General features: G+C 65.8%; 56 protein-coding genes and 2 pseudogenes (1 of these 58 only partly in view). 28 read left to right on the forward strand and 30 right to left on the reverse strand.

Annotation, left to right across the window (positions count from 1 at the left end):
* The first annotated feature begins 158 nt into the window (after positions 1-158).
* Positions 159-533 (forward strand): thiol-disulfide oxidoreductase DCC family protein, encoded by a 375-nt coding sequence (locus LT988_RS13255; protein ID WP_232406047.1) that lies wholly within the window; start codon positions 159-161, stop codon positions 531-533.
* Positions 534-575: 42 nt separating this feature from the next.
* Here LT988_RS13255 and radC read toward each other — a convergent pair whose 3' ends face one another.
* Positions 576-1,250, reverse strand: coding sequence for a RadC family protein (radC, locus tag LT988_RS13260; protein ID WP_232406048.1), 675 nt, complete (start codon positions 1,248-1,250; stop codon positions 576-578).
* Positions 1,251-1,318: 68 nt separating this feature from the next.
* Here radC and coaBC point away from each other — a divergent pair, with 68 nt between their 5' ends.
* The 4 genes from coaBC to argB are packed head-to-tail and all read left to right on the forward strand — an operon-like array spanning position 1,319 to position 5,324.
* Positions 1,319-2,530: a bifunctional phosphopantothenoylcysteine decarboxylase/phosphopantothenate--cysteine ligase CoaBC gene (coaBC, locus tag LT988_RS13265; protein ID WP_232406049.1), complete on the forward strand. Its 1,212-nt coding sequence runs from the start codon at positions 1,319-1,321 to the stop codon at positions 2,528-2,530.
* Entirely contained in the window at positions 2,514-2,972 is a 459-nt protein-coding gene (gene dut, locus LT988_RS13270) for a dUTP diphosphatase (protein ID WP_232406050.1), read from the forward strand. The genes coaBC and dut overlap by 17 nt, the downstream gene beginning before the upstream one ends.
* A gap of 13 nt (positions 2,973-2,985) precedes the next feature.
* A complete protein-coding gene (locus LT988_RS13275; RefSeq protein ID WP_232406051.1) occupies positions 2,986-4,389 on the forward strand; it encodes a phosphomannomutase/phosphoglucomutase in 1,404 nt (467 codons plus the stop codon).
* A 38-nt stretch (positions 4,390-4,427) separates the two neighbouring features.
* Positions 4,428-5,324: an acetylglutamate kinase gene (gene argB, locus LT988_RS13280; RefSeq protein ID WP_232406052.1), complete on the forward strand. Its 897-nt coding sequence runs from the start codon at positions 4,428-4,430 to the stop codon at positions 5,322-5,324.
* A 12-nt stretch (positions 5,325-5,336) separates the two neighbouring features.
* On the opposite strand, the gene pyrE is transcribed toward argB, so the two are convergent.
* Positions 5,337-5,978 (reverse strand): orotate phosphoribosyltransferase, encoded by a 642-nt coding sequence (gene pyrE, locus LT988_RS13285; RefSeq protein ID WP_232406053.1) that lies wholly within the window; start codon positions 5,976-5,978, stop codon positions 5,337-5,339.
* Between the two features lie 85 nt (positions 5,979-6,063).
* Between pyrE and LT988_RS13290 the strand changes: the two genes are divergently transcribed.
* Positions 6,064-6,750: a sulfite exporter TauE/SafE family protein gene (locus LT988_RS13290; protein ID WP_232406054.1), complete on the forward strand. Its 687-nt coding sequence runs from the start codon at positions 6,064-6,066 to the stop codon at positions 6,748-6,750.
* 186 nt (positions 6,751-6,936) lie between these two features.
* Here LT988_RS13290 and LT988_RS13295 read toward each other — a convergent pair whose 3' ends face one another.
* The 8 genes from LT988_RS13295 to LT988_RS13330 all read right to left on the reverse strand — a co-directional run bounded on the left by LT988_RS13295 (position 6,937) and on the right by LT988_RS13330 (position 12,461).
* Entirely contained in the window at positions 6,937-7,383 is a 447-nt protein-coding gene (locus LT988_RS13295; protein ID WP_232406055.1) for a DUF4426 domain-containing protein, read from the reverse strand.
* A 195-nt stretch (positions 7,384-7,578) separates the two neighbouring features.
* Entirely contained in the window at positions 7,579-7,881 is a 303-nt protein-coding gene (locus tag LT988_RS13300; protein WP_232406056.1) for a DUF167 domain-containing protein, read from the reverse strand.
* A gap of 29 nt (positions 7,882-7,910) precedes the next feature.
* Complete coding sequence (locus tag LT988_RS13305; protein WP_007193593.1) at positions 7,911-8,486, reverse strand: YggT family protein; 576 nt, start codon at positions 8,484-8,486, stop codon at positions 7,911-7,913.
* Positions 8,483-9,313: a pyrroline-5-carboxylate reductase gene (proC, locus tag LT988_RS13310; RefSeq protein ID WP_232406057.1), complete on the reverse strand. Its 831-nt coding sequence runs from the start codon at positions 9,311-9,313 to the stop codon at positions 8,483-8,485. The genes LT988_RS13305 and proC overlap by 4 nt, the downstream gene beginning before the upstream one ends.
* A gap of 34 nt (positions 9,314-9,347) precedes the next feature.
* Positions 9,348-10,073 carry a YggS family pyridoxal phosphate-dependent enzyme gene (locus LT988_RS13315; RefSeq protein WP_232406058.1) on the reverse strand — a complete coding sequence of 242 codons (726 nt, stop codon included), beginning with the start codon at positions 10,071-10,073 and terminating at the stop codon, positions 9,348-9,350.
* A gap of 11 nt (positions 10,074-10,084) precedes the next feature.
* Complete coding sequence (rdgB, locus tag LT988_RS13320) at positions 10,085-10,708, reverse strand: RdgB/HAM1 family non-canonical purine NTP pyrophosphatase (RefSeq protein ID WP_232406059.1); 624 nt, start codon at positions 10,706-10,708, stop codon at positions 10,085-10,087.
* A 40-nt stretch (positions 10,709-10,748) separates the two neighbouring features.
* Entirely contained in the window at positions 10,749-11,468 is a 720-nt protein-coding gene (gene rph, locus LT988_RS13325) for a ribonuclease PH (RefSeq protein WP_232410582.1), read from the reverse strand.
* Positions 11,469-11,540: 72 nt separating this feature from the next.
* Positions 11,541-12,461: a serine/threonine protein kinase gene (locus LT988_RS13330; protein ID WP_232406060.1), complete on the reverse strand. Its 921-nt coding sequence runs from the start codon at positions 12,459-12,461 to the stop codon at positions 11,541-11,543.
* A 417-nt stretch (positions 12,462-12,878) separates the two neighbouring features.
* Here LT988_RS13330 and LT988_RS13335 point away from each other — a divergent pair, with 417 nt between their 5' ends.
* Positions 12,879-13,745, forward strand: a complete 867-nt coding sequence (locus tag LT988_RS13335) for a YicC/YloC family endoribonuclease (protein WP_232406061.1) — start codon at positions 12,879-12,881, stop codon at positions 13,743-13,745.
* Between the two features lie 81 nt (positions 13,746-13,826).
* Here the strand turns inward: LT988_RS13335 and LT988_RS13340 are convergent, their stop codons facing one another.
* Complete coding sequence (locus LT988_RS13340; protein WP_232406062.1) at positions 13,827-14,150, reverse strand: hypothetical protein; 324 nt, start codon at positions 14,148-14,150, stop codon at positions 13,827-13,829.
* A 28-nt stretch (positions 14,151-14,178) separates the two neighbouring features.
* Entirely contained in the window at positions 14,179-15,582 is a 1,404-nt protein-coding gene (locus LT988_RS13345; protein WP_232406063.1) for a sigma-54 interaction domain-containing protein, read from the reverse strand.
* A 534-nt stretch (positions 15,583-16,116) separates the two neighbouring features.
* Between LT988_RS13345 and gmk the strand changes: the two genes are divergently transcribed.
* The 4 genes and pseudogenes from gmk to LT988_RS13365 all read left to right on the forward strand — a co-directional run bounded on the left by gmk (position 16,117) and on the right by LT988_RS13365 (position 20,181).
* Positions 16,117-16,728, forward strand: a complete 612-nt coding sequence (gene gmk, locus LT988_RS13350) for a guanylate kinase (RefSeq protein ID WP_232406064.1) — start codon at positions 16,117-16,119, stop codon at positions 16,726-16,728.
* A 223-nt stretch (positions 16,729-16,951) separates the two neighbouring features.
* Positions 16,952-17,068 (forward strand): annotated as a pseudogene (gene rpoZ / locus LT988_RS25570) (DNA-directed RNA polymerase subunit omega); the annotation flags it as partial.
* A gap of 310 nt (positions 17,069-17,378) precedes the next feature.
* Positions 17,379-19,598, forward strand: coding sequence for a RelA/SpoT family protein (locus tag LT988_RS13360; protein WP_232406065.1), 2,220 nt, complete (start codon positions 17,379-17,381; stop codon positions 19,596-19,598).
* 166 nt (positions 19,599-19,764) lie between these two features.
* Positions 19,765-20,181 (forward strand): DUF2384 domain-containing protein, encoded by a 417-nt coding sequence (locus LT988_RS13365; protein WP_232406066.1) that lies wholly within the window; start codon positions 19,765-19,767, stop codon positions 20,179-20,181.
* Positions 20,182-20,389: 208 nt separating this feature from the next.
* Here LT988_RS13365 and hemF read toward each other — a convergent pair whose 3' ends face one another.
* Positions 20,390-21,322, reverse strand: a complete 933-nt coding sequence (gene hemF, locus LT988_RS13370; protein WP_232406067.1) for an oxygen-dependent coproporphyrinogen oxidase — start codon at positions 21,320-21,322, stop codon at positions 20,390-20,392.
* Between the two features lie 152 nt (positions 21,323-21,474).
* On the opposite strand from hemF, the gene LT988_RS13375 reads away from it, so the two are divergent.
* Together LT988_RS13375 and LT988_RS13380 are read left to right on the forward strand one after the other, a co-directional pair.
* Positions 21,475-22,041 (forward strand): hypothetical protein, encoded by a 567-nt coding sequence (locus LT988_RS13375; protein WP_232406068.1) that lies wholly within the window; start codon positions 21,475-21,477, stop codon positions 22,039-22,041.
* A 23-nt stretch (positions 22,042-22,064) separates the two neighbouring features.
* Positions 22,065-24,527: a penicillin acylase family protein gene (locus tag LT988_RS13380; protein ID WP_232406069.1), complete on the forward strand. Its 2,463-nt coding sequence runs from the start codon at positions 22,065-22,067 to the stop codon at positions 24,525-24,527.
* 210 nt (positions 24,528-24,737) lie between these two features.
* Here the strand turns inward: LT988_RS13380 and dtd are convergent, their stop codons facing one another.
* A complete protein-coding gene (dtd, locus tag LT988_RS13385; RefSeq protein ID WP_232406070.1) occupies positions 24,738-25,175 on the reverse strand; it encodes a D-aminoacyl-tRNA deacylase in 438 nt (145 codons plus the stop codon).
* Between the two features lie 321 nt (positions 25,176-25,496).
* Complete coding sequence (locus LT988_RS13390) at positions 25,497-26,462, reverse strand: MBL fold metallo-hydrolase (protein ID WP_232406071.1); 966 nt, start codon at positions 26,460-26,462, stop codon at positions 25,497-25,499.
* 500 nt (positions 26,463-26,962) lie between these two features.
* Between LT988_RS13390 and LT988_RS13395 the strand changes: the two genes are divergently transcribed.
* Positions 26,963-27,748: a DUF2189 domain-containing protein gene (locus tag LT988_RS13395; protein ID WP_232406072.1), complete on the forward strand. Its 786-nt coding sequence runs from the start codon at positions 26,963-26,965 to the stop codon at positions 27,746-27,748.
* 306 nt (positions 27,749-28,054) lie between these two features.
* Here the strand turns inward: LT988_RS13395 and LT988_RS13400 are convergent, their stop codons facing one another.
* The 8 genes from LT988_RS13400 to LT988_RS13435 all read right to left on the reverse strand — a co-directional run bounded on the left by LT988_RS13400 (position 28,055) and on the right by LT988_RS13435 (position 34,993).
* On the reverse strand, positions 28,055-28,717 hold the full coding sequence (locus LT988_RS13400) for a sulfotransferase family 2 domain-containing protein (RefSeq protein WP_232406073.1): 663 nt from the start codon (positions 28,715-28,717) through the stop codon (positions 28,055-28,057).
* A 109-nt stretch (positions 28,718-28,826) separates the two neighbouring features.
* Complete coding sequence (gene xerC / locus LT988_RS13405; protein WP_232406074.1) at positions 28,827-29,741, reverse strand: tyrosine recombinase XerC; 915 nt, start codon at positions 29,739-29,741, stop codon at positions 28,827-28,829.
* A 180-nt stretch (positions 29,742-29,921) separates the two neighbouring features.
* Positions 29,922-30,623, reverse strand: a complete 702-nt coding sequence (locus tag LT988_RS13410) for a DUF484 family protein (RefSeq protein WP_232406075.1) — start codon at positions 30,621-30,623, stop codon at positions 29,922-29,924.
* Between the two features lie 103 nt (positions 30,624-30,726).
* Entirely contained in the window at positions 30,727-31,557 is an 831-nt protein-coding gene (dapF, locus tag LT988_RS13415; protein WP_232406076.1) for a diaminopimelate epimerase, read from the reverse strand.
* Between the two features lie 8 nt (positions 31,558-31,565).
* A complete protein-coding gene (locus LT988_RS13420) occupies positions 31,566-32,237 on the reverse strand; it encodes a class I SAM-dependent methyltransferase (RefSeq protein WP_232406077.1) in 672 nt (223 codons plus the stop codon).
* Positions 32,234-33,484, reverse strand: coding sequence for a diaminopimelate decarboxylase (lysA, locus tag LT988_RS13425; RefSeq protein WP_232406078.1), 1,251 nt, complete (start codon positions 33,482-33,484; stop codon positions 32,234-32,236). The genes LT988_RS13420 and lysA overlap by 4 nt, the downstream gene beginning before the upstream one ends.
* 48 nt (positions 33,485-33,532) lie before the next feature.
* The gene (lptM, locus tag LT988_RS13430) at positions 33,533-33,742 is read right to left on the reverse strand and encodes an LPS translocon maturation chaperone LptM (RefSeq protein ID WP_232406079.1); all 210 of its coding nucleotides are present in this window, start codon (positions 33,740-33,742) and stop codon (positions 33,533-33,535) included.
* A gap of 402 nt (positions 33,743-34,144) precedes the next feature.
* Positions 34,145-34,993, reverse strand: a complete 849-nt coding sequence (locus LT988_RS13435) for an META domain-containing protein (protein ID WP_232406080.1) — start codon at positions 34,991-34,993, stop codon at positions 34,145-34,147.
* A gap of 370 nt (positions 34,994-35,363) precedes the next feature.
* On the opposite strand from LT988_RS13435, the gene LT988_RS13440 reads away from it, so the two are divergent.
* Positions 35,364-36,356, forward strand: a complete 993-nt coding sequence (locus LT988_RS13440) for a TolC family protein (protein WP_232406081.1) — start codon at positions 35,364-35,366, stop codon at positions 36,354-36,356.
* Complete coding sequence (locus tag LT988_RS13445) at positions 36,353-37,126, forward strand: efflux RND transporter periplasmic adaptor subunit (RefSeq protein ID WP_232406082.1); 774 nt, start codon at positions 36,353-36,355, stop codon at positions 37,124-37,126. The genes LT988_RS13440 and LT988_RS13445 overlap by 4 nt, the downstream gene beginning before the upstream one ends.
* A gap of 52 nt (positions 37,127-37,178) precedes the next feature.
* On the opposite strand, the gene vapC is transcribed toward LT988_RS13445, so the two are convergent.
* Both vapC and LT988_RS13455 read right to left on the reverse strand, forming a co-directional pair.
* A complete protein-coding gene (gene vapC, locus LT988_RS13450) occupies positions 37,179-37,577 on the reverse strand; it encodes a type II toxin-antitoxin system tRNA(fMet)-specific endonuclease VapC (RefSeq protein ID WP_232406083.1) in 399 nt (132 codons plus the stop codon).
* Positions 37,577-37,843 (reverse strand): antitoxin, encoded by a 267-nt coding sequence (locus tag LT988_RS13455; RefSeq protein ID WP_408648006.1) that lies wholly within the window; start codon positions 37,841-37,843, stop codon positions 37,577-37,579. Before LT988_RS13455 ends, vapC begins: the two co-directional genes overlap by 1 nt.
* A gap of 301 nt (positions 37,844-38,144) precedes the next feature.
* Between LT988_RS13455 and LT988_RS13460 the strand changes: the two genes are divergently transcribed.
* The 3 genes and pseudogenes from LT988_RS13460 to LT988_RS13470 all read left to right on the forward strand — a co-directional run bounded on the left by LT988_RS13460 (position 38,145) and on the right by LT988_RS13470 (position 39,741).
* Positions 38,145-38,681, forward strand: a complete 537-nt coding sequence (locus LT988_RS13460) for a lipocalin family protein (protein WP_232406084.1) — start codon at positions 38,145-38,147, stop codon at positions 38,679-38,681.
* Between the two features lie 228 nt (positions 38,682-38,909).
* A pseudogene (locus tag LT988_RS25415) lies at positions 38,910-39,032 on the forward strand (hypothetical protein); the annotation flags it as partial.
* A gap of 106 nt (positions 39,033-39,138) precedes the next feature.
* Entirely contained in the window at positions 39,139-39,741 is a 603-nt protein-coding gene (locus LT988_RS13470; protein WP_232406085.1) for a zinc finger domain-containing protein, read from the forward strand.
* 70 nt (positions 39,742-39,811) lie between these two features.
* Here the strand turns inward: LT988_RS13470 and LT988_RS13475 are convergent, their stop codons facing one another.
* Together LT988_RS13475 and LT988_RS13480 are read right to left on the reverse strand one after the other, a co-directional pair.
* Positions 39,812-40,183 carry a hypothetical protein gene (locus LT988_RS13475; RefSeq protein WP_232406086.1) on the reverse strand — a complete coding sequence of 124 codons (372 nt, stop codon included), beginning with the start codon at positions 40,181-40,183 and terminating at the stop codon, positions 39,812-39,814.
* 267 nt (positions 40,184-40,450) lie between these two features.
* Positions 40,451-42,751, reverse strand: a complete 2,301-nt coding sequence (locus LT988_RS13480; RefSeq protein WP_232406087.1) for a primosomal protein N' — start codon at positions 42,749-42,751, stop codon at positions 40,451-40,453.
* A 457-nt stretch (positions 42,752-43,208) separates the two neighbouring features.
* Between LT988_RS13480 and LT988_RS13485 the strand changes: the two genes are divergently transcribed.
* The 3 genes from LT988_RS13485 to LT988_RS13495 all read left to right on the forward strand — a co-directional run bounded on the left by LT988_RS13485 (position 43,209) and on the right by LT988_RS13495 (position 45,396).
* Entirely contained in the window at positions 43,209-43,838 is a 630-nt protein-coding gene (locus LT988_RS13485; protein ID WP_232406088.1) for an HNH endonuclease, read from the forward strand.
* Positions 43,839-43,881: 43 nt separating this feature from the next.
* The gene (locus tag LT988_RS13490) at positions 43,882-44,757 is read left to right on the forward strand and encodes a fructosamine kinase family protein (RefSeq protein ID WP_232406089.1); all 876 of its coding nucleotides are present in this window, start codon (positions 43,882-43,884) and stop codon (positions 44,755-44,757) included.
* Between the two features lie 123 nt (positions 44,758-44,880).
* Positions 44,881-45,396 (forward strand): SixA phosphatase family protein, encoded by a 516-nt coding sequence (locus LT988_RS13495; RefSeq protein ID WP_232410584.1) that lies wholly within the window; start codon positions 44,881-44,883, stop codon positions 45,394-45,396.
* Between the two features lie 346 nt (positions 45,397-45,742).
* On the opposite strand, the gene LT988_RS13500 is transcribed toward LT988_RS13495, so the two are convergent.
* Positions 45,743-47,791, reverse strand: a complete 2,049-nt coding sequence (locus LT988_RS13500; RefSeq protein WP_232406090.1) for an elongation factor G — start codon at positions 47,789-47,791, stop codon at positions 45,743-45,745.
* Between the two features lie 33 nt (positions 47,792-47,824).
* On the opposite strand from LT988_RS13500, the gene LT988_RS13505 reads away from it, so the two are divergent.
* Complete coding sequence (locus LT988_RS13505) at positions 47,825-48,790, forward strand: L,D-transpeptidase family protein (protein ID WP_232406091.1); 966 nt, start codon at positions 47,825-47,827, stop codon at positions 48,788-48,790.
* On the opposite strand, the gene LT988_RS13510 is transcribed toward LT988_RS13505, so the two are convergent.
* Positions 48,769-48,966, reverse strand: coding sequence for an alanine-zipper protein (locus LT988_RS13510; RefSeq protein ID WP_007192175.1), 198 nt, complete (start codon positions 48,964-48,966; stop codon positions 48,769-48,771). The two genes, LT988_RS13505 and LT988_RS13510, sit on opposite strands and share 22 nt — an antisense overlap.
* Positions 48,967-49,403: 437 nt before the next feature.
* On the opposite strand from LT988_RS13510, the gene LT988_RS13515 reads away from it, so the two are divergent.
* From LT988_RS13515 to LT988_RS13535, 5 genes are read left to right on the forward strand one after another with little or no spacing between them, the layout of a single operon-like run.
* Positions 49,404-50,015 carry a chorismate--pyruvate lyase family protein gene (locus LT988_RS13515; RefSeq protein WP_232410585.1) on the forward strand — a complete coding sequence of 204 codons (612 nt, stop codon included), beginning with the start codon at positions 49,404-49,406 and terminating at the stop codon, positions 50,013-50,015.
* A gap of 52 nt (positions 50,016-50,067) precedes the next feature.
* Positions 50,068-50,766, forward strand: coding sequence for an RDD family protein (locus LT988_RS13520; protein ID WP_232406092.1), 699 nt, complete (start codon positions 50,068-50,070; stop codon positions 50,764-50,766).
* Positions 50,763-51,749, forward strand: coding sequence for a stage II sporulation protein M (locus LT988_RS13525; RefSeq protein WP_232406093.1), 987 nt, complete (start codon positions 50,763-50,765; stop codon positions 51,747-51,749). The genes LT988_RS13520 and LT988_RS13525 overlap by 4 nt, the downstream gene beginning before the upstream one ends.
* On the forward strand, positions 51,739-53,280 hold the full coding sequence (locus LT988_RS13530) for a DUF4129 domain-containing protein (protein WP_232406094.1): 1,542 nt from the start codon (positions 51,739-51,741) through the stop codon (positions 53,278-53,280). Before LT988_RS13525 ends, LT988_RS13530 begins: the two co-directional genes overlap by 11 nt.
* Positions 53,270-54,430 carry a DUF4350 domain-containing protein gene (locus LT988_RS13535; protein WP_232406095.1) on the forward strand — a complete coding sequence of 387 codons (1,161 nt, stop codon included), beginning with the start codon at positions 53,270-53,272 and terminating at the stop codon, positions 54,428-54,430. Before LT988_RS13530 ends, LT988_RS13535 begins: the two co-directional genes overlap by 11 nt.
* Positions 54,431-54,875: 445 nt before the next feature.
* Here LT988_RS13535 and LT988_RS13540 read toward each other — a convergent pair whose 3' ends face one another.
* Positions 54,876-55,196: the end of a RecQ family ATP-dependent DNA helicase gene (locus LT988_RS13540; RefSeq protein WP_232406096.1), read on the reverse strand. 5,145 nt of this gene lie beyond the right edge of the window; only the last 321 of its 5,466 coding nucleotides appear in the window; its start codon lies beyond the right edge, outside the window; its stop codon occupies positions 54,876-54,878.

Here is a 55,196-nt window from a genome sequence, read left to right on the forward strand (position 1 = left end):
CATGCTATTAGCCTCGACGCGACCCTTGCGACCAACAACATCCATGAGTTTGCTCGGGTCGAAGGGTTACGTGTCGAGCAGTGGGGTTGAGCGATCGTGCGTGCGCATCCATGTCTCACCGATCCCGAAGACAGTCCGGACAAAGATGCAACCACACCATGCCCGCATTCACGGCCTATTTCGACGGCGGCTGCCCGCTCTGCAGCAAAGAGATCGCCCATTATCGCCAGATCGACACGGCGGGAATGATTCACTGGGTCGACATCACCGATGACGGCGGCGCATTGGCCGAAGCCGGGATCGACCCCGCGGACGCGATGCGCCGTATCCACGCCAAGGAGACCGACGGCCGCGTCCTGATCGGAGTGCCGGCCTTCGTCGCGATCTGGCGTCGACTGCCGGGCTACCGCCGTCTCGCGGCCGTAGTGCAGGGCCTGCGCCTGGTCGGGCCGCTCGACTGGGGCTACGCGCACTTCGCGGACTGGCGTTTGAGGCGCCGCTGCAAGGATGGCGCCTGTACCTTGACGCCGTGAGGGTCGTGTTGGTTTTGACGCCAGCCATCAGCTCGCCCCGTCCTAAAGCAGCCCGCGCTCGGCCAGCGAGGTGCCTTCGCCATCGCCGACGATGACGTGATCCAGGACGCGCACGTCGATCAGGCTTAGGGCTTCCTTAAGACGCTGCGTAATCCGTAGGTCCGCCTGGCTGGGCTCGGCCACGCCCGATGGGTGATTGTGGGCAAAGATCACGGCGGCGGCGTTGGTGGCGATGACCCGTCGTACGACCTCGCGGGGATGCACGCTCGCCCCGTCGATCGTCCCGTGGAACAACTCGTCGTAGCTGATGACCCGGTGCCGATTGTCGAGGAAGAGACAGGCGAAGATCTCATGCGGCGAGCGGTACAGACGCAACTTGAGGTATTCGCGGGTCGCCTCGGGGCTGGTCAGCACATCTTGACCGCGAATCCGCGAGAGCAGGTAGCGGTGGCTGAGCTCGAGGACCGCCTGAAGCTCGGCGAACTTGGCTGTACCGAGACCTTTGCCCTCGCAAAAGCGCTTCTTGTCCGCGGCGAGCAACCCGACAAGCCCGTCGAAATCCGCCAGCAGCTCGCGCGCTAGATCCACGGCGCTCTTGCCGCGCACGCCGGTGCGCAGAAACAGTGCCAGCAGCTCGGCGTCGGATAGGGCGCCGGCGCCGCGTTCGAGCAACTTCTCCCGCGGCCGTTCACCCTCCGGCCAGTCCTTGATCGGCATGCGACCTCCGTCGATGGGTTGCGTTAAACTGCGGCCTGTTCCGCAGCGGCAGTGTACACGTTTAGGTCATGGATCCAAGCCCTCGCAATCAGGTGCTGCTCGGTGTCGGCGGCGGCATCTCCGCCTACAAGTCGGTCGATTTGGTGCGTCGCCTGCGCGAGCGCGGCTTTGTCGTGCGGGTCGTCATGACACATGCGGCGACGGCGTTTGTCGGCCCTTTGACCTTTCAAGCCGTCTCCGGGCATCCGGTTCGGACCGATCTTCTCGATTCGGCGGCCGAGGCCGGCATGGGCCATATCGAGCTGGCGCGCTGGGCGGATCGGCTCCTGATTGCCCCGGCCACGGCGGACCTGATGGCGCGCCTCGCGGCCGGGATCGCCGATGACCTGCTCACGACCTTGGCCTTGGCCACCGAGGCGCCGTTGATCCTCGCCCCCGCGATGAATCAGCAAATGTGGCGCCATCCGGCGACGCAAGACAACCTGGCCCGCTTGGTCGCCCGCGGCGCGCGCATCCTGGGACCGGCTGTCGGCAGCCAAGCCTGCGGAGATCAGGGGCCGGGACGGATGCTCGAGCCGCTCGAGATCGCCGAGGCGCTGAGCCGATCGGACCTGCAGCCGCTGGCCGGCGTCCGCATTCTTCTGACCGCCGGGCCGACCCGCGAGCCGCTCGATCCGGTGCGCTATCTCGGCAATCGCAGCTCGGGCCGTATGGGCTATGCGCTGGCGAGCGCGCTGACCGATTTGGGCGCGCACGTGGTTCTGATCAGCGGACCGAGCGCACTTGCGCCGCCGGCGGTGGCCGAGCTGGTCGAGGTCGAGACGGCCCTGGAGATGCACGCCGCCGTCACGGCTCGCGCGCGCGCGTGCGATGTCTTCGTCGCCACCGCCGCGGTGGCGGACTACCGGCCCGCCGAGCCCGCGGGTAGCAAGATCAAGAAGGCCGCCGAGGCGCTGGAGATCCGGCTGGTGCGCAACCCGGACATCCTGGCCGAGGTTGCCGCCCTGCCGACGCCGCCCTTCACGCTGGGCTTCGCGGCCGAGACGAACGATGTCGAGCAGTACGCGCGCGGCAAGCTGAAGGACAAACGGCTGGACATGATCGCGGCCAATCGCGTCGGCGGCGCCGAAGGCGGATTCGAGCGCGAGGCGAACGCACTGCTCGTGCTCTGGAACGGGGGGCGGCGCGAGTTGCCCATGATGTCGAAGGTCGAGCTCGCGCGCGAGCTGGCCCTAATGCTCGCGGAACGTTATGGCGAACACCATGCTGCATCCTCTTGAGGTCAAGATCCTGGACCTGCGCCTAGGCCGCGACTTTCCCTTGCCGGCCTACGCGACGGAGGGTTCCGCCGGGCTCGACCTGCGGGCCATGCTGGAGTCCCCGCTCGATCTTGCGCCCGGCGCGGCCGAGCTGCTGCCGACCGGCATGGCCGTGCACATCGCCGAGCGCAACGTCGCGGGTTTGATCCTGCCGCGCTCCGGGCTGGGGCATCGGCACGGGATCGTGCTCGGCAACCTGGTCGGGCTGATCGACTCGGACTACCAGGGGCCGCTCATGGTCTCCTGCTGGAACCGGGGGACGGCGCCCTTCCGCATCGAGATCGGCGAGCGCATCGCCCAGCTGGTGCTGGTGCCGGTCCTGCAGGCCCAGCTGACGATCGTCGAAGACTTTGCCGCATCATCGCGGGGCAGCGGCGGCTTCGGCCACACGGGCCAACACTGACGCGCCGCTGCCCATGGCCGAGGTCACACCCGCCGCGCCGTCCGAGATCTTCCGCGCCTACGACATTCGCGGCATCCTCGAGCGCCAACTGACGCCCGAGATCATGCAGGCCATCGGCCGCGCGATCGGCAGCGAGGCCGCCGCGCGCGGCGATTGCAGGGTCATGGTCGGTCGCGACTGCCGGGCCTCCAGTCCTGCCCTGGCCAAGGCCCTGATTGCGGGCATCCGCGCGTCCGGCCTCGATGTCGTCGACCTCGGTGTAGCTCCGACTCCCATGGTCTATTTCGCCTGCTGCGAGGCCGCTCCGTGCGCCGGGGCGATCGTCACCGCCAGCCACAACCCGCCCGATTACAACGGGGTCAAGATCGTCTTCGGCGGTGTGAGCGCCGATGCCGCGACGATTCAGGACCTGCGCCGGCGCATCCTGGAGGGCGACCTGATCCGCGGTTCCGGTGGCCTGATCAAGCGCGACATCTCCGAGCGCTACCGCGAGCGTGTCGTCCGCGACATCCGCCTCGCCCGCCCCATGCGCCTGGTGCTGGATTGCGGTAACGCCACTGTTTCGGGGATCGCGCCGGCCGTCTTTCGCGCGCTCGGCTGCGAGGTGATCGCGCTCGACTGCGACCCGTCCGCCGGGATGGGCGAGCGAATCCCGGATCCGGCCCGCCCGGAATGTCTGCAAGCACTCGCGCGACGGGTGATCGACGAGGGCGCGGATCTCGGGCTCGGCTTCGACGGCGACGGCGACCGCCTGGGCGTGATCGACGCCGCAGGCGGCTTCATCGCGGCCGACCGGCTCCTGATGTGCTTTGCTGTCGATATCCTGAACCGACATCCGGGCAGCGAGATCGTCTTCGACCTCAAGTGCACGGGTCATCTCGCCGAGGTGATCCGTCGCGCGGGCGGTCGTCCGGTGCCCTGGCGCTCCGGCCATGCACCGCTCAAGGCGCGGCTGCGCGGGTCCGATGCGCAGATCGCCGGCGAGCTCAGCGGACACATCATGCTCAAGGAGCGCTGGTACGGCTTCGACGACGCGCTCTATGCGGGGGCCCGACTCCTGGAGATCCTGTCGCACGATCCTCGCCCGACGGACGCGATCTTCCGCACCTTTCCCGGCGGCATCGCCACACCCGAGCTGGCCCTGCCGTTGCCCGAGGGCGAGGCCGAGCGGATCATGGCGCGGGTGATCCCCTTGGCCGACCGCCTGCCCGATCGATTCGGCGATCTCGAGGTGCAAACCCTGGATGGTCTGCGTCTCGACAGTCCGACCGCGTGGGGCCTGGTGCGCGCCTCCAACACCCTGCCCAAGCTGGTCTTTCGATTCGAAGGCGACGACCCGGCCGCGCTCGCGGCGATGCAGGAGCGGTTTCGCCGGCTCATGGACGAGGCCGCTCCCGGGCTCGCGTTACCCTTCTGACCCGTTCCGACCCATCTCAACCCGAGCGATTCCAAGCCATGTCCATCCTCAACGAACGTGCCCACACCATAGCCCATGTCCTGATCGAGGCGCTGCCCTATATCCGGCGCTTCCGCGGCAAGACCATCGTGATCAAGTACGGCGGCAACGCCATGGTGGACGAGACCCTGAAACAGGGCTTCGCACGTGATGTTGTCCTCATGAAGATGGTCGGGATCAACCCGGTGATCGTCCACGGCGGCGGTCCGCAGATCGGCTCTCTGCTCAAGCGTCTCGGGAAGGTCAGCGAGTTCGTGCAGGGGATGCGGGTCACGGATGCCGAAACCATGGACGTGGTCGAGATGGTCCTCGGCGGACTGGTGAACAAAGAGATCGTCAACTTCATCAACCGGCATGGCGGCTCGGCGGTCGGTCTGACCGGGAAGGACGGCGACCTGATTCGCGCCCGCAAGCTCCTCTTGAGACGCGACGCGCCCGAGCTGACCGAGCCCGAGATCATCGATATCGGTCATGTCGGCGAGGTCGAGAGCGTGGACGCCGCCGTCGTTCACATGCTGGTCAAGGGCGACTTCATCCCGGTCATCGCGCCGATCGGGGTCGGCGAAGACGGTCGCTCCTACAACATCAACGCCGATTTGGTCGCGGGCAAGATCGCCGAGGTGCTCAAGGCCGAGAAGCTCCTGCTCCTGACCAATACGACCGGTCTGCTCGATGCCGAAGGCAGCCTAATCGCCGAGCTGGATGTCGGCCGCGTCCATGCCCTGATCCAGGAGGGTGTGATCGCCGGCGGCATGCTGCCGAAGGTGCAATGCGCGCTCGACGCGGTGCATGGCGGGGTGAAGTCGGCGCACATCATCGACGGCCGGGTCGAGCATGCGGTCATGCTCGACCTCTTCACCGACGAAGGTGTCGGCACGCTCATCCGCAGCCGCTGAGCCGGAAAACGCCTAGGTCCCGTAGCGTGCCCGGTAGGCGCGCACGGCCTCGGCGAAGGTGTCGAGCTCGGGCTGCTCGTCGAGGTAGGTCACGAGATCGGTGAGGCTGACGATGCTGTAGACCGGGATGCCGAAGGTTGCGGTCACCTCGGCAACTGCGGATCGGCCGTCCTGGCCCTGCTCCTGCCGATCGAGTGCGATCACCACGCCCGCCGGCTCGGCCCCGGCATCGCGGATGATCTGGACCGATTCACGCACCGAGGTGCCCGCGGTGACCACGTCGTCGATGATGAGGATCCGTCCGGCCAAGGGGCTGCCGACGATCAGACCGCCCTCGCCGTGATCCTTGATCTCCTTGCGATTGAAGGCATACGCGGTGTCTCGGCCCGATTGAGTGGCGAGCGCCATGCTGGTCGCCGCCGCCAGCGGGATGCCCTTGTAGGCCGGCCCGAACAGCACGTCGAACGTCGGGGCGACATCCAGGATGCATCGCGCGTAGGCGTTCCCCAGGCGGGACAGCCGCTCGCCCGTGTTGAAGAGGCCGGCGTTGAAGAAGTACGGGCTTTGACGACCGGACTTGAGCGTGAAATCGCCGAAGCGCAATGCGCCGATCTCGGCGGCGAAGGCCAAAAATTCGCGTTGGTAGTCTTTCATACGGGATTCCTTTCGGATCTTTGAGCTGATTGGCGAGCGCTGACAGCCAAATAGCCAACAGCCCGCTCTAGACGAGGTACGGAGCATGATGGAGACAGCGCCGGGGATCTACTTGACCGCCTTTCTGGTCGGCCTGCTGGGCGGTGTCCATTGTCTGTCGATGTGCGGCGGTCTCGTGGGCTCCTTGACCTTAGGCTTGGATCCACGGATCCGTCGCGACCCCTTGCTGATGCTGCCCTATCAGCTGACCTACAACCTGGCCCGCATCGCCGGATACGCCACCGCGGGCGCGCTGTTCGGCGGGCTCGGCGCCTTGCTGCTCCAACTCGACGCCTTTCAGATCATGCAGCGCGTCCTCTATGGCATCGCCGGGGTCGTCATGATCCTGCTCGGGCTCTATCTCGGCGGCTGGTGGCGTCTCATTGCCGTGGTCGAGCGTGCGGGCGCCGTGCTCTGGCGGCGTCTCGAGCCCCTGGGTCGACGCGTGCTGCCGGTCCGCAATCTCATGCAGGCCGCGGCACTCGGCTATCTCTGGGCCTGGATCCCCTGCGGTCTCGTCTACAGCGTCCTCATTACCGCGGTCGCCACGGGCAGTGTCCTGGACGGGGCGCTCGTCATGCTGGCCTTCGGCGCCGGCACCCTCCCGAACCTCCTCGGCATCGGCCTCCTGGCCGGCGCCGCCGCCCGCATCTCCGAGCGCGCATGGGTCAAGCAAGTCGCCGGGCTGTTGGTCATCGGCTTCGGCCTCTACGCCCTCTGGCAACTCTATTAAATCGCGCTCTTCATTGACATGCCCCGTCATCAGATGGGCCTTGGTCGTGCGCACATGGAACGCTGGAGCTGGCGCGATTTAAGTATTCAAAAATTTAATTGCTTAAACCGCGTCGGCTCAAAGGTCTGTTCGCGGCCAAATCCGGCCCTTTCAACTCGAACCTCGCCTGTCGCAAGAAGACGCGGTTTAATCCGTGAAGAACTGTTGCTGCAGCTCGATTGCCGCGGGCTCGGCACCGCCCGGCGGAGTGACCTGGATTTCGAAATCCACGATCTGGAGATTTGCGATCGGAAACTGTCCGACATAAGAGACGCCTTCACCGACACGGATCTCGCGCATCGGGATTGCGCTCGCAGGCGCGTCCCCGGTGCGTGCGGTGGCCTCGACACGAGCCGGCACGTTTTCCCGCGTTCCGTCCGGGTGCGGCTTGACGATCGAGACGGTCAGCACGCCGTTGAGCTTGCTGCGTTGGATCCGGTAAAGATTCGCGATCTCGGGATTGAGCATCTCGGTCGTCATGGCGTTGGTGTAGATGGTGTAGTCGCCGACGACAACCGGGCCTTCGGCCCAAGCGCTGTTGGCTGCGAGCAGTCCCGCGGCGACCACGACCCCTAGGGTTCGTTGAATGATCATGTTGAAACCTCGTTTGGCGGATAAGATGAACCGCGTCCGCTGCGACATGCGTTCTCGACACGTGGGCTCGGACGTTAATGAATCAACGACCGTCCCGGTAGACGCGGTTCAGAAGTCAGGAAAAATCTCTAAACCGCGCCAGCGCCCAGTTGTCGGGGTTGCTGCAGCACCGAGCGCCCTGTGGGACAGGCCATGTCACTGCGAGCGCGGTTTAATCGGGATCGGAAATGTCCGCGGCGCCTGAATCCGCAGCCGCTTGTACCGCGATTGCTCGCCGCCGATCAAGGACACCTTGGACGGCGCCACGCCGAAGGCGTCCGCGATGAATTTGCGTAGCGCAGTATTACCCTTGCCCTCGACCGGGGGTGCCTTGATGGCGACCCGATAATGATCGCCCTCCGGCCCGACGAAGGCATCCTTCGGCGCGCGCGGTTTGACGCGCAGCGCCAGTTCCAAGTCATCGCCATCCCACCGCGACCAGGACTCGGTCTCCGACACGATTGAAGGCGCCGCGCTCGAGCCCGGCTTCAGAACGGACTGCCGACCAGCCACTTGAGCGGCGGGATCAACAGCATCTCGAGCAGGACCAACCCGATCATGACCACCATGGGCGAGAGGTCGATCCCGCCGATGGGCTGAATCAACCGCTGCGCCGGGCGCATGATCGGATCCGTCAGGCGAGTCAGCAATGCCACGGCGGGGTTGTATGGATCCGGATTGACCCAGCTCAGGATGACGCGAATCAGGATCCCGAACAGGAAGATGTTGATGAAGAGCTCCACCACGGCAGGTATCGCCCAACCCAGCGCACCGAAGAGCGAGACGTTCAGCCCGAGCACCGCGACCAGCAGCGCCAGCTCGACGGACTTGAGCAGCCAGGCCACCACCAAGGCGGCCAGATCCATGCCGGCGTAGCCCGGGATGACCTGACGCAGCGGGCGCAGCACCGGCGAGGTCAGCTTCACCACGAACTGCGAAATCGGGTTGTAGAAGTCGGCCCGCGCCCACTGCAACAGAAAGCGGATCGCCACCAGCGTGATATAGAGTCCGAACAGGGTCTGGATCAGGAAGACGGCCGGGTTGGTCAGATAGGATCCGCTCATGCTTGCTCCGACAGGCTCCGGGAGAGATCGACCGCACGGTCATGTGCGGCGTGCGCGGCGCGCTTCATCAGGGCGTGAAGATCGGCCTTGAGCAGATGCTCGAGTGCACGTTCGGTCGTGCCGCCGGGCGAGGTGACACGCTCGCGCAGCTCTCCGGGCGTATCCTCGCTCTCCACCGCCATTTTGGCTGCACCCAGCGCGGTCTGGATGGTCAAAAGTCGGGCGGTTTCGGCATCCAGGCCGAGCGAGATGCCGGCCTCTTCCAAGGCTTCCATGAAGAGGAAGAAGTAGGCCGGGCCGCTCCCCGAGAGTGCGGTCACCGCGTCGATCTGGGCCTCGGTCTCGACCCAGCGGGTCAGGCCGACGGCGCGCAGAATGGTCTCGGCGCGATTCCGGCCCTCCTCGCCGACCTCGGGGCTGGCATGCAGACCGATTGCGCCCGTCTGCACCATCGCCGGTGTATTGGGCATGGCGCGCACGATCGGCAAGGTTCCGCCGAGCCATCGCTGCAGCGCTTGCTCGGGCACCCCGGCCATGATGGAGAGCACGAGCGGGGCGCGTGCAGTCACGGCGTCGGCGATCTCGGTGCAGACCTGTGCGGCGAGCTGCGGTTTGACGCAGAGCACGAGCGTATCGGCATCGCTCAGTGCGTCCCGATTGTCGGCGAAGACCCGGACGCCGTAGCGGGTCTGCAGTATCCGGCGACGATCCGCGCTGGGATCGGCCACTTGGAGCGAGTCAGGCGCATAGCCGTCGGCAATGAGACCGGCGATCAGACTGGTGGCCATGTTGCCGCCACCGATAAAGGCAATCCTGGTTGTCGTCATGTCGAGCCCTAAAGAGATCGGAGGCTGATGAAGGTCATTGCGCCGCATTATACGACCGCGGCCCGAAGACTGCCGTGCCCACACGGACCAGGGTCGCGCCTTCGAGGATCGCGGCCTCGAGGTCGTCCGACATGCCCATCGACAGACATTCGAGCGGTCGGTTCGGGGTGGCTAATCGATCGCGCAGGAGACGCAGGGCGCGAAACGGCGCGCGCTGGGAATCTTCGTCCTCGGCGGGTGCGGGGAGCGTCATGAGTCCACACACATCCAGGCCGGGTAGGGTCGCGCACGCGGCGATCATGTCCGCGATCGCGTCCGGCTCGACACCGCCCTTTGTGGTCTCGCCGCCGACGTTGACCTGGATGCAGACCTTGAGCGGGGGCAGTGTGCTCGGACGTTGCTCGCTCAGACGACGGGCGTGGGCCGCATCGGACAGACCGTGGACCCAATCGAAACGGGTCGCGATCTGGCGGGTCTTGTTCCCCTGGATCCGGCCGATGAAGTGCCACTCGATATCGGCAAGGTCGGCGAGCAGGTCGATCTTCTCGATCGCTTCCTGGACATAGCTCTCGCCGAATGCGCGTTGGCCGGCGGCGTAGGCGGCACGCACGGCGTCGGAGCCGTGGGTCTTGCTCACGGCGAGCAGCGCGACACTGCCCGGCGGGCGCCGAGCGCGCTCGACGGCCGCGCGAATCCGGGCCTGCACCTCGCGCAGACGCTTCGGGATGCCGTCGTCGCCGATTGCCTCGAGCCTGTCCATCGCGCGGCCCTTCAGACGTCGGCGCCGGCCGACTTCAAGAGGGCCTGCAGGGCACGCAGGGCCTGACCCCGGTGGCTCAGGCTGTTCTTGGTCTGCGGATCCAGCTCCGCGGAGCTGCACCCGTGCGTCGGCACCCAGAAGATCGGGTCGTATCCGAAGCCGTGCTTGCCGCGCGGGGCGGTAAGGATCGAGCCCTCCCAGGTGCCCTGGCAGATGAGCGGCGTGGGATCGGCAGGATGGCGCAGATAGACCAAGACGCATTGGAATCGGGCGGTGCGTTTGGATTCTTCCACCCCTTTCAGGTCGTCGAGCAGCTTCTCCAGATTGGCCGTATCGGATGCCCCGGGCCCCGCATAGCGTGCGGAATAGATGCCTGGCGCGCCGGCGAGTGCGTCCACCTCCAAGCCTGAATCGTCGGCTAGGGCCGGGAGATCGCTGTAGCGCGCGGCATGGCGTGCCTTGAGGATCGCGTTCTCTACGAAGGTCAGCCCCGTCTCTTCGACGTCCGGCACGGCGAAATCGCTCTGAGGGACCGCTTTGATGCGGGCGCTCAGCAACAGCTGATTGATCTCTCTGACCTTTCCCGGGTTGTTGCTGGCCAGGACGAGGGCTTCGCCGGCGTGCGGGATACTCATGTCGTTCTCCTTGTCTAGCGATCGGGTACGGGCACCCCTGTCATGCGTTTTCCAGTGCGGAGCGCTGAGCGGTTTGGATTTCGCGGATGCCGGCGGCGCCGACCGCGATGAGTGCGTCGAGCTCGGCGCGGGTGAAAGGCACGCCCTCGGCGGTCCCTTGGACCTCGACGAAGCGGCCTTCGCCGTCCATCACCAGGTTCATGTCGGTTTCTGCGGTTGCATCTTCGGCATAATCGAGATCGAGGACTGCGACTCCTTTGACGATGCCGACCGAGACGGCGGCGATCTGTGTGTGGAGCGGATTGGTGGTGATCTCGCCGCGTGCCAGCAGCCCGTCGATCGCGTCGCGCAAGGCGACCCAGGCGCCGGTGATGGACGCGGTGCGGGTGCCCCCGTCGGCCTGCAGGACATCGCAGTCGAGCGTGATCGAGCGCTCCCCGAGTGCGTTCAGATCCATCGCCGCGCGCAGCGACCGACCGATCAGGCGCTGGATCTCGAGCGTCCGTCCGCCCTGCTTGCCCCGCGCCGCCTCACGCGGACTGCGGGTATCGGTCGCGCGCGGGAGCATTCCGTATTCGGCGGTCACCCAGCCTTTGCCCTGACCCTTCAGGAAGGGCGGGACCTGCGACTCCACGCTTGCGGTGCAGAGCACGCGCGTCTCCCCGAACTCGACCAGCACGGAGCCCTCCGCATGGCGGGTGAACCCGCGGGTCAATCGAATCGGCCGCAGTTCGTCGGGGCGGCGCCCGGACGGCCGCACAGGGGCGTTTGCAGAGGTGTCTGTCATGGCGATGCTTGCTCTCGAAACCGGAACGGGTATGGGGTGGCGTGACTATTCGGATGCACTCGGAGGCGTGCCCGACACCGTGTCCGAGCTTCGGGCCACCTGTTCAAGGACCCCCGCAAGGAGCTCTCCGGCATCCTGTGGACGGTCGCCGATCTCCATCGACATCGACCAATCGACCAGCCTGAGTAAGGGGAAAGGATACCGGGTTTTCAGCTCCTCCGTGGCCGGAATCAGGGTATCTTCCTTCTGGCGCTGGGGTGCGGGGGGCGGTGTGCGTCCTTCCATGCAGGCGCGGATACTCGCCCCGACCGCGTAGACGTCGGTCCAGGGTCCGATATGACCGTCGCGCAGGTATTGCTCGATCGGCGAATAACCTGCGGTGACGACCTGTCCGCCCCGTGCGCGGCTCTTCGCCAAGGGGTGCACGGCACCGAGATCGAGCAACATGGGTCGGTTGCCGTGCCTCAGGTGGATATTCCCGGGTTTGACGTCGAGATGGACCATGGAGCGGCGATGCAGCAGTGACAGGGCGTCGAGAACCGGGATAAAGACATCGAGGATGAAGGTCGTGCTCAGGCCACCGCGCCGCGCCTGTACATAGGCCCCGAGATTGCGCCCGCGCTCGTTGGGCATGACCAAATAGCCCGTATCGTTGGCGAGGAAGAAATCCAAGACCCGTACGATCGAAGGGTGCTTCAAGGACGCGAGGGCCTTGGCCTCTTGAAAGAACAACCTACGCCCTTGATACAGATTCTCGGCGAGCTGCGGCTCGCTCGCCATCACGCGCCGGGCGCTATCGCGCCGCGCGATCTTCTTGGGCATGTATTCCTTTATCACGACCTCTTCGCCCGAGTCCTCGTCATAGGCGAGGTAGATGAGACTGAAACCGCCCTGCGCGATGGTCTTCACGACCCGATACGGACCCAGCAAGGTGCCGGCGGGCAGGCTGTCTCGGGCGACGGCCATGATGGTCTCTGTCGGTCTCCGTTCGGGGTTCGGCGGCACGCAGTCGGCCGCGGGCAAGTCAAACGCTCGGAGTAGAATCCTGCGCCCGCGGGCGAAACAAGGCAACGTATACCGAGCGTACGGGATCGGTCGATCCTCGTTGGACTCCGACAGGGGCGCGCTCGGCGTCGGGTAGACTCTGAGTGCGGTGCAGCCGACACCCCGGACGGACTCTCGGTGTCCGCGGCGCATCGACCGAGAGTGATCGATCGCTTCCTGCTTCTTGCCGTTGCGTCCGGCAGGGCGACCCGGATAATGGTCGTCCGGAGTCCGGATCCCCGCGAGCGGTCGCACGCACTCGGTCTCGCCGCCGCTCGAGGCGCCCGAGCGCCGACGCCTCAATCGTCGCCCCCACATCGATCCCCAAGGTAAGACACCATGATCAAGAGTATGACGGCCTTCGCGCGCGAGTCGCGCTGCGGTGATTTCGGCGAGCTGACCTGGGAGCTGCGGGCCGTCAACCACCGCTATCTCGAGCCCCACCTGCGGTTGCCCGAGGAGTTGCGCGCGCTCGAAACCGGCGTGCGCACTCGACTGGCCGCCCGCGTGCAACGCGGCAAGCTCGACTGCAACCTGCGCTATGTCCCAGCCGTCGGATTCACCGGAAGCCTGCGGGTCAACCGAGCCTTTGTCGAGCAGCTCCTTGCGGCCGGGCAGGAGGTCGGCGCCATCATCGGTCGCGGTGTCGACCCGTCTCCCTTCGAGCTGCTGCGCTGGCCCGGCGTGCTCCAGGAGCAAGACCGCGACCTGGATCAGGTGACGGCCGCCGCGCTGGATCTTCTCGAAACCGCAATCGACACCCTTCTTGCGACCCGCGAGCGCGAGGGCGAGCGCCTGGAACGCCTTCTGGCCGATCGCTGCGACCGCCTGCAGGAGAGCGTGGTGCGTGTGCGTGCCCGGATGCCCGAGGTGATGACGAGCGTGCGGCGGCGTCTTGCCGAACGTCTCGCCGAGCTGCGCGCCGAGCTGGACCCCGCGCGCCTTGAGCAGGAGATGGCCCTGGTCGCGGCGCGACTGGATGTCGACGAAGAGATGGACCGTCTCGTCGCCCATGTCGCCGAGGTTCGGGACGTGCTCAAACGCCGCGAGCCGGTCGGGCGCCGTCTGGATTTTCTCATGCAGGAGCTCAACCGCGAGGCCAACACCCTGGGTTCCAAATCAGCCGACGTGGAGGTCACCCGAGAGGCGGTCGAGATGAAGGTCCTGATCGAGCAGATGCGCGAGCAGGTGCAGAATCTGGAGTGACAAGGAGGTTTGCGTTACGTGCCACGATGGCCGGAGTCACGAACAAGGCACGCATGCTTCTCCGGGCAACACGCAAGACCCTCAGACGCGAGTCTTGTTCCGATCTTCCGCCGGACGCGGGCGCATCGCGATCAAGATCAAGACGAGGGGTAGCTCGATCAGGAAGACCAGGGTCGCGAACAGCACCAGCTTGACCTGACCCATGACCATGGCGCCCATGATGGCGACCAATCCGAGATTGCGGGTGCTGAATTCGATCAGCAGCGTGAAGCGGTCCTCGCTCGGAAGGCGCGCGACCGACCCCACGATGAAGCCTGCAGCCATTGTGATGATGCAGAAGGGCAACGCGGTCGGAAGGGCCGCGCGGACAGCCGCCCCTAGCCCTTCGTCCTGGTCGATCAGCATGATGCCTACCAGGTCGGATCCGCACCGGTCACGGGAGGGTGCGCCTGGACCGACGTGTCCCTTCGCGTGGTGCGGCGGGCCGCAGGATACCCAACTTCCGCATCCTCGAGCGCAGTGTATTGGGATTGATCCCCAAGCACTCCGCAGCGTTGCCCGTGCCATTGATGCGCCAACCGCAGCGCTCGCACGCCGCCAGGATGTGGTCACGCTCCACCTGTTCCAGGGTGCGGATGTCGGCCGCAGTCTCGGGCCCCGGCGCCGCGCCGTGCATCGGCCTAACCCTGTCGGCCACGGGGAGGCGCTCGACCGACAGCGTCGAGCCCGACGAGAGGATGAGTGAGCGCTCGACGATGTTCTCCAACTCTCGCACGTTGCCCGGCCAATCGTAAGCCATCAGCTCGGCGATCGTATGGTCCGGGATGCGGGTCACCTGTCGGTCCAGCTTGGCTCGGAGCTTCTCGACGAAATAGGCGGTAAGGAGTGCAATATCCTCCCGGCGCTCGCGTAGCGGCGGCAGCGTAATGGGGAAAACCCCGAGACGATAGTAGAGGTCGGCACGAAAGGTTCCCTCCCGCGCCATGGACTCGAGATCACGATTGGTCGAGGCAATCACCCGCGCGTCGCTGCGCCGGGTCGTCGTCGAGCCCAGCCGCTCGAACTCGCCGCTCTGCAAGACCCGCAGGAGTTTCGCCTGGAGCTCCAGCGGCAGCTCGCCGATCTCGTCCAGAACCAAGGTACCGCCGTCGGCGACCTCGAAACGGCCGACCTTGCGGGCGAGGGCCCCCGTAAACGCGCCCTTCTCATGGCCGAACAGCTCGCTTTCGATCAGTGTGGCCGGCAAGGCCGCGCAGTTGACCCGGATGAGTGGCCGCTCGGCCCTGCGGCTGCGCTTGTGGACAGCGGTCGCGATCAGGTCCTTGCCGGTGCCGGTCTCGCCGAGCACCAGGACCGTGCTGTCGGTGGGGGCGACTTGCTCCACCTGAAGCAGTACTCGCTTCAGGGCTATGCTCTCTCCCACCAGCTCGTCGAATTCGCGGCAATGCAGCACCTCTTCTCGCCACACCGCGTTCTCCGCCTCCACCCGTTCGCGCAGTGCCAGGTTCTCGGCGAGGGCGGCCTTGAGCTCAACCTCTTTGCGCCTTCGCAGCATTGCGTTCGCAAAGGCCCCGGCGAGCAGGCGCAGGCGTCGGACTTCGGGTTCGGTCCAGGTGTGTGTCTGGCGGATTGCCCCGAATGACAGCCAGCCGAGCGAGCCGCCGGTCGCGGAGAGCGGAAAGGTGGCCATGGAGCGAATCCCGAGTGTGCTCAGGGCCTCCGCGTCGGCCGCCGCCTCGGGCGGAAGGTCGGCGATCCGGTTGACGACGACCGCGCTGCCGGAGCGCAACCGAGGGGCCAGATAGGGAAAGCGGGATTCGAAAATCGGCGACGGCACGGGCTCGATGCCCGGCACGGCCCAGGAGTGGGTCGTCGAGTACCTCCGGCTCCACGTTGACGAAGGACGCCGTCAGATCGGCAAGGAGATCCTCGAAGCCGGTCGCGTTGACCTGGCCCTCTGCAGCGGGATCGGCATCTCGATTGCGATTTGCCCCGGAAGGAATGCTCACGACCGAACAGGACGTCTTCGGATGTGCTGCAAGTGTACTCGCATCGACCCGAATCACGATATTTCGATATCGACGACACGTCATCAAGGTTTGAGGAGCGCCGGCGAGAGATCCGCCGAGCTGGATACGGGTCTTGGCGACCCGGTGCAGATCGCCGCGACCTGCTCGATCCGCGTGCGCGCCCGGCACCGGCGCGATATTCTGGTGCCCTATCCGGTCCGAGGTCGCGTGCAGGCCGCCCGATCTCGAGCCTTGTCTTGATGCCCGGTGCCGTACCGGACGTCTCGGCAGTTCGATAACTATCCGCGTGGTCGGGGTCACCATCGGCCGGCCAACCCCTAGTTCAAACGGTTGAGCGCATCATGAGCGAAGGTATCCTCTTTATCGTCTCGGCCCCGTCCGGCGCCGGGAAGACTTCGTTGGTTAAAGCGCTCTTGGCGCGTGATCCGGGGCTTTCGCTGTCGGTCTCCTGTACGACGCGTGCGCCTCGCGCCGGCGAGCAGGACGGCGTCCACTATCATTTCATCGATCAGGCGCGGTTTCGGGAGTCGGTCGCCGCGGGTGAGTTTCTGGAGCATGCCGAGGTCTTCGGCAATCTCTACGGGACACGCGAGGCCGATGTCCGCGAGGCACTGGCTGCCGGGCAGGATCTGATCCTCGAGATCGACTGGCAGGGCGCGCGGCAGGTCCGCGAGCGCTTTCGCTCGGCGGTCGGGATCTTCGTCTTGCCGCCGTCGATTGCGGAGCTGGAGCGTCGTCTGCGCGGGCGGGGCACCGACAGCGATGCGGTCATCGCCGATCGGATGGCGCAGGCGCGCGACGAGATGGCGCATGTCGAGGAGTACGGCTATCTGGTCGTCAACGATGCGTTCGACACGGCCCTGGATGCACTCGCGGCCATCGTTCATGCCGAGCGACAGCGTTTCGAGCGGCAGCGGCCGCGGTTGGGGTTCTTGCTCGATCCCTTGACGTGATGCGGGTGAGCCGCCGGGTAAGCCGTCGCTCCCTGCTGGTTCGCCATGTATGTTAGGCTCTTAGCACAACGCTACCGCGTGGGCGGCCGGCTCCGAAGGGCATGAACGGCGAGCCCGCCCGCCTGTCGAACGAAGACGAGTCCCTGCACCCGCGTCCGTCGTATTCCCCGGCCCAGCGGGCCGGTGCCCCGGATTTTCGAGACCCCGATGGAGAACATTTCGAATGGCCAGAATTACCGTTGAGGATTGCCTCAATCACGTCGACAACCGTTTCGATCTGGTGCTGCTCGCAACCAAGCGGGCCCGCCAGCTGGCGAACGGCGTCGAGCCGATCTTGCCGTGGGCCAACGACAAGCCGACCGTCATGGCGTTGCGCGAGATCGCCGCGGGCCATATCTCGACGGCAATTCTCGACGGCAATGGTTCAGGCCGCGCAGCGCGAGATCGACGAAACCACGGCCGCCTTGGAGCAGGCGCTCGCCGAGGAGCTTGCCTCCGAGCTCGGCGAGGCGGAGCCCAAGGGCGATCCGCGCGAGTAGGTTCGGTATGCGGCTCGACGAGGATCTGCAAACGACCGCGGGGTTTGGCCGTACAAGGGCCGACGCTCCGACCGGGCGTGACTCCTCATGAGCCCGTTCGATGTCGGATCCATGCGAACCGCCCTCCTCCCCGTCGTCGACCACACCTCCGAGCAACCGGTTCGGTCCGCCGCGGAGGAATGCGACCGTGCGCCCGTGGCCCGTTATTTGATCAGCGACCTTTGCGCCTATCTGGAGACCTACCTCCCGCCCGAGCAGGTCAGCGAGTTCTATCGGGCCTATCTGTTCGGTGCCGAGGCGCACGAGGGTCAGAGCCGCAAATCGGGCGAGCCCTACATCTACCATCCGGTCGCGGTGGCGCGCATCCTCGCCGAGATGCACATGGACTATAAGTGCCTGATCGCGGCACTGCTTCACGACGTGATCGAGGATACCCCGGTCGACAAGGAGCAGGTCGCGGAGGTTTTCGACGAGGAGATTGCGGATCTCGTCGACGGGGTCAGCAAGCTCTCGCAGATCGAGTTCGAGTCGCGCGCCGAGGCCCAGGCGGCGAGCCTTCAGAAGATGCTCCTCGCCATGACGCGCGACATCCGCGTCATCCTGATCAAGCTCGCCGATCGGCTCCACAACATGCGCACGCTCGCGTCGATGCACCCCGATGCCTGTCGAAGGATCTCACGAGAGACGCTCGACATCTTCGCCCCCATCGCCAACCGTCTCGGCATCAACCGCGTTCGGGTCGAGCTCGAAGAGCTGGGGTTCCTGCACCATTGGCCCTGGCGCCGTCACGTGATTCAACGCGCCTTGCAGAAGACCTGCGGTGCGCGTGTCGAAATGGTCGGCACGGTAGAGACGGCCCTCAAGCGGGCCCTGCATCAGGAGGACATCCACGGGGAGGTCGAGGGCCGACGCAAGCATCTCTACGGTATCTATCGCAAGATGCGCGAGAAGCGACGAGCCTTCTCGGAGGTGGTGGACGTCTTCGCGTTCCGGGTCACGGTGGATCGGATCGACACCTGTTATCGGGTGCTCGGGCTGGTCCACAATCTCTACAAGCCGGTGCCCGGGCGATTCAAGGACTACATCGCCATCCCCAAGGCGAACGGGTACCAGTCGCTCCACACCGTGCTCATCGGCCCGCAGGGCATCCATATCGAGATCCAGATCCGCACTGAGGACATGCAGCGCATGGCCGAGTCCGGGATCGCCGCGCACTGGCTGTACAAGAGCGGCGATCAATCCACGGCGAATGCCACGACATTGGCCTCGGAGTGGTTGCAGAATCTGCTTGTGATGCAGCGTGCGGCCGGCAATTCGGTGGAGTTCCTCGATCATGTGAAGATCGATCTCTTCCCCGACGAGGTTTACGTCTTCACGCCCAAGGGTCGCATCCTGACCCTCAAACGGGGTGCTACGGTCATCGACTTCGCCTACGCGATCCATTCCGATGTCGGCAACACCTGTGTCGCCGCGCGGATCGACCGACGCATGGTCTCGCTCAGCACGAATTTGCGCAGCGGCCAGACGGTGGAGATCATCAATGCACCCGGCGCTAAGCCGAATGCGGCCTGGCTGAATTTCGTCGTGACCGGCAAGGCCCGCGCGAGCATCCGGGGCTATCTGAAGAACCTCAAGCAGCGCGAGGCCCAGGTGCTGGGGCGGCGCCTGCTGAGTGCGGAGCTCGGCGCATTCGGGGTGGATTTGGAGAGCCTCGACCCGATCCGTGTCGCGGCCTACCTGGAAGAGGCCAATCAGCGCACGCTCGACGACCTGCTCGGGGATATCGGGCTCGGCAATCGTCTGGCCGCATTCGTAGCGCGTCGCTTGGCCGGGGGCGATGACGACGATGCGACCCAAGCGATGCAGGCCGACAGGAATCTCCATCCCCACCGCTTGGCGATTCGCGGCACCGAGGGGATGGTGGTGAGCTTCGCGCGCTGCTGCCGGCCCATCCCGGGCGATACCATCGCCGCGCTCTTCAGTCCGGGTCGGGGGATCGTGGTCCATCGCAGTGAATGCCGCAACCTCGGCAGCCTGGAGACCAAGCGCGACAAACGTCTGGATGTCGAATGGGCCAACGAGCCGGACGGCGAGTTCCCGACCGAGATCCGGGTCGAGATCGGCAATCGACGCGGTGCGCTCGCGGTGGTGGCCGGGGCCATCGCCGAGCTGGGCTCGAACATCGAGAATGTCCATTCCCGCGAGAAGGACGGTATGACCACGGCGTTGGAATTTCTTATCCTCGTCAAGAGCCGTGTGCACCTCGCGCGCATCATGCGCCGCTTGAGACAGATCCCGTTGGTCTTGCGGATCACCCGAATTCCGCGCTGAGGTTCTCGATCGCGATCCGGCGCCGCACCCGCGTCGCATTCGGCTCGCGGGTTGCATCCGAAACCCACCGGCGCCATCTCCCATGCCAGATGCGTGGTTGGAGTCAGTCCGACCCGCGACCATCAAGCCGTACGCTCTCGGGCGTGCCTCAGACAAGGGTCAACTCATGTCCGAACTCACGATCGACGAGCGCTGCACGCTCACGCGCCGCATCATGTCGCTGCTGGAAGGCTGGAATCTCGGTGCGAGCGACATCCTGGTGCTTCTTCAACTGCCGGCCGGCATCAAGGCGCGTAACCTCTCGCGCTATCGGGACGAGGAATGCTTCCCCGACGATCCTCAGGTCAATCGCCGGCTCTCCTACCTGGTGCGTATCGAAGACGCCCTGCATACCTACTTCCCGCGCAACCCGGAAATGCGCCACCTCTGGGTCAAGCGCGCCAACAAGCAATTCAACAAACGCGCGCCGATCGCGGTGATGGTCGAGGACGGCGAGAGCGGGCTGATCTCGGTCCTCTCGCATCTGGACTGCACCTTCGCGTGGGATATGACGGGGTCGAAGGCCGAATACGGTAAGGGCTGACCCATAACCTCTCCTGGCTCGCCAAAACAGTCCGTGCGGGTGGGCGAGCCGCGAGGGTAGATGCGCCAGGGTGGACAAGCGTAGCGCAGTCCACCAGCTCCGGTACTGGAATCGGTTGACTTCGCTGTGCTCGTCCACCCTACCGCGCTTGTGCGGCCTAGGGGGCTTGACGTGTCCTTGCAGCCGCTTCCAAGCACGACCGACCGCTTCAGGTCGCGTGGGCCTCGTCGGCGAGCCAGTCGCGGGGCCTCAAGAAGCGCTCGTAAAGCTCCGCCTCCGGGCTTCCCGGCTCGGGGCGGTAGTCGTAACGCCAGCTCACCTCCGGCGGCAGGGACATCAGGATCGACTCGGTGCGACCGCCCGATTGCAACCCGAACAAGGTGCCTCGATCGTAGACCAGGTTGAACTCCACGTAGCGACCGCGGCGGTACTTCTGAAAAGCGCGCTCCTCGTCACCGTATTGCTTCGCCCAACGGCGATTCACGATCGGCAGGTAGGCCGGCAGATAGGCCTCGGCGACGCTGCGCATGAAGGCGAAACTGCGGTCGAACCCCCCTTCGCTCAGATCGTCGAAGAAGAGTCCGCCGACCCCGCGGGGCTCCTCGCGATGCTTCAGGTAAAAATATCGGTCGCACCAGTCCTTGTACCGCGGATAGACGTCCTCGCCGAACGGCAGGCAGGCCTCGCGCGCCGCGCGGTGCCAGTGCCGCACGTCCTCCTCGAAGCCGTAGTAGGGCGTCAGATCGAACCCGCCGCCGAACCACCAGACCGGCTCGGCGTCCGGTCGCTCCGCGATGAAGAATCGCACGTTTAGATGCGAGGTCGGCACATAGGGGTTCTGTGGATGGACGACCAAGGACACGCCCATCGCCTGGAAGCCGCGCCCGGCCAGCTCGGGCCGATTCGCGCTTGCCGAGGGCGGCAGGCGCTCGCCGAAAACGTGCGAGAAGTTGATACCGCCGCGCTCGAAGACGGCCCCGTCCTGCATGATGCGCGTGCGCCCGCCACCGCCGCCGGGACGCTCCCAGGCGTCCTCGCGGAAGCCCGCTCCGCCGTCGGTCTCGCGCAACGCCGTGCAGATGCGGTCTTGCAGATCGAGTAGATAGGTCTTGACGGCGTCGGCGTCGGGTCGATCTGACATCGCGGCAACTCCTCGCATGTGCGGTTATCATGAGACGATTGGTCGGATAGTACCGAATCTTGACCCGGAGGGGTCCCTCTCGCCCGACTCGCCGCGATCGGCCAACGGTCCTGTGAGTCTCGCGAGCCATAACACCAATAGGAGACAACCCGATGTCCATCGCCCTGCGCTCGCTGCTGATCGCCCCCGTCCTGCTCGTCGGCTCCGCTCTCGTCTCGGCCGACCAGCCCGTCGCCTTTCTGACCTTTCAGTCGTCGGTCCCGGACGCCTGGGTCGCGGAGACGCCCAAGAGCGAGATGCGCCAGCTCCAGTTCACGGTGCCTGCGCCCACCGGCGGCGAGGGCGGCGACGGGGCCGAGTTCGTCGTCTACTTCTTCGGACCCGGTCAGGGCGGGACACTGGAGGCCAACATCGAACGTTGGCAGTCTCAGTTCAAGGGCCCGGACGGCGCGCCCGTCGAGCCGACCGTGACGCAGATCGGCTCGGAGGCGATCCCCGCCACGCTGGTCGAGCTGCGCGGAAGCTACGGCCGCAGCGTCGGCATGGGTCCAGGCGACGACGTGCAGACGGATCGCATGCTCCTTGCGGGCGTCATCGAGACGCCGGAAGGCAACCTCTTTCCGCAGCTCCACGGCCCGGCGGACCTGGTCGCGGCGCAACGCGACGGCTTCATCGCGTTCGTGAAAGGGATCCAGCCGGCGGCACCCGCGACGCCGTAAGCCGAGCTGCGGGGGGCAGACAGGTGCCACGTCGGATCCTATTGCTCATCGTTGCGATCCTGGCCATCGGCCTCTTGGCAGGTGCCGCCGGCTTGGCGTGGGTCGCGAAGCGGGGCGAGCCAAGCTATATGGGTAGCCGGGCCATTCCCGGGCTCGAAGCACCGGTGCGCGTACGCTACGGGTCCCATGCCGTCCCGACGATCGAGGCCGACAGCCTCCATGACCTGCTATTCGCCCAAGGTTACGTCGTAGCGCGCGAGCGGATGTGGCAGATGGATCTCCTGCGTCGTCTCGCCGGCGGGACGCTGGCGGAGATTTTCGGGGCCTGGGTGCTTCCCGCGGATCGTTTCTTCCGCACCATGGGGCTCGACCGCGAGGCCGAGCGAAGTCTGGCCGTGCTCGACATCGAGGAAAGGGCTCTCCTCGAGTCCTATGCGGCGGGCGTGAACGCCTATCGGACGGAGGCGACGACGGAGCGCCGTCTGCCGTTCGAGTACCTAGTCGTCGGCGCCGCTCCCGCGCCCTGGACTCCGCAAGACAGCCTCCTGATCGGCGGCTACATGGCCTGGACGCAGTCCTACAACCTGCGGGCCGAGCTGACGTTTCTTCGTCTCGCGGCCCGCATCGGCCCCGAGCGGGCGCGCGAGCTCTTCCCGACCGATGCCGGCATCCCGGCGCCGGAGGTGCCGCCCGAGCTGGTCCGCGAGCTGGCACAGGAACAGGGGCGGACCCGGATGCGCGGCGATCGGCAAGGGCCGACGATCGAGCCCGTGCTGGAGATCGTCGCCCGCCTCGGGCTGCCCTTGCCTGCGGCGGCGAGCAACGGCTGGGCGGTGAACGGGCCCCGGACGGCCGACGGCGAGGCATTGCTCGCCAACGATCCCCATCTGGCGGCATCCCTGCCTGGGATCTGGTACCTGCTCGAACTGATCGCACCCGACCTGCACGTCGCCGGGGCGAGCCTGCCCGGCGTCCCGCTGGTGATGATCGGGCACAACCGGGATCTCGCCTGGGGCTTCACCAGTACCATCGCCGATACGCAGGACATCTTCGTCGAGCGCCTCATGCCCGACGGCAAGAGTGTCGAGCGAGCGGACGGGCGTTCGGAGCCGATCGCGACCAGGGTTGCGCGCATCTCGGTCAAGGGTGCCGAACCGGTCGATCTGGTCATCCGCTCGACCGGCAACGGGGTGATCGTCAACGACATCCTGGGTCCGATCACCAAGACCCCGATGGACCTGCCGAGTCTGGACACGCCCCATCTGCTGGCCCTGCGCGAGACCAACGATCTCCCCGATCGCGCCTTTGCAGGGCTGCTGCGTCTGAACCGAGCCGAGACACTCGCGGAGGCCGGCGAGGCCATCCTGGAGTTCAAGCAGGTCGTTCTGAACCTCATGTCGGCGCACCGCGACGGCGGCATCGCGCTGCAGATCAGCGGTGTCCTGCCGCAGCGCGGCAAGGGCTCGGGCGCCTTCCCCTCGCCGGGTTGGGTCGACGGCTATGCCTGGCGGGGGCTCGTACCCCAGACGCGCAACCCGCGGCGCGCCGATCCGCCCGGTGCGGCCTTGGTCACAGCCAACAACCGCATCGTTCCGGTCAACTACCCGGTGACCATCAGCAATGCCTGGATGGCACCCTTTCGCGCCGAACGCATCGCCGAGCGGCTCGATGCGGCCGGCCCCTTGACGCCCGAGGCGATGGCGGACATCCAGAACGATCGCATCAGCACCGAAGCACGGCTGGCCCAAGCCGCCCTGCGCCGCATGGAGATGGATCTGCAGTCGGTCGATCAGGAGGCCTGGAATATCGCCGCGGAGGAGCTTCTCGACTGGGACGGCGATATGGCGGGGTCCAGTCGGTCCGCGGCCTTCTTTGCCTTGCTCGAGCCGGCGCTCTACAGGGCGCTCTACGAAGACGAGCTGGGAGAAGACCTCGAAGCCATGACGGCGATGGCCATGTTCGCTTACAGCCCCCTGCAGGAGATGCTCCGCAGCGGCCGTTCGAGCTTCTGGGATGATGTGACGACGCGCTGGACCGAGGGTCCTGCCGAGATCTGGGCGCGGGCGATCAAGGACGCGAAGGCGGATCTCGATGGCCGGATCCGAAATCCCGAAGACGCGCGCCTGGACCGGATTCGCACCCTGACCTTCCCGCATGCTTTCGGTACCTTGCCCTTGGTCGGCCGTCTCTTCAACGTCGGTCCGATCGGTGTCGGCGGGAACGTGGATACGGTGAACGTGATGAAGCCGATGCCGCTCGCACCCGAGGAGTCCGTCTTCATCCCCTCGATGCGGGTTGTCCATACGCCCGCGGATTGGGCGCGTACCCGCGGCGTGTTGCCGCTCGGTCAGTCCGGGCACCTCTTTTCCCGCTATCGAGCCGACCAGCTCGATGCTTGGTTGACGGGCGAAACCTATCCTTGGCCCTGGAACGGGCCAAGCGAGCAAGAGTCGATCGGTGTTCTGATGTTGGCCCCGGGTCTTTGATCGAGCTCGAGGCCGCGAGTCGGCGTCGGCAAGTCCCGACACAATGCTTCGGTGCTCGCGTGTCGCGCCACGGGCGACATCCGTCGAGGTTGTGCCGACGATCGGAAGGACGGCACCGCGCCGGCATTTTGCGCCTCGCAAAGCTCGGCGCAACCACGGCCGAGCGGGTGCGGCGTAGCCCGCCGCGGCCTTTCGGTTTCGGGATGCGTTTCAGGTCTCCAGCCAAAAGGTCACGGGGCCGTCGTTGACCAGGCTGACCTGCATGTCTGCACCGAAGCGTCCGGTCGCCACCCGGGGATGGTCGGCATGTGCTCGTGCGACCAGGTCATCGAAGAGGCGCTGGCCTTCGTCCGGCGGTGCGGCGGACGTGAAGCTCGCGCGGGTCCCCTTGCGGGTGTCGGCGGCTAGTGTGAATTGCGGAACCAGGAGAAGACCGCCTCCGATGTCGCGCAGGCTGAGATTCATGCGGTCGTCGGCGTCCGGGAAGACCCGATAACCGATCAGACGCTCCAGCAGACGCGCTCCGCGGGCCGATGTATCGCCTTGCTGCACGCCGACCAAGACCAGAAGGCCGCGCTCGATAGCACCGATCGTCTCGCCGGCAACCTCGATACGGGCACGGGAGACACGTTGCAATAAACCGATCATCTTGAATCCTGACTCGAGTCCGGAATGATAGATGTGACGAGTTGAAGCGATGAACCTGAGTGAGCCGGGACATGAACGGGTGAAGAACCTTGCACCCATGTGCCCTCGAGCAATGTTCTCTTTCGCAGGGGTGAACCCGGAAACCGATCAACGGAGTGGATGCGGGGTTCCCGGAAAGTCGTGCACCCCCGAAGCCTGGAAGGTGTGCTCAGAGCCTGCCTTTAGATACATCCCGAAGGGTCTCCCGGGCCGTGCGCAACGCGTGGAGGCGGGATCTGTCCGACGGGTTCGGATCGCCCCCGAAGATCGTTGCATCGGGGATCATCGCTTCGCCCGCCGCTTCAACCAAACCTCCAGTCCCTGCGCATTGAGCTCGGTGTCCAAGCTCAACAGCTCGGCGATGGCGTCGTCCGATAGGGCGACACCGTGTGCGTGGGCGCCGGCGACCAGATAGGCTCGCACGGCGTTCTTGATGCGGGACTCGCGGTCCGGGTCGGTGTTGCCCTCCTCGGCGAGTGCGATGTCGGCGAGGGCGCGGATGCTGGCGCGCAGGTCGTCGACCAGATCCGCGGGGTGTTGGACTCGGCCGTAGTGGGTGAGATACATGGCCCTGGGTGTGTAGGCCATGAGTTTATCGAGGCTGGTGAGCCAGGCATCGGGATCGAAGGCGACCGGGGTGGTCGGGGCGAACAGCCAGGGGCCGGCGGCGGTGTCGAATTCGCGGTAGGAGATGCCGAAGGTGTCGCCGGTAAAGAAGCCGCGGCTGGTCTCGTCGTAGATGCAGCCGTGGTGGTTGGCGTGTCCGGGCGTGTCGATGAACTTCAGCGTGCGGCCGGCGAGGTCTAAGGTGTCGCCGTCCGCCGCGATGATGACGCGCGCTTCCGGCACCGGGGTAAGCGCCCCGAAATCACGCGCGAAGGCCTCCTCGCCGTAGACGGCCGTGGAACCGGCGGTCAGGCGGCTCGGGTCGATCATATGGGTCGCGCCCTTGGGGTGAATGACCAGGCGCGCGTTCGCGCAAGCGGCCATAAGGGAGCCGGCACCGCCGCCGTGGTCGAGGTGGACATGGGTCGGGATGACATAGTCCACATGCTCCGGGGTCAGGCCCAGGTCGGCGATCACGCCGAGCAAACCCGGAACGGAGTTCGCGGCGCCGGTGTCGATGAAGGCAAGCCGATCCGCGGAGCGCACCAGGTAGCAGGCGGCGAGGCCGTGACGGTAGAGACCGGTCTCGAGGCAATAGATGCCGTCGTCGATGTATTGGTAGGGTGCGGGTACGGTGGACATGCGCGTGCGTGCTCCGATGTGAATCGCGTATTTTGGTCGGGGATCGAGTCTAAACCAAGCGCTGTCTTGATGCAGCGCAGCACTCATCGGGATCCGGGATTCGTATCGGGTAACATCACGGAGTCGATGGCTTTTTCCGTATAAACGGACGCCTGCATGACGTAAGCTCAAGCCCCTGGAATCGGGATCATGGCCGGCGTCGTGTGTTGCCGCGAAGGCGTTGGACATTCACCGAACGTTCGGCGCGGATGCCGGCGCGACCGCGGCATCTCGGGATTGCTCCCGAGGCGGATCTGCCGAAACCTCGGCCTTCGCAACGGATCCGGCCCGATGCGCTTGCCTTTTTCGTAAACCTTGTAGACCCTTAGTGCCTCGCTCAGTCTTCGCTCGGGGTCGTGTTGCTCGGGACCTGAAGGATTGCCGGCCTGCGCGCCGGCCGATACCGCAGCTCGGGGCAACTCCCCCTCGCCGGTTTCAATAACAATATCGGAGGATTTAGGATGGACAATACCGCCGTCGCGGACGAACCGCGCCATGTGGACCCACGCGTCAACAAGATCACCCTGGATCACCCCTGGCAATGGCTTGCCAAGGGTTGGCGGGACATCAAGACAGCACCTGTCTACAGTCTGAGATACGGCGCCATGATCGTGCTGCTCAGCGGCCTGATCGTCTTGCTGACGATTGTCGGGCACTTGACCTTTTTGATCCCCTTCCTGACCGCGGGCTTCTTCCTGATGGCCCCGTTTTTGGCGATCGGGCTCTATCAGATGAGCGCGCACCTGGAGCGCGGAGAGCCGGTGGATCACTGTCAGGCATTGGAGGCGTTCAAGCGTAATCAGGGTCAGTTGGGGATCGCGATGGGGTTCCTCGTGATGACGATGCAGCTCTGGATCCTGGCATCCGTCTTCCTCTTCATCATGATGTTCAACGACCCCTTTCCGCCGTTTTCGCGTTTTATTCCGGTCGTGGTGCTTTCGGGCGAGTACACGGGGCTGATGGTCTCGGTGGTCCTGGTCGGCGCCTTTTTCGCCATCTGTGCCTTCTGTATCAGCGCCATTTCGGTGCCGATGCTGATCGACCGCCCGATCGACGGCTTCACCGCAATGCGCACCAGCGTCCGCGCGGTGGCGCTGAATTGGCTGCCCATGCTGCTGTGGGCGACGCTCTTGGTCGGGATCGTGGGGCTTGGGCTACTGACCTTCTATGTCGGGCTCTTCATCGCTGTCCCATTGGTGGGTCATGCGACTTGGTATGCCTATCGGGATCTGGTGCCCAGAGACTGAGCTAAGCCGCGTCCCGAGGGTTGTGCATGCTCCGAGCGGCCCTCGATCTTCCACGCGCCATACTCGCGTGTAAGCGTTCGCACCCACCCTCCCCAGCCCTCCCCCGCAAGGGTGGAGGGAGCGCGTCCACACAAGGCAACAGTGTTTCGGTTCCCCTCGCGGGACGGGTCCGAGCGGTTCTCCAACTCGGCGTCGATGCGTATCGAACGCGTTCTGTTATCGTCCTAGACCGCGTCGGCGAGGATCTCGCTGATGTCTGCAAGGCCGATCCAACCCCGAGCTCGCGCATGAGCCCTCGGACGCGGTCTAGTCCGGCTCGAATCGATAGCCGAGCAGCTCGACATCTGCGGCGAAGTGTCTCGCGACCAGCTCGGCGGTGGCATCCGTGTAATACGCCCGATAGTCCTTGCTGCGATCGGTTGCCTTTCGCGCATGCGGCAGTGCCGGCGCGGGGATCCCGATGCGCTCGCAGGCGAGGGCGAAATCCTCGTGCAGACGCTCGTAGCGACCGATGAAGTCGACGATCACGGCCCCGTGCAGGTCGATCAGGTAATCGCTCTGCAGCTCGATCGAGGTGTCGACGTGATATTGATAGGGCCGCTCCGGGTCGAGCTTCCAGCGTAGGAAGGGCTCGAACTCGGTATGGCCGCCGAGGTATTGCGGCCGCTCGCGCCGGATGTGGTGGAAGGAGCTGACCTGGAGGTCCCAGGGGTTGCGCACGAAGGCGAACTTGAACAGTCCGTCGAAGACCTCCTTGGGCAGCATCTCCTTCGCAGCGATCGCCTTGGCATGGCGGGGCAGTTTGGTGGCGATGCGATGCCCGCTGAGATGGCTCAGACGGCTGCACAGGAACATGGACCAATACCAGGGATCGCGCCAGCGCAGCCCTTCCAAGGCGGCGCGCACGCTGGTTCCGCCGGTCTTGGCGATGTGGACGAAGAGAAAGCGGTATTTGGGCGAGAGCAGCATGGTGTCCGGTCAGCGCGGCCGATAAGCCTGAACGCGTTTGTTGAGCACGCCTGGAATGAGATCCGCGGCACGATCGGCCCGTCCGGGTTCGACGCCGGAGGAGGCCGCGTCAATCCGACCGGGGTGTCTTCTTCTTCGCACGCGGATGGGCCTGGTCATAGACCTGCGCGAGATGCTGGAAGTCGAGATGGGTGTAGATCTGGGTCGTGCCGATATCGGCATGGCCGAGCAGCTCCTGAACCGCGCGCAGATCGCCCGACGACTCCAGCAGATGGGTCGCGAAGCTATGCCGCAGCAAGTGCGGATGCAGGTCGCGCGTTGCGCCGTGCTCCCGGGCCCAGCGGGCGATGCGCAGCTCGACCGTGCGCGGGTTGATCCGCGTCCCGCGGCTGCTCACGAAGAGCGCGGGCTCCTCGGCCGCGGCCAGATTGGCGCGCACCAGCATCCAGCGTTGGACGGCCTCGCGGGCCTTGCTGCCCACCGGCACGCGCCGGGTCTTGGATCCCTTGCCCAGCACGCCGAGCTCGCCCTCGGCCATGTCGATGTCGCCGACGTTGACCGAGACCAGCTCGGCGAGCCGCAAGCCCGAGGAGTAAAACAGCTCGATCATCGCCTGGTCGCGGATCGTGAGCAGATCATCGTCGGCCGGATGATCGAGCAGGCTGCCCAACTGATCCGCGTCGAGTGTCGCCGGCAGTCGGCGCGGGCTCTTCGGCGCCCGCACCCCGACCGCCGGATTGGATCCGGCGAGACCCTCGCGCAGCAGCCAGCGATAGAGACTGCGCAGGCTGGAGAGCTCGCGCTGCAGGGTCTTTCCGGAGGCACCGCGGCGGTGACGCCAGGCCAGATACTGGCGCACGGCCTGCTCGTCGAGCTTCTCGATGGAGAATGATTCGGTCTCGCTCAGCCAGGCGTTCAGCCGCTCGAGATCGCGACGGTAAGCGATCAGGGTCTGCTCGGACAGCCGGCGCTCATGGGCGAGATGGCCGAGAAAGGAATCGATCAGGTCGCCCGATGTACTCATGTCATAGCGGTGAGTGGTGAGTCGTGAGTGGTAAGTGGTGAGTGCAGACCGGAGCTTCGGCGAGGACGCGGTTTAAAATTCTAATTCTTTCATCATCCTAAATCGCGTCAGCTCCGACGTTTATGGATTTGGCCGAGGCAGACCCCACCCAGAACCGATGCATATCGCACCGGACGCGATTTAGCTCGTCTCGTCGCAGTGCCCAAGCGGCACGACGCGCAGCTTCTGTCCGAGGATCTCGCCGAGCCGGTCGAGCAGCTCGGTGCCCATTTCGGGGCGAAAGCGCTCGGCGTCCTGGCTGCCGATCGCCAGCACGCCGGCATGCCCATCCGCACGGATCGGCACCAGAGCGGCCGAATGGATCGCCGCGCCCGTCTCACCGAAGAGGATCTGCGCCTTCTCGGTGTTGATCGGGCCACACAAGGCATGGTGGCGATCGACGAAGTCGCGAAACGCCAGCGTCAGTGCATCCGGTCGGGTGCCGCTCTCGTTCTCGGTCTGGAAGAGCTTCAGCGTCATCGCCTCGGCCGAGAACTCGGTCAGGAGCGCATCCTTGAGCAGTGTGCAGATCTGCTGCGAATCCTGCGCGGCGATGAGCTTCAGGACCAGGTGGTGGAGCCGGCCGGAGAGTGCCTCGTACTCGCGGGCACGCGAGATGAGATGCGTGAGGCGGTGGCGCTCCGCCTCCAGCTGCTTGCGCAAGACGCGCACCTGCTGCTCGATCAGAGAGACCGCGGCCCCCGAGTCGTGCGGGATCTCGAGCGCCGCGAGGACCTTCGGGTTGCGGGCGAAGAAGGTCGGATCCTTCAGTAGATAATCGGTGACCTTGGATTCGAGATCCGGGTCTTCGGTCGCGACGGGCGCGGGTTCGAGGGGAGTCATGCGCGATACCTCCCTGCCGGGGTGAGGTCGGACCTCGCGATCTCGGCCCGATCCGCGGTGGTGTGTTGGGTTTCATGGGTGCGGCCGGGGCCGCCGAGTCTTCTCATAGCGCGATCTCGCCTTCAAAGACCTGCACGGCCGGCCCGGTCATCCAAACGGACTCGCCGGGTGCGTTCCAGGCGATCAGCAGATCGCCGCCGGGCAGGCTGACCCGGACCCGCCCGTCCACCAGGTCGCATCGGCGGGCGTGCACCATGGCCGCGCAGGCCCCGGTGCCGCAGGCCAAGGTCTCGCCGGCGCCCCGCTCGTAGACACGCAGGCGCAGATGGTCGCGGGCGAGGACCTGCATGAAACCGACATTGACCCGTTGCGGGAAGCGCGGGTGCGATTCGACCAACGGGCCCAGACGTGCGACCGGCGCGGTGTCCAGGTCCTCGACCGAAATGACGGCGTGCGGGTTGCCCATCGAGAGCGCGCCGATCACGAGGGACTCGCCCGCGACATCCAGTGGATAGGTCTGCGCCGGTCGATCCGTCTGAAAAGGGATCCGATCGGGCTCGAATTCGGGCGTACCCATGTCGACACGGACTTGGCCTTCGTCTTCCAAATAGAGACGGATGGGACCGGCGGCCGTGCCGACCGGGATCTCGTCGTGCTCGGTCAGGCCGCGGTCGCGCACGAAGCGGGCGAAGCATCGCGCGCCGTTCCCGCATTGTTCGACCTCGGAGCCGTCGGCGTTGAAGATGCGGTAGTGAAACTCGGTGCCGGGCAGGCGCGGCGGCTCCACCAGAAGGATCTGATCACAGCCGATCCCGAAGCGCCGGTCGGCCAGCCGGCGGGCCAGCGCGGGGTCGATCGCGATGGGGCGCTCGGTGGCATCCACAACGACGAAGTCGTTGCCCAGGCCCTGCATCTTGCTGAAGGCGAGCCGCATCCCTGCACTCATCCGGGCAGGCGACCCGAGACGGCCAGATGGCGGTCGCTGACCACGCCGACCTCGAGCCCTTGGAGCCCCGCGGCGGCCAGCTGCTCGGTGACCTCCGCCGGCTCGAAGGCTGCGAAGAGCGAGTTGCGGAAGTCATCGCGCAAGACCTTCGGCTCGCCGGCGGCATAGGTCGCCACCAGCGCCTCGACCCAACCGGCCGAGGCCGGGCGCATCAGGTCCATGATCAGCACCGGAGCACCTGGCTTGCCGGTCTCGATCAGGGTTTGCCACAAGACCTGCGGGTCGTGCAGATGGTGCAGCAGACTGTTGGAGATGATCAGGTCGTAGCCGCCGCGATCCAGGGCCGCGGAGGGGATCCGATCGCAGATCAGTCGACACCGCTTGGCCACGCCGGGCAGGGCATCGAGCGCGCTTCGGGCAAGATCGAGCATGGGCCGGGAGCCGTCGAGCGCATCGCAGGTCGCCTTGGGCCAGGCGCGCAGGAAACGGATAACGATGTCCGCCGGCCCGCAGCCCAGATCGAGCACCCGCGCGCCGTCGAGCGGACCCGGCTCGAGCCGGCGCAGCAGCTCGATGAAGAGGGTGTTGGATTCGTTGAAATCCGCTTGGGCGTAGGCGAGCGCCTGCTCCTGCGTGTCCATCAGCTCGGGCTCGAGACGGCGTTTCATGACGGTAGAACGGACTCCCCGGCGTAAAGGCTCGCGACGGTCTCGCGCTCGCGCACTAGATGCACGTGGTCGCCGTCGACCATGACCTCGGGTACGCGCGGGCGACTATTGTAGTTGGAGCTCATGGTGAAGCCGTAGGCGCCCGAGCCGCGCACGGCGAGCAGGTCGCCCTCGCGCAACGCCAGCTGCCGGCCCTTGCCGAGGAAGTCCCCGGTCTCGCAGACCGGACCGACCAGATCATAGCGGGCCGGCTCCGCCTCGGTGTCGTGGATCACCGGCACGATGTCCTGAACGGCCTGATAGAGTGCGGGGCGCACCAGGTCATTCATCGCCGCATCCAGGATCGCGAAGTGACGCGTGCCGTTCTCCTTGAGATATTCCACGCGGGTCAGTAGAACGCCGGCGTTGCCGGCGATGGCGCGGCCCGGCTCCAGGAGGATCTCGTAGGGGCGATCGCCAAGCTGGTAGCTCATGGCCGCGGCATAGGCGGCGGGTTCCGGGGGATGCTCTTCGGTGTAGCGGATGCCGAGTCCGCCGCCGATGTCGAGATGCGCGATCGGGATGCCGATCTCGCCGAGCCGCTCGGCCAGGGTCAGCACGCGCCCGAGCGCGTCGATGAAGGGGGCCAGATCCGTGAGCTGCGACCCGATATGACAGTCGATGCCGATCACCCGCAGGTTCGGCAGGGCCGCGGCCCGCACATAGACCTCTTCGGCCGCGTGGATGTCGATCCCGAACTTGTTCTCCTTCAGGCCGGTGGCGATGTAGGGGTGGGTCTGCGCGTCGACGTCGGGATTCACCCGCAGCGACACGGGCGCAACCACACCCATCTCCCCGGCGATGCGATCGAGCCGGATCAGCTCGGACTCCGACTCGACGTTGAAGCAGCGAATGCCGACCTCCAAGGCGAAGCGGATCTCGTCCTCGCGCTTGCCGACCCCGGAGAAGATCACCTTGGCCGGGTCGCCCCCGGCGGCGAGCACGCGCTCGAGCTCGCCGAGCGAGACGATGTCGAACCCCGAGCCCAGGCGCGCCAGGACGTTCAGCACCGCCAGATTGGAGTTGGCCTTGACGGCGAAGCAGACCAGGTGCGGATGATCGCGGAAGGCGCGGTCGAAGGCGCGCCAATGGCGCTCCAGCGTCGCACGGGAATAGACATAACAGGGCGTACCGAAACGCGCGGCGATGTCGGCGAGCGGGACATCCTCGGCGTAGAGGACATCGTCGCGATAATTGAAGTGATCCATGCGGTCTCGGGAGGCTCTCGGCTTGAGGTGATTTTGGGGGCGATTCGGCTAGGGTCTGTCTGGAGGCGCGGTCGATTCCGGAGGCGGAACGGCCGCGCTCGGGACAACCGAGCCGATCTCGGCTGCGGACGCCGGAACCTCGACGACCGGCGGTTCGGGCAGATAGAGGGGGCCCTTCTGACCGCAGGCCCCGATCATACTCGCGATGCCGAACACGGTGACGAGGAGGTAGAAGGCTGTTCCGGCCCAGCAGTTCATGTGTGCCTCGTGTGGATCGGTCCCATGACGACCGGGAGTATAACCGGACTTGATGTTGGTCGGGCGGCTCCCGCAGGAGCCGCCCACCAACATCAAGGTGATTGAAACCTGACGTGGTGCAACGGTCGGAGGGGATATCCTCGGTAGATTGGTGCGGTTCCTTCGTCACCGCACCCTACTGCTCGGACAGGGGGCGTCGGGTGACGCAAAGGTTTCAATCACCGGCGACTTGACACGCGTGCCTTGCGGGCAGCCTTGACGGCATGGGAAGGCGACCTACGCCCTCGCGTGGCGCGGAGCGCCGGGGGGCGGTATGACACCGCGGGAGCGATACCGCGAGCGCATCGGGTCCGGGTGGCCGGACTCATGACCGTGCTCCGATCGGTCGCATCCTCGAGGGGCTCAGCGTGTCTCGGTTGCTTTCGCGGTCTCGGGGACAACCCGGAAACGCGCGGCAGTCGCGCCGTCTTCGGTCGTCAGCCAGAGCTGCTCGCCCTCGATGCGATAGCCTCGCACCATCCCGAGCGCCGCGGCATAGGCCGCCGCCTGCTCGGCAACCGCCTGCGGACCCCGGCAGGCCATGCGGGTGGTGGCGATGGGTCCGATCATGAGCCGACCCTCCTCCAAGGTGTAACCGCTCATGTAGCGGTTGCAGCCGTCGGAGCCCGAGAGGGTGCCATCCGGGGTCAAGGCCAGTGTGATCTCGGTGCCCTTCACCGTCGAGACCAGCGCCTGCTTGCCGTTGTTGTAGGTCTCCAGGCGCCAGGTGTCGCCGACCAACGGGGTCTCGGTCAGGGTTTCCAGCAGGATCAGGACGGCGCCACCGGCATCGAGCAGCTCCAACGTCCGTTCGGCCTGTCGATATCCGGCCACGGCAGCGAGATGCGTCGTGATCGCCTGCTCCAGGGCCATCAACGACTCCTCGCAGGCCATCATGGTCATGGCCATGCGCGGGTCGATCGTCAGGTGATCTCCCTCGAGGGTGTAGCCGCCCGAGAAGCTGTTGCAGCCCACTGTTCCGGAGACGCGACCCTCGGCGAAGGCGAGTCGCGGCGGCACGTCGCGGGGCTCGATGGAGACGAGATCGGTATCGGCCTCGGCGTCGGACCGATAGGCGAGGATCCGCCACGCCGTCGCGTCGATCGCGGGCACGGCAGTCTCGGCGCTTCCCGCCATCGGCTCATCGGTCGCAACGGACGGGACGACCGTGCCGATCAGGCCGAGAAGGACCAGGGTTCGAAGGGCTGACATGCGCAAGATCCTCTGGATTGCGGTGGATTGGGGTTGGGGTTTTCGGCCATCGATACAGTCGACGCGGCGCACCGTGCGCCGGCACGAAACACCCCCCGTCGATTGGTTGAGTGCGGCGTCACAGCGCCAGTGTAACCCCGCCCGAATTACCTGCCGAGCCGTCACGGGAAGCCGGATCGGTAAACCCGAGCGAATCGCTTGAGCCCCGACCCGTAATCGGCTTAATCTCCCGGTTCGCCGGATCGCGCTCACGGATCCCGGCTCACGAATCCCCGCCCGACGAGGGCAAGCCGGCAACGCGATGCGCGAGGTGGTTCCATTCCATGGCAGGGCCAACGTCCGAGACGCCGATACGCACGGATCCTCAACCATGAGTATCGTGCCGCGCCGCTGTGCGCTCGGAAGCCGAATCTTCGTCCTGCTCGCCGGAGCTGTCTTTACTACGGCCTCGGTAGCGGCCATCTCCGATCCGCTCGGCCTGGAGGAGGCCCTGGAGGCCGCGTCCGGTCACCCCCGGGTCGCGGCCTCGCCCGAGATCGCCGGTCTTCTTCCCCGGCGCCAATCGCTCTACCTGGACTGTCAGCGTCTTGCCTTTCGCAGCTCGAGCGTTGCCGACCCCGAGCGCAACCGCCCGCTCGAACCTTTGATCAGCGCCCGAGACGCGCAACGCCTGGAGATCATGGAGCGCTTCTTCGACGTGCTGCTCGCCGATCTGAGCTTTTCCACCGAGAGCGAGGCCATGGCGGTTGCCTATATCCAGTTCGACCGCGCTTCCGTGCGCAACGAGCTCGGCCAGATCTCGCCGCTACGCGTGCTGGAGCTCGAGGCGGTCTATCAGGAGATCCTGCACCGCCGCTCGGCAAGCGAGATCAGCCAGCAGTTGACGCGCGCGCTGCTCGCACAGGCCCTCGGCAATCCGGCCGATCTGCCGCGTAACCTGCTGCAGCCCACCCTCGCGATGCCGCCCGAGCCTCCGCCGACCCTGGACACCGTCCTCGCACAAGCGCTTGAGACCCCCGTCGTGCGCGACCTGCTGGAGGGCCGCTCGCAGGCCGACCGTGACCTCATTCAGATGGAGGTCCGCCAACAGGCGCTGGAGCTGCTGCTGCGTCTGCGGGCATTGACCGCGGCCGAGCGCAACCTGCGCACCGAGTTGGCCTGGCGCGATCTGAAACTCGACGAAAGTCGCACACTCTACGAGCAGGAGGTGACCGCCGACCTCGGTTATTCCATGAGTCAACAGACCCAGACCCGGCAGCAGAGCCAACGGGTGAGCTTCTGCCGCGCACTGGTGTGGGCCGAGCTCGAGGCCCTTACCGGACAGCCCCTCGCCGAAGCGACACACGGAGATCAAGATCAATGACGAAACAGGCGTGGTTCATCGCCCTCGGCGTGCTCATGCTCGCGACGGATGCCTTCGCCGTCGAGGAGCTCAAAGGTTGGCTCGAATGGGTGCATGAGGTGGAGATGCGCGTGCTCGAAAACGGCGTGGTCGACGAGGTCCTCGTCAGCGCCGGTCAGCATGTCGCTAAAGGCGATCTCCTGTTGAGGATGGACCAGCGCGAAGCCCAAGCCAGGCTCCTGGAGGCGAAGGCCCGCGTCGCCCGAGCGCGCGTGGAGACGGAGAAGGCCGGGCGCGATCTGACACGCAGCCAAGAGCTGTTCGATCGCGGCTTGATCGCCATCGAGGAGCTCAAGGACGCCGAGCTTCAGCAGCTCGCCGCTGCGGCGGAGGAGGAGGCTGCGAAAGCGGCCGAGGCCACGGCCCAAGTCGCACTCGAGCATACCGAGCTGCGCGCCCCTTTTGACGGGATCGTGGTCTCGCGTAAGGTTTGGAACGGCGCTGTGATCTACAAGACGATCCAGCAGGAGCCCCTCATCGTGATCGCACCGGACGATCAAATGCTCGCTCGCGCCCTCGTCACCGCCGGCACGCTGCGGCGCTTCAAGCCGGGCCAGCCGGCACGCATCAAGATCAACGGGGCCATGCGCGACGGTCGCGTCTACAGTCTCGGCGTGCAGGCCGTACGCGTGGAGCTCGAAGGCGCCGTCTACTATCTCGACATCATCTTCGATCGCCGCCCCAACGAGCTGCTGCGGCCTTCCGAGACTGTGCAGATCGTTTTGCCCTGAGGTCGCAGCACGGCGGGCAAATCGATGCTCGAGCACGCCTTCCCTGACCCAATCAGACCCAGTTCTCGATGCTCAACCCGCGCACACGCTGAAACTCTCTCACGTTGTTGGTCACAAGTGTGCAATTAAGGTGTAGGGCATGCGCCGCGATCAGCAGGTCGTTGGAGCCAATCGGCGTTCCTTGCGTTTCCAATTCACGACGTATCTCCGCGTAGTCATCGGACGCTGCTTGAGGCCAATCCAGCACCGGACAGTAAACCAGAAAGTCCGCTAAGGCCGCCGTATTCTCCTCCCTTCGCTGACTCTTCCGGATGCCGAATCGCAGCTCGGCCAGCACGATGGCGGACAAGCCGACCTCACCGATCGCAGTCCGTCGTAACCGCGCCTGCACCCCGTGAGGGTGGCGTTTCATGATGTAGATGCAGATGTCGGTATCGAGCATCCAGCGCATCAGAGATTTTCCCTGGATTGGGGAGGTGGGTCATCGACGCTGTCGGGCACATCGTCGGTGAGGTGCCGTCCGCGGGCAAAGTAGTCGTCCCATGAGCGTGGCTTGGGTGTAAGCACGATACTGTCGCCCTCTCGGCGAATCAGCACCTCCTCAGCATCAATCTCGAGGTCACGAGGTAAGCGCACGGCCTGATTGCTCCCGTTGCGAAAGAGCCGTGCAGTACGCGGTAGGATCGGGTCAGCTGCGGGAGACTGGGGGTCGGTCATAGAAATATCTCAAGCCTATGCAATTGCCATAGGCTAAACGTCGAAGACCATCTGGGTCAATCTTCATCGGTGCGGATTCGATGCGACGAGGTTCCACCACCTTCGCTCACATGTGAGATGCCTCTCGTCCTGAGGCCTCGACGGTGGTCGGTCTTCTGCACATGGGAGCCCTGGCATCGGCCGCTTTCTCTCAATCGTCGTCGCGCCGCGAGGGCGATTCGACGAGTCCGAGGGAAAAGTCAAGACCCGCCACCGGTCGTTTCGCCTTGCTTCCGCGCAATGCACGCCCACCTTGCGGTGCATGATCACGAACACGCATTTTACCTTCCGCGGTCTGCTGCCGGGTCGTCTCGGGAAGCGCCGCCCTCCGCCCGAGACGGTCGCGCGGGTCGACCTGGATCGGCTGATGGGGACTTGGTTCGAAGTGGCCAGGCTGCCGAATCTCGAGGCCGACGGCCCTGGGCAGCAGAGTGTGAACGTCACGGCGACCTATGCGAAGCGCCCCGACGGCCGTATCACCGTTCGAACCGCGGCCTACAACGCAAAGGCCCGGATGCGGCGCAACGAGGTGAATGGCACGGTCCATCCCGCCGACCCGAGCGGCGCGAAGCTGATCTTGAGATTCTTCAAGCTGATTCGGGGCGACCTCTGGGTCATCGGGCTGGACCCGGAGTACCGATGGGCGCTGATGGGGACGCCGAGCCGTAAGCGGCTTTGGCTCATCGCCCGCGCCCCGCGGATCGAGCCGGACGACTATGGTCGCGCCATGGCGATCGCGGTCGCGCAGGGCTACGACGCGGCGCGCGTCAAACCGACGCTGAATGAGGTCCCGACCTGAAGCGGGGCCGCCAAGCGCCCGGCGCCCCCGCCGGCGACCAGGGGCCGGCGACCGTTCGTCTCCGAGAGGGGCGCGGTCGGTCTCGCGCGCGAGCGAACACTCGACACCCTGCCGACGCCGCGTGTCCAGGTGTGCGATCGGCCGGCAGCGGGCTGCCCCAACGATGTGACCGCGTGGCGTCTCGGTGCGACACGCGCCGATCCAGCGGTTTCCGTGTGCCGCGATGTCATGCCCGAAGGCCCTGAAATCCGCCGCGCCGCGGACCGCATCGCCGCGGCCATCGCCGGCCAAAGACTCGCCGAGGTCCGCTTCGGTCTGCCGCGCCTGCGCCGATTCGAGGACGAGTTGATCGGGGCCCGAGTCGTCGCGGTCGAGACCCGAGGCAAGGCCCTGCTGATCGCCTTACGAGCCGGGCCTGACCCTCTACGCCCACAATCAGCTCTACGGCGTTTGGTACGTGCGCCGGCGCGGGGAGCTGCCGAGCACCGCCCGCAGCCTGCGGGTAGCCCTGCACACCGAGACCGACAGCGCACTCCTCTACAGCGCGTCGGACATCGCCGTGCTGGACGCCGACGAGCTGCTGCGCCATCCGTACCTTGCCCGGCTCGGCCCGGACCTGCTCGACCCCTCGCTGCACTGGCGCGACCTGGCCCGGCGGCTGCACGGGCCCGCCTTCCGCAACCGCAGCCTCGGCGCCCTGTACTTGGATCAGGGCTTTCTCGCCGGGCTGGGCAACTACCTGCGCAGCGAGATCTTGTTCGCGGCCGGATTGCATCCGGCGCAGCGTCCCCGCGACATGGACCGGAAGACCCGCAATCGGCTGGCCCGGGCGACGCTGGAGATCGGCTGGCGCGCCTATCTCGGCGGGGTCACCAATCCCGAGGTCCGGGTGGCGGCACTCAAGGCCGCGGGGCAGTCGCGCCGTGGCTATCGCTTTGCCGTATTCGGTCGCGACGGGCTCCCCTGCCATGTCTGCGGTGCGGCCATCGAGCGGATCGAGGTCGGCGGGCGGCGGCTCTACCGGTGTCCGAGCTGTCAGCCGTGCGCGTCGACGCGATGATCGCCGATATCGGTCGGAACGGGCTGTCGCGCCATGTCTCGCCCGCGGTCCTCGGTTTCGTCGACCCCGCCTATCCCGGCGCCCCGGACCCGACGGCGCCGCGAAGGGATGTCGGGCAATCAGATAATATAGGCCGGAAGCCACGGTCGAGAAGCGACTGATCCACACCGTAAGAGCGCACCTGGATGGTTTGACCCGGCTCTACCGGAACGCTCGCGCGCAACACCGAGAGGATCTCCATGCGATAGACGACGTCGAAGCGCTCGGTGGATTCCGCCGCGGTCTGCACCTGCAGGACCTTGACCTCGAGGACCGCTCGGGCACCGGCCTTGAGCGTCTGCACCGCATCCGGCGGCAGCACCGCGCGGACCGTCCCGGTCAGGAGAGCGAGCAGCCCGAAGGCAGCGATGGCGGCGGATTGCATCAAGCGGGTCGCGGACATGTCGTTTCATCCTCTTCGGGTTCACGCGTGGCCGGGTCGTCTGAGTGTGCGGGCGGAAGAACCCGGTCGGCTTGCCCCGGCCTCGGCCGAGGTCGAGAACCGGTTGCCAAACGGGTGAAGGAGCATCAAGTACTCCTCGGACCCTGACGAGACGGATATCCCGGGCATGTTGCGGCCGCCGGACCGAGCACCTGGACGCGTCGGGTGGACAAGCGCAGTGCAGTCCACCAGCCCCGGCGAAACTCGACAAGAGCAACCGCTCGACGCTCAGTACATATCCTGCGGATCCACGTCCAGCGACCAGCGCAGTCCTTTGCTTCTGGGTAAAGCCCGCAGGGCGCGGCTCCAGCTGGCCAGAAACCGCTGGAGTCGCGGACGTCGGGAGGATTGGATCAGAAGCTGGGCGCGGTAGCGCCCACCGCGGCGCTCCATCGGCGCCGGGACCGGGCCGTAGCACTGCACTCCGGTCTCGGCGCGCCGTTCGGCAGGGCCCTCGTTGAGTTCCTCCTCCTGCCCTTCTGCAAGCCCTTCTGCAATGAGGCGGGCCTGATTCAAGAAGGCCGTCGCGGTTTCGGCGGTCGGGGCCTCGGCGCGCAGCAGCACGAGATGGCTGAACGGCGGTAGCTCGGCCTCGCGCCGCTCGGCGAGGGCCGTGGTCGCGAAGCCCGTGTAACCCTCGCGCAAGAGGCTTTGTAGCAGGGGGTGCTCGGGGTGGCGGGTCTGAAGGACCACTCGCCCGGGGCGCTCGGCACGTCCTGCGCGTCCGGTGACCTGCACGATCAGTTGCGCGGTGCGTTCCGGTGCGCGGAAATCGCTTGCGTAGAGCGATTGGTCGAGATCCAGGATCCCGACCAGGGTCACGCCGGGGAAGTCGTGCCCTTTGGCCAGCATCTGCGTGCCGAGCAGGATCTGCACCTCGCCGCGCCGGACCTCGTCCAGCAGGCGTGCCAGCTCGCCGCGACGCCGGGTGGTGTCGCGGTCGAGCCGGGCGATGCCGACGCCCGGAAACAGGGGGCGCAGCTCCTCGTCGAGTCGCTCGGTGCCGCGTCCGAGCATGCGCAGATCCGTCCCTTTGCAGTCCGGACAGGTGTCGGGCAGCGGCCGAGTCCAACCGCAGTGGTGACACCAGAGGCGTCGGCGGGCCAGGTGGAGGGTGAGGCGCGCGTCGCAGTGCGGGCATTCGCCGACCCAACCGCAGGCGTGACAGGTGAGCACCGGGGCATAGCCGCGACGGTTCAGAAAGAGGAGTACCTGATTGCCGGCGGCGATCTCGGTGCGCATCTCTTCGCGCAGGACCGCGGAGAGCCCGGCCTGGAGCGGCTGATTGCGGATATCCAGCAGCGAGGTCCGCGGCGTGCAGGCGGCGCCCGCGCGCTGGGGCAGGCGCAACCAGCCGTAGCGGGCGGTCTGCGCGTTGTTGAGCGTCTCGAGCGAGGGTGTCGCCGAGCCGAGCACGACCGGGCAACCGACCAGCTGGGCGCGTCGCACGGCGAGATCCCGTGCCGAGTAGCGGAATCCCTCCTGCTGCTTGAGCGAGGCGTCATGCTCCTCGTCGACCAGGATCAGCCCGAGGCGCGGCAGGGGCACGAACACCGCCGAGCGCGTCCCGAGCACGACGCCTGCGTGTCCGGAGGCGGCGCGGTGCCAGGCTCGCTCGCGGTCTCCGGCGGCGAGCCCGGAATGCAAGACAGCGGGCGGGTCGGGCAGTCGCGAGGCCAGGCGCTCGCGCAACTGCGGGGTCAGGCCGATCTCGGGAACGATCAGGAGGGTCTGGGCGCCGCGGGCGGCGGCGGCCTCGATCAGGCGGATGTAGACCTCGGTCTTGCCGCTGCCGGTCACGCCATCGAGCAGGAATGGGCTGAAGCCGCCGAGCCCGGCGGCGACCCGACGAAGCGCCTCGGTCTGATCCGCATTGAGCTCGGGACCGGGTTCGGGCTCGGCGCCTGAGGTCTGGGTGACGGGTCCCGCCGGCGTGAGGCGGCAGGTCTCCAGCAGGCCGCGTGCACGGAGGCTGCGCAGCGTCGCCGCACAGGGGCCAAGGCGTGCGTTCAGATCGGCCACCGCGATGCCCTCGGGTACGGACCTGACCAGGGTCAGAAGCTCGCGCTGCTTCGGGGCTCGCCGCAGTGTGTCGAGATCCAGTGTTCGACCGGCCAGTGTCGCCGAGACGCCTGGGATCTGCTCGTCCATGATGGGCATGGCTCGGCGCAGACGGGCGGGGAGCGCGCTGAAGAGGGCCTCGCCGATCGGTTGCCGGTAGTAGTCCGCCGCCCAACGGATCAGGGTCAAGTCGGCTGCGCTCAGGACGGGCCGCGGATCGAGCAGGCGCTCGATCGGCTTCAGACGGGCGGGATCCTGATCGGAGGTGTCGCGCAGCTCGAGCAGGATGCCCACGCGCCGACTTCGGCCGAAGGGCACCAGCACGCGCTGACCGGGCGACAGTGACGGCGTTGCCGAGGAGTCGTCCGATGCCGGAGATGGCATCAGATAATCGAACGCATCCATCAGCGGCGCCGCGACGGCGACACGCAGGATCGGACCGGGCTTTCTGATCGGGGCGGGTGGCACGTTGGTCGAGCGCTTGTTTCGAGGACGGGTTTTAGGGACAGGCGACAGTCGTCGATTAGACGCGAGACGTCTGCGCTTGGCTAGAAAACACCGCCAATCACTTGTCGTGGAACATGAAACCCGAGCAATTCACAATTTCTGTGGATAAGTCTGGGGATGACGGGTGCAAAGTCGACGCGAACAGGCGTCATTGTTACGGTTATGTTCGTTTGGAAACTTTTTAGCCAATTTGTAAACATGAGTCTGATCAGTCGCTTGAATACCGGGCAAGTGCCTCTTCCGGGGCGACGGGAACATTCGCCGAGGGTCTTTGGCGGCATGCGCGGCGGCTGTGAATGATCAGTGGGTTAAAGAACGGGTTCTCCACGATTCGATCGCGAAACCCGTTGACGGCGCCGGCTTGCGCGAGAAGGTCAACTGTGTATCATGCTCGCAAATTCCGAGCCGTAACGCCGCTATGTTGTCACTGACTCAACAGGTACTGCGAACGGATTTGGCGGGTATGCCGATGGAGTGGGTGGACTACCGGGTTGCCGCCCGGTTGTATTTCCTCGGGCAGGTGGCCTATGCCTGCGGGGATGCCTTGTTCGAGCTCCGCGGCGGTATCAATTCGAGTACCCATCGACAGAGTCGCTTGGAGATCCACTCCATCATCGCGACCTACGGGACGCATCATGCCCTGAACAAGCTTCAGGACGATTATGCACCACCCCTGTCGAACCGCACCCTGTTTCACCGCGATGACCACATGTGCATGTATTGCGGCAGCCGCTTTTCGGGGCGTCATCTTTCGCGCGATCACGTACGTCCCACCAGTCGTGGTGGCCAGGATGTCTGGAACAACGTCGTGACCGCCTGTGTGCGGTGCAACAATTTCAAGGCCGGGCGGACGCCCGAGGCGGCCGGGATGGAGTTGTTGGCGGTGCCCTTCACGCCGACGCACGCGGAGTACATCTTCCTGATGGGGCGCCACGTCCTGGCGGATCAGATGGCCTTCCTACGAGCCCACTTTCCGCGCTCGAGTCCGCTGCATCGACGCATCGCTCGGGGTATCGACGAGACCTCGATGCATGAATCCGATGCGTGAGTCCTCCAAGTGAGCCCGGCAAATTGCCGGGTCATTGATCCGGATGAATGATCGCGAGGCGATCGCACGCCAAATCGCGAGTGCGACCGGACGACCTTTCCGCCTCCAGCGAGAGCAGTCGGTCGGCGGCGGTTGCATCAATCGCGCGGTGGTTCTCGGCGACGGTGCGTGGGCCTATTTCGTCAAGCTCAACAGCGCCGACCGTCTGGGGATGTTCGAAGCGGAGTCCGAGGGCCTCGCCGCCTTGCGCGCGGCGAATGCGATCCGAGTGCCCGAGCCTGTCTGCACAGGTCTTGCGGGCAACCAAAGTTTCCTGGCAATCGAACACCTCGATCTCTCCGGGCGTTTGGACGGCGCGGAGGCGGGCCGCCGACTGGCGCAGCTGCATAGAGTCACCGCTTCCAACTTCGGCTGGCATCGCGACAACACCATCGGGTCGACCCCCCAGCACAACCTTCGAGCGTCGGAGTGGGTCGACTTTTGGCGTGCGCATCGGCTCGGTTTTCAGCTGGATCTGGCCGCCCGCAACGGCTACGGCCGCGCCTTGTCGGACCCGGGCGAGCGCTTGATGTCGGTCCTCGAGGATCTGATCGGTCACCGTCCCGTGCCGTCTCTGCTTCACGGCGATCTTTGGGGCGGCAACATCGGCGCAACCCGCGAGGGTGAGCCGGTCATCTTCGATCCGGCCGCCTATCACGGTGATCGGGAGACGGATCTGGCCATGACCGAGCTCTTCGGCGGCTTCGGGTCCGACTTCTACGCGGCCTATCGCGAGGCTTGGCCGCTGCCGCCCGAATACGGCACGCGCCGGATCCTCTACAATCTTTACCATGTCTTGAATCACCTCAACCTTTTCGGCGGCGGCTATCTCGCACAGGCCAAAGGAATGATGGATCGGCTGCTGGCGGCGGTGCGCTGAGGACCGGTGTGCGCGGTGCGGGGATTCGTCGTTTCCTTGAAGATGACGGATATGTTAAAAGTCCGCTATTGCGACCAAGATTTGTCCGATCTCTGATTGAGTTACGCCGACCCTTTCTTCTCCATGCCCAGAGAGCTTCTCATCCTGCGACACGCCAAGTCCGACTGGGACTCGGTCGCGACGAGCGACTTCGATCGCCCTTTGGCCAAACGCGGAAAGAGCGACGCCCCCAAGGTCGGAGCCTGGCTCTATCGGGAGGGTCTGGTCCCGGATCTGGTGGTGAGCTCCCCGGCCGAGCGCGCCAAACAGACCGCGTCGAAGGTCTGCAAGTGTCTCGACATCAAGAAAAAGCAGATCGTCTGGGATGTCGACATCTACGAGGCCGAGGCACCGAAGCTCTTGTCCGTCCTCGGGCGCTGTTCCCCCGAGGCAGCGACCGTCCTGCTGATCGGCCATAACCCGGGTCTCGAGCAACTCCTCATGCACCTCGTCGGCGAGGATCTGGAGATCCCGGACGACGGCAAGCTCCTCCCCACCGCCACCGTGGCCCGCCTGGAGATGCCGGACGATTGGAGTGCGCTGCCGTGCGGCAGTGCTCAGCTGATCTCGATCACCCGCCCGCGCAGCCTCAAAGGCTGATTCCGTCACGACTTAAACGGCGCCCGGAGCGGTATGCGATGTTTTTGGATGGGATCGGCCCCGTCAGACTTGACTACCGCTGGAGCCGGCGCGGTTTAAAACATTAAAAAATAGATTATTTTAAGCCGCATGCCCGCTAAGCGCCGTGGATGCACTAAATGTAGAGCTTACTCGAAAATGAGCATCTTACTCGGGACGCGGTTTAGCCCGGCCGCCGCGTCCCGGCAGCGTCCGATCGATAAGACCCTCTTTCGCTTTCTTCCCCTAAACCGCGCCCCGCCAAGTCCGCGTGTGACCGCCAAGGCCGCAGCGACCCCGCAACATCGCCTGTCGTGTCGAGCGCGGTTTAGAGATCGAACCTGTCGAACTCCATGCTGAACTGCCCGCGGCCTTGGGTGAGGCTGCGCAGCGCTGTGGCATAGCCGAGGAGGGGTTCGAGGGCAGCCTCCGCACGGATCGCGACGTCCTCGCCGACGGACTCGGTGCCCTGGATCAAAGCGCGTCGCGCCTGCAGATCGCCTAAGACCGTGCCGAGGCTCGGCTCCGGGATCACGACCTCGACACGCATGATCGGATGCATCGCCGTCGGCTCGGCGCGCTCGAGCGCTTGGCGCAACGCCTTGGATGCCGCTGCGCCGAGGGCCTCCGGGGTCGAGGCCGCGCCGAAAAGCTCCACCTCGGTGATCCGCACCGAGATGTCCTGCACTTGAGCGGCGAGCAAGGGTCCGGCCGCCAGTGTCGATCTCAGCGATTGCTCGATCGTCTCGCGTTGCAGCGTGCTCGGCTCTGCCCCTTCGGGGATGACGCGAGCGGCCCATTCGAGCCGTTCGCCGGTCCCTCGCGCGAGCGGCTCGATCGCGAGTGCGACGCGCGCCATGAGATCGTGCTGGCGCGGATCGGCGGTCGGCGGCGGCGCAAACACGACATCCGCCGATGCCGGCCGGCGGATGGTCTCGCGAACGGCGACGGCCGGTCGGCCGCTGCGGATCCGCACGCCGAATTCGCGCTCGATGCGCTCGAGTACGATCTGGATGTGGAGCTCTCCCATGCCGCGCAACAGCCGCTGGCCGGTCTCGGGATCCTCTTCGACGCGCAGGGTCGGGTCCTCTTGCTGGACCTTGTCCAAGACCTCGAGCAGCTTCTCTTCATCCGTGCCGGCGGCGGGCTCGATCGCCAGCCCCAGCACCGGGGCGCGGGCCTCGATCCGTTCGAGGCTCAGAAGGTGGCCGGGGGCGCAGAGTGTATCGCCGGTCGAGGCCAGCCTCAGTCCAGCCAGGAGGACGATCTCGCCGGCTTCGGCCCGATCGATGCGGGTCTTCTTGCCGGCATCCACATCGAATAGCCGTGCGACCTGCTCCCGCCGAGCCCCGCCGGTCGGGGTCGGCACCTCCACCGTGTCGCCCGGCGATAAGATCCCGCGATAGATCCGCGCGAACACATGACGGCGTCCCTCCCAGAGTTGGACCTTGAAGGCCAGGGCCGCCAGCGGACCCTCGGTCCCCATGGCAATCTCGACCTCGGTCCCGTCCGGGAGGATGGCATGCGCCGAGGGTCGGTCGAGAGGAGCGGGAAGGAAATCGACCACCCCATCGAGCAGCGGTTGAACCCCGAGATTCCGAAGCGCACTTCCGCCGTAGCAGGGGCAGAAGCGGCCCGCCAGCGTGCCGCGACGAATTGCGTTGCGAAGGGCATCGGGCGGCGGCTCCTCGCCTGCCAGCACGCCTTCGGCCAGGTCCTCGTCCATCTCGGCGGCGGCCAGGTACAGGGACTCGCGCAGATCAGCGGTCGCGTCCCAGAGTGCGTCCGGACACGGCTCGGTGACGAGCGCGTCGCCCTGCTCGCCGAGGAAACCAATTCGCCTTCGCCCGATCAAATCCACGACCGCGCCCTCGTCCGGGAGCGGAACGGTGATGGCGACCGGCTCGATCTTCAGGCGCCGCCGAACCGCGTCGAGCGCCCGCCGGTAGTCAGCCCCGGGGCGATCCATCTTGTTGACGAAGAAGAGGGCGGGCAGATTGAAGCGGGTGCGCTGACGCCATACCGTCTCGGTTTGAGGCTCGACGCCCCGCACCCCGTCGAGTACTAGGATGCAGCCGTCGAGGACGCGCATGGCGCGCTCGACCTCGATCGTAAAGTCGACATGACCGGGTGTGTCGACCAACTGCAGTAGGTGCTCTCGCCAGGGTGCCTTCGTCACGGCGGCGGTGATGGTGATGCCGTGCTGTTGCTCCTCGGCCATGTAGTCCATGTGGGCGGCGCCGTCGTGGACCTCGCCGATCTTGTAGGACGCGCCGGTGTAGAAGAGGATCCGCTCGGTCAGCGTGGTCTTGCCCGCATCGACGTGGGCGGCGACGCCGATGTTGCGGACGTGAGACAATCGCGACAGTTTTTTCATCCGATTTCAACCGATACAGAAGCGAGAGAATCTATGAGCGATATTGTTCTTGACCGACGCAAACGCGCCTGGATCGCCACGGCGGTCTGCGCGTCTCTGTTGGGCGTCGGGGTCATCGACGGTGCCGGCGCCGAGACCTTCCGCCTCGAGAACCCGAATGACTCGGTGGTGGGGGTTCCCTTCTACTTCAAGGCGCGTGCCCAAGATACCTTGCTGGACGTCGCACGCCAGAACGGGCTGGGTTTCGACGACATGCGTCAAGCCAACCCCGAAGTCGATATCTGGGTGCCCGGTGAAGGCACGCCTGTCATGGTTCCGGCCTTCTACGTGCTTCCGGACACACCGAGGACCGGCATCGTGATCAATCGTGCCGAAAAACGCCTCTACTACTTCCCGCCGAATGATCCCAACGAGGTGCGGATCTACGCCATCAGCGTCGGCAAAGACGCGATGGGCACTCCGCTCGGAAGCTTCACGGTGATCGAGAAACGCAAGGATCCGACCTGGACGCCCGGGCCGAACGTGCGCGCTGCTCACGCGGCATACGGCGACATCCTGCCGGCGGTCGTCCCGCCGGGCCCCGACAACCCGTTGGGCAAGTATGCCATGCGTTTGAGCCGTCCCGATTACCTCATCCACGGGACGAGCCAGCCGTGGGGGCTCGGGATGGAGGTCAGCGGGGGCTGCATCCGCATGTACCCTGAAGGTATCGAGGAGCTCTACGGTTTGACCGATATTTCCACGCCAGTGAACATCATCGATCAACCTTACAAGGTCGGATGGCGTGGAGACGAGCTTTACTTGGAGGTCCAGACCGGCGAGAAAAGCGTGCGCCGGACCGCGAGAGAGGTGATCCCTCAGTGGGTGAAGGATTCCGAAGGCGTGACGATCGACTGGGAGGCGGTGGAGAGAGCCGTGCGTGAAGACACCGGCATCCCACAACTCGTGGGAAGCCGGCGCAGTCCCTCGGAAGGGTCTTACTTGCCCATGATCTTCTGATACATGCGGTCAAGACGCTCGGTGTTGGCGTTACAGCAAGCCTGGGCACTGTTGGCAGTGTCCATGGCCTGCTGAGCCATGTCGCGAGCGGTCTGGTCGGTGGTGCAACCGCCCAGCAAGGAAACGCCGAGAACGGCAACAGCGGACAGGGAAGCGAGCTTGACGATCTTGGTCATCGTTTTAAATCTCCTGAAGTTGGCCACTAGGCCCTATGTATATAACACATAACCACGGGTTTTTCCGAACCTCGGGCCCCGCCCCGCTCGGGCGCGCCGGGAGGGGGTGGGCCGGAGGCAGGCCGTTGATCGCGCATTTGTTGCTTTTGCCCCACTCGAAGGCGGGTGAGACGCCGCCTACAGACGCGGATCATCGTACAGATTGAGGCAAATTTGACTACGTATCAAGTCCGCAACGGTGGTCCAGGCCATTTTTTTTCCGCGAGGTATCGAGAACGCTTGCCGAAAGGAAGGCGAAGCGCGCCTCGCGGATCGAGATGGAGCGTCACGGAACCCCGGAGCTGGAACGCCGCACCCTTGTGGGGCAGAATCGCGCTCGGTCGATGATGCCGACGCCCCGTCGTGCGACCGCCCTTGTCGGCCCGAAGGAGATGCAGATGCGCCGTTACTACGGTCGTTCGGTCGAAGAACCGGGAGCGCGATCCGCGCAGGCCTCGTTCCGCTGCGATGGGTTTGTCCGCGACGGCGTCATTGCCGCACCTCCAGGGGATCCGGTGTCGCTGAAGACGCTACCGCCCTTCCTGCGTGCGCTCTTGGTAACGGACGGCACCGTGACCAAGATCCTGGAGGCCTATTTTTGGGAGCCGGTCACGGTCGATACACTCGAGCAGCGCTTCGAGACCGCCGAAGAGACCGTTCCCGCGATCCATGTCGCCCCCGGCGATCGCTGTCTGATCCGCGATGCGCGGTTGCGCGGAACGGATTCGGGGCGAAATTTTGCCGAAGCGTTTTCGCTGATTCGAACCGAGTTTATTCCCTCCGGCTTCCGCCAGCGCTTGATCGATCGCGAGATCGGCATCGGTGTGTTGATTCGAGACAGTGGTTTGGAAAGCTATCGCGAGGTCTTAGACGTCGGCATAGAGGTGGATTCGGACGGCCGCCGCGCTGTATGCCGAACCTATCGCATCATCATCGAGAGGCGCCCGGTGATCCTGATTACCGAGTGTTTCCCCCTCGCGCTCTATGCCGGGGAGCCGGGCGTCGCCTGACCGGGCCCGATCTTCGCGGTCCTCCAATCTCATCCCACTTCCCGAACGGATCATGTCGCCTCCCATCGATACCGTTCGGCTTCACGAAACCCCGGAAGGTGTCGATCTTGCCCTGCGGGTTGCCGGTCCCGCGCCGCGCTCCATCGCCTATCTTTTGGATATCGTGGTTCGCTTGGCGCTCTTGCTTGTCGTGATGCCGCTCGCGGCCTTTTCCGGCTTCGGCACCGGGCTGATCCTCCTCGCCGTCTTCGGGCTCGAATGGCTCTATCCCGTGGCCTTCGAGGTGCGCAGCGGCGCCACGCCCGGCAAGCGACTGATGGGCCTGATGGTGGTCCATGACGACGGGACACCCGTGCGGTTGCCCGCGTCCCTGATCCGCAATCTGCTCCGTGCCGTGGATTTTCTCCCGATGCTCTACGGCGTCGGACTCGTCAGTATGCTCGTGGATCGCGACTTTCGCCGTCTCGGCGATCTGGCCGCCGGCACCCTGGTGGTCTATGCCGATACGCCGCCGAAGACACCGAAGATCACGCGGGTCGAACCGCAAGCCCCGCCCGCCGGTCTGCCGCTCGAGGCGCAACAGGCGATCCTGGCCTTCGCCGAACGCGGTCATGCCATTTCCGAAGCACGCCGGATCGAGCTGGCCGAGATCCTTGCGGGCACCGTCGGCGCACGGGGTGGGGCCGCCGTCGCGCTGCTCAACGCATGGGCCGCATGGCTCGCCCGCGGGGCGCCGGAGGGTCGCGGATGAAACAGGACGCCTTCGAGGCCGCCGCGTTGCCGATCTGGACCGACTATCGCGCCATGCTCGACGCACTCGAGAACCCGCGGCAACGGCGAGCACATGCCCCGGCCTTGACATCGTTTCCGCAGCTGCACCGACGGTTATGCAGCGACTATGCGCTGGCCCGCAGTCGGCGCTACAGCCCTGGGTTGATCGCCGAGCTCGAGGTGCTGGTGAGGCGGGGTCACCGCCAGCTCTATCGGCGACGGTCCGCCCCGCTGCGTTCCATGCTCGATTTCATGGCCCTGCGGTTTCCCCGGACCTTGCGTCGCCATTCGACGGTCTTTTGGATCGCGGCGGCGCTGTTTTTCCTGCCGATGATCGGGATGGGGATCGCGGTTCATCAGGATGCGGATCTCGTTTACAGCGTGCTCGATGCCGAGCAGGTCGCGGATCTCGAATCGCTCTACGACCCTGCTCGACACATGCCGGGACGCGGCGGCGAGCGGCAGGCGGACACGGATGTGGCCATGTTCGGTTTCTATGTGATGAACAACGTCGGGATCGGTTTTCGCACCTTCGCCGGCGGCCTGATCCTGGGGCTCGGCAGCCTGGTCATCCTGCTGATCAACGGGTTGTCCATCGGCGCCGTCGCGGGACACCTGACCCGTTTGGATTACGGCGCCACCTTCTGGCCCTTCGTCAGCGGTCACGGACCCTACGAGCTGACAGCGATCGCGATCTGCGGTGCGGCCGGACTTCTCCTCGGACAGTCACTCTTGGCCCCCGGGCAGCGCACCCGACTCGCCGCACTCCGCGCGAACGCACGCGATGCCGTGATCCTCGTCGGCGGTGCAGCGATTCTGCTGGTTTTTGCCGCAGTGATCGAGGCCTTTTGGTCGGCCGGGCCTGCGCCGACGGCGTTGAAATACGGCGTCGGTGTCCTCGGATGGATCCTGGTTGCGGTCTATCTCGCGCTGGCCGGACGGGCGAGCGACCATGCGCATTGACGCCATCGGTGCGCGTTTGCGTCCGCGCCGCCCCTGGGAGGGAGTCGATCTGGGCTTTGCGCTGGGGCGACAGTGGTTCGTGTCGCTCTGGATCCTTTGGTGGATGACCGCGCTGCCGTTCGCTTTGCTTCTCGCGGTGTTGACCGGTGGACGACCGGACCTCTGGTTGGTCGCCGTCTGGTGGTGCAAACCGCTGTACGAGGCGCCGCTGCAGTCTTGGGCGGGTCGTGCGCTTCTCGGCGAGCGTCCGGAACGTGCCGAGCGTGTCGGCATCATTCGGGCGGCCTTGACGCGACACATCCTGCCCTTACTCCTCTGGCGTAGATTGGCACTTCGCCGCTCCTTTCTGATGCCGGTCACGCTCTTGGAGGGTTTGACCGGTGCTCCGGCTCGGCGCCGTCGCGCGGTTTTGAGCCACGGCATCGGCGCACCGACCTGGCTGACCCTGATCTGCTATCACTTCGAGGCCATTCTTTGGGGCGGCGTGCTGCTCGCGTTGGTCTTCCTGGTCCCCGAGGAGCTGCCCCGTCTCGATCTGACCGCTGCCGTCACCGAGTCCGACTCCCCGGTCTATTGGATCAGCGCCGCGGTCTATCTGCTCGCCTTTTCGGTGATCGCGCCCTTCTATGTTTGCGCCGGCTTCACCCTCTATCTGACCCGTCGCACCGAGCTGGAGGCCTGGGATCTGGAGGTTGCCTTTCGCCGCGCGCGCGACGAGCAGGATGCGGCCGCCCGGGCGGCCGGGAGCCTGACCTTGGCCGGTCTCTTGGCCATCGTGATCCTGTCCTTGCCGAGCACCTCCGCCGACGCGTCCACACCGCGCGACCCCGTCCTCGATGCCGCTCTCGATCCGGGCGAAGCGCAGGTTCTCATCCGGGAGATCCTGGCGGCCGATGATTTTGGAAGTACGCAAGAGGTGACGCTTTGGCTGCCGGTCGAGCGCGACCCGGCCGAGTCTGTCGAGGGCTGGATCTGGCCGAGCGCGCTCGGCTCGCTGGCAGTGACGCTTGCCGAGATACTCAAATGGTCTCTGTTCGTCCTGGCGCTCGCGGCACTCGTTTGGCTGGCACTCAAGGTCATTCAAGGGATGACGCGAACGCGGCTCCGATGGCGCAGGCCGAGACGCGGATCGCGAGGAGATGGAGACGGACCGGCGGTCCCGCTCGAGCATCTCGGCGCGGAGCCGTCTCCCGAGGACATCACGGCGAGTATCCGCCGCTTGATCGACAGGGGCGAGCATCGCGCGGCCCTCGCCTTGTTGTACCGCGCGAGCCTTGCCGAGCTGGCTCGGCAGGGTGTCGCGATCCCCTCGGGTGCGACCGAGAGCGATGCTCTGGAAATGGCAGCGCAGATCTTGCCGGCCCCGCGCGTCGGTCTCATTGCCCGTTTGACCGGGCATTGGAGCCGCGTCGCCTACGCGCATCGGCAGCCTTCAGGCGCCGAGCTCATCGCACTGCTCGACGACTGGTGTCGTGCGCGGGATCTTGCGACCGGACCGACCCGAGATCCGGGACCGTCTCGTGACGTCTGAGCGCCGCGTTCTCAGGTTGGTGGTCTCCGGGTTGATCCTGATCCTCGTCGCCCTGATCGCTGCCGTCCTGAGTCAGCTCGAGCGCCGGACCCTGGAGATCGAAATCGGCCCTTCCGAAGAGACCGTGCGCAACCCCCTCCTCGCGGCGGAGCGCTTTCTCGCACGTCTGGCGATCCCGGTGTCGAGCGAGAGCGGGCGCGAGCGTCTGCGCCATCTCCCGCCCACGACCGACACGCTGGTCGTGCGACACACGGGCGCTCTCGCGCCCGAGCGCCGTCGGGCGCTCGACCAGTGGATGAGGGACGGCGGGCGCCTGGTGGTCACGGCGAGCGATCCGAATGCGGGGCCTGCGGAGGAGGGCGACCTCATCGCCGGGTACGGGGTCCGCCCCAACGCCGAGAACGCGGATCGGAACGCAGCCGATGATCGAACCGAGGTTCTCGCCGAGATCCAGGTCGGAGATCCGGAGCGCCCGCTCCGGGTGGCCTTCTCGACCGAACGCTCTCTGCTGACGATGCGCGAGCAGGAGCCTGAAACGGCGATTATCGCGGGCGATCGGCTGCGTTTAGTGCGACTGTCCGTGGGCGACGGATCACTCACGGTGCTCGCCGACGATCGCTTCATGACCAACGCGGCGATCGGCGAGCACGACCACGCGCTCTTTATGACATACCTCGTCGATCTCGCGCCCGGCGGCAGCGTTTGGCTGCTCTACGATCGCAAGATGCCTTGGATCGGAGCCTTGGTCTGGTCCGCCGCGCCCTACGCGGTGATCTCCGGTGCCTTGTGTCTGCTCGCCTGGACCTGGTCGGCGGGTGCTCGGCTCGGACCGCTACAGCCAGTGCCAACCCGTGACCGGCGCGATCTCCTCGAGCATTTGGACGCGAGCGGCGACTTTCACTGGAGACACGGACAGGCCGATCATCTCATCAAGCCCACGCGCCGGCGCGTCCTCGAGCGCTGGCGACGTCGACGCCCGGATCTCGGCGGTCTCGATAACGCGGCGCTGGCCCACGCGATCGCAGTCATCGCGGACGAGGATCCGGACGCCGTCGTCCGGGCGCTCCATGTCCATGCGGAAGATGCCGATGCCTTCGTGCGGCAAAGCGCACTGCTTCAGCGTCTGTGGAGCAAGGCGTCGAGTCGGTAGCGGGCACGCGCCCTAGTACCTCGTTCCACCTTATTTTGCATGCTCAGAGCCCCCCCAAAGGCGTCAGGGCAAGGCACAGACCGCGGGGAATAGTGGGTGCTATTTCCAAGGGCTGTAACGCTGCCCTGGCGCCTTTGGGGGGCTCCCGAAGGGGGCGAGGCGAGAAGCGTTCAGCGTCGTTGTTGCGCGAGCTTGAAAGAGGGTCACTCTTCCTTCACTCGCGCGCCTAGCCGCTGAACACTTCTCGCCTCGCTGAGCACGCAAAATAAGGTGGAACGAGGTACTAGGACGGACAAGCGCCGTAGGGTGGACGAGCGAGAGCGAAGTCCACCGAGGTCTGTGCCGGCGTTGGTGGACTGCGCTGCGCTTGTCCACCCTGCGGGTTTAGGCGCAATTCGACATCAAACGGGGCTTCACACCGGGCTTCCGCGACGCTGAACCGGCCTCAAGACCCGCGCCAGCGAATCTCCACCAGCGGCACCTCCCAGCGCTCCGAGCGGCAGTGCTGCGCATGCTCGGGCGTGTTTTGTCGGCTGTCGCGGCGGATCAGCGCATGGACGCGGATCCGCTCGATGCGATCGATGTCGGGGAGCCAACGGGCCGCCGCGCGTTTAGACAGGCGGGCGATGCGATGGCCGGCTTGGTCGAGCAGAAGCGTGTCCTGGCCGACCTGCTCCCAACGCAGCTCGTCGCCCGGGCCGAGTGCGGCCAGATGAGCGTGGATCGCCGCATCCGGGGACATCCGCCCGGCATAGCCGAGATCCAG

Origin of the sequence: Thiocapsa bogorovii, from assembly GCF_021228795.1 — a bacterium.
Taxonomy (GTDB): domain Bacteria; phylum Pseudomonadota; class Gammaproteobacteria; order Chromatiales; family Chromatiaceae; genus Thiocapsa; species Thiocapsa bogorovii.

Excerpts from the sequence above, each read along its gene's own strand:
- LT988_RS13420 (WP_232406077.1), bottom strand. The coding sequence starts at position 32,237 with ATGAAACGCCGTCTCGAGCCCGAGCTGATGGACACGCAGGAGCAGGCG.
- LT988_RS13360 (WP_232406065.1), top strand. The coding sequence starts at position 17,379 with ATGCGAACCGCCCTCCTCCCCGTCGTCGACCACACCTCCGAGCAACCG.
- LT988_RS13305 (WP_007193593.1), bottom strand. The coding sequence starts at position 8,486 with ATGAGCGGATCCTATCTGACCAACCCGGCCGTCTTCCTGATCCAGACC.
- vapC (WP_232406083.1), bottom strand. The coding sequence starts at position 37,577 with ATGCGCTGGATGCTCGATACCGACATCTGCATCTACATCATGAAACGC.
- LT988_RS13510 (WP_007192175.1), bottom strand. The coding sequence starts at position 48,966 with ATGACCAAGATCGTCAAGCTCGCTTCCCTGTCCGCTGTTGCCGTTCTC.
- hemF (WP_232406067.1), bottom strand. The coding sequence starts at position 21,322 with ATGTCAGATCGACCCGACGCCGACGCCGTCAAGACCTATCTACTCGAT.
- LT988_RS13440 (WP_232406081.1), top strand. The coding sequence starts at position 35,364 with ATGAGTATCGTGCCGCGCCGCTGTGCGCTCGGAAGCCGAATCTTCGTC.
- LT988_RS13455 (WP_408648006.1), bottom strand. The coding sequence starts at position 37,843 with ATGACCGACCCCCAGTCTCCCGCAGCTGACCCGATCCTACCGCGTACT.
- LT988_RS13335 (WP_232406061.1), top strand. The coding sequence starts at position 12,879 with ATGATCAAGAGTATGACGGCCTTCGCGCGCGAGTCGCGCTGCGGTGAT.
- xerC (WP_232406074.1), bottom strand. The coding sequence starts at position 29,741 with ATGAGTACATCGGGCGACCTGATCGATTCCTTTCTCGGCCATCTCGCC.
- LT988_RS13485 (WP_232406088.1), top strand. The coding sequence starts at position 43,209 with ATGTTGTCACTGACTCAACAGGTACTGCGAACGGATTTGGCGGGTATG.
- LT988_RS13500 (WP_232406090.1), bottom strand. The coding sequence starts at position 47,791 with ATGAAAAAACTGTCGCGATTGTCTCACGTCCGCAACATCGGCGTCGCC.
- LT988_RS13490 (WP_232406089.1), top strand. The coding sequence starts at position 43,882 with ATGAATGATCGCGAGGCGATCGCACGCCAAATCGCGAGTGCGACCGGA.
- argB (WP_232406052.1), top strand. The coding sequence starts at position 4,428 with ATGTCCATCCTCAACGAACGTGCCCACACCATAGCCCATGTCCTGATC.
- lysA (WP_232406078.1), bottom strand. The coding sequence starts at position 33,484 with ATGGATCACTTCAATTATCGCGACGATGTCCTCTACGCCGAGGATGTC.
- LT988_RS13520 (WP_232406092.1), top strand. The coding sequence starts at position 50,068 with ATGTCGCCTCCCATCGATACCGTTCGGCTTCACGAAACCCCGGAAGGT.
- LT988_RS13495 (WP_232410584.1), top strand. The coding sequence starts at position 44,881 with ATGCCCAGAGAGCTTCTCATCCTGCGACACGCCAAGTCCGACTGGGAC.
- LT988_RS13400 (WP_232406073.1), bottom strand. The coding sequence starts at position 28,717 with ATGCTGCTCTCGCCCAAATACCGCTTTCTCTTCGTCCACATCGCCAAG.
- LT988_RS13365 (WP_232406066.1), top strand. The coding sequence starts at position 19,765 with ATGTCCGAACTCACGATCGACGAGCGCTGCACGCTCACGCGCCGCATC.
- LT988_RS13315 (WP_232406058.1), bottom strand. The coding sequence starts at position 10,073 with ATGGACAGGCTCGAGGCAATCGGCGACGACGGCATCCCGAAGCGTCTG.
- LT988_RS13515 (WP_232410585.1), top strand. The coding sequence starts at position 49,404 with ATGCGCCGTTACTACGGTCGTTCGGTCGAAGAACCGGGAGCGCGATCC.
- lptM (WP_232406079.1), bottom strand. The coding sequence starts at position 33,742 with ATGAACTGCTGGGCCGGAACAGCCTTCTACCTCCTCGTCACCGTGTTC.
- LT988_RS13505 (WP_232406091.1), top strand. The coding sequence starts at position 47,825 with ATGAGCGATATTGTTCTTGACCGACGCAAACGCGCCTGGATCGCCACG.
- LT988_RS13275 (WP_232406051.1), top strand. The coding sequence starts at position 2,986 with ATGGCCGAGGTCACACCCGCCGCGCCGTCCGAGATCTTCCGCGCCTAC.
- LT988_RS13445 (WP_232406082.1), top strand. The coding sequence starts at position 36,353 with ATGACGAAACAGGCGTGGTTCATCGCCCTCGGCGTGCTCATGCTCGCG.
- LT988_RS13290 (WP_232406054.1), top strand. The coding sequence starts at position 6,064 with ATGATGGAGACAGCGCCGGGGATCTACTTGACCGCCTTTCTGGTCGGC.
- gmk (WP_232406064.1), top strand. The coding sequence starts at position 16,117 with ATGAGCGAAGGTATCCTCTTTATCGTCTCGGCCCCGTCCGGCGCCGGG.
- LT988_RS13330 (WP_232406060.1), bottom strand. The coding sequence starts at position 12,461 with ATGGCCGTCGCCCGAGACAGCCTGCCCGCCGGCACCTTGCTGGGTCCG.
- LT988_RS13340 (WP_232406062.1), bottom strand. The coding sequence starts at position 14,150 with ATGCTGATCGACCAGGACGAAGGGCTAGGGGCGGCTGTCCGCGCGGCC.
- pyrE (WP_232406053.1), bottom strand. The coding sequence starts at position 5,978 with ATGAAAGACTACCAACGCGAATTTTTGGCCTTCGCCGCCGAGATCGGC.
- rdgB (WP_232406059.1), bottom strand. The coding sequence starts at position 10,708 with ATGAGTATCCCGCACGCCGGCGAAGCCCTCGTCCTGGCCAGCAACAAC.
- dapF (WP_232406076.1), bottom strand. The coding sequence starts at position 31,557 with ATGCGGCTCGCCTTCAGCAAGATGCAGGGCCTGGGCAACGACTTCGTC.
- proC (WP_232406057.1), bottom strand. The coding sequence starts at position 9,313 with ATGACGACAACCAGGATTGCCTTTATCGGTGGCGGCAACATGGCCACC.
- LT988_RS13375 (WP_232406068.1), top strand. The coding sequence starts at position 21,475 with ATGTCCATCGCCCTGCGCTCGCTGCTGATCGCCCCCGTCCTGCTCGTC.
- LT988_RS13395 (WP_232406072.1), top strand. The coding sequence starts at position 26,963 with ATGGACAATACCGCCGTCGCGGACGAACCGCGCCATGTGGACCCACGC.
- LT988_RS13390 (WP_232406071.1), bottom strand. The coding sequence starts at position 26,462 with ATGTCCACCGTACCCGCACCCTACCAATACATCGACGACGGCATCTAT.
- LT988_RS13435 (WP_232406080.1), bottom strand. The coding sequence starts at position 34,993 with ATGTCAGCCCTTCGAACCCTGGTCCTTCTCGGCCTGATCGGCACGGTC.
- coaBC (WP_232406049.1), top strand. The coding sequence starts at position 1,319 with ATGGATCCAAGCCCTCGCAATCAGGTGCTGCTCGGTGTCGGCGGCGGC.
- LT988_RS13295 (WP_232406055.1), bottom strand. The coding sequence starts at position 7,383 with ATGATCATTCAACGAACCCTAGGGGTCGTGGTCGCCGCGGGACTGCTC.
- LT988_RS13410 (WP_232406075.1), bottom strand. The coding sequence starts at position 30,623 with ATGACTCCCCTCGAACCCGCGCCCGTCGCGACCGAAGACCCGGATCTC.
- LT988_RS13530 (WP_232406094.1), top strand. The coding sequence starts at position 51,739 with ATGCGCATTGACGCCATCGGTGCGCGTTTGCGTCCGCGCCGCCCCTGG.
- LT988_RS13475 (WP_232406086.1), bottom strand. The coding sequence starts at position 40,183 with ATGTCCGCGACCCGCTTGATGCAATCCGCCGCCATCGCTGCCTTCGGG.
- LT988_RS13460 (WP_232406084.1), top strand. The coding sequence starts at position 38,145 with ATGATCACGAACACGCATTTTACCTTCCGCGGTCTGCTGCCGGGTCGT.
- dtd (WP_232406070.1), bottom strand. The coding sequence starts at position 25,175 with ATGATCGGTTTATTGCAACGTGTCTCCCGTGCCCGTATCGAGGTTGCC.
- LT988_RS13525 (WP_232406093.1), top strand. The coding sequence starts at position 50,763 with ATGAAACAGGACGCCTTCGAGGCCGCCGCGTTGCCGATCTGGACCGAC.
- radC (WP_232406048.1), bottom strand. The coding sequence starts at position 1,250 with ATGCCGATCAAGGACTGGCCGGAGGGTGAACGGCCGCGGGAGAAGTTG.
- LT988_RS13255 (WP_232406047.1), top strand. The coding sequence starts at position 159 with ATGCCCGCATTCACGGCCTATTTCGACGGCGGCTGCCCGCTCTGCAGC.
- dut (WP_232406050.1), top strand. The coding sequence starts at position 2,514 with ATGCTGCATCCTCTTGAGGTCAAGATCCTGGACCTGCGCCTAGGCCGC.